This window comes from Streptomyces sp. NBC_00236 (assembly GCF_036195045.1).
Lineage (GTDB): Bacteria > Actinomycetota > Actinomycetes > Streptomycetales > Streptomycetaceae > Streptomyces.
This window is the reverse complement of the sequence record NZ_CP108100.1, coordinates 7,142,024-7,199,375: the sequence shown is the minus strand read 5'-3', so window position 1 is coordinate 7,199,375 and position 57,352 is coordinate 7,142,024. Positions and strand designations below refer to the sequence as shown.

Here is a 57,352-nt window from a genome sequence, read left to right as displayed (position 1 = left end):
AACCGGGCAGGAGCCGGCTCAGGGAGGCGGTGAGGTGTTCCTCGGCGAGCCGGTCCGCGGTGGTGACGAGGTCGTGCGGGCCGTTCTTCTCGATGATCTCGTGTGCGGCGAGCTGCCGGTAGCGCGGCATGATCTCGGCGGCGGCCGCTGCGCGGACCGCCGCCTCGACCTCGGTCAGGTCCACGGCAAGGAAGTCATCGATCATGCCCCCAGCTAAGCACGGGCTGTGCGGACGCCGACGACCTGGTCATGACGGGGAGGTGGCCGGCCGGCGTCCGGTCCGGTCGCCCCGCGTCACGACCGGGCCGTCGGCCCCTCAGCGCCCGACGGCGTACCCCTGCATGCCACGCGGGTTCGCCGCCGCCGACAGCACCCCGGTCTCCGGGTCGCGGGCGACCGCGCACATCCGGCCCTCGGACCACGGGTCGCCGACCGTGACGTCATGGCCGCGCCGGCGCAGTTCCGCGACGACGTCCGGGTCCATGCCCTCCTCGACGGTGACGCTGCCCGGGCGCATCCCGCGCGGGAAGAAGGAGCCGGGGAAGCTGTCGTTGTGCCAGTTCGGGGCGTCGACGGCGCCCTGGAGGTCGAGGCCGCCGCGGACCTCGGCGCGCAGGGCGACGGCGAGGAAGAAGTGCAGCTGCCACTGGTCCTGCTGGTCGCCGCCCGGGGTGCCGAAGGCCATTACCGGGACGCCGTCGCGCAGGGCGAGGGACGGGGTGAGGGTGGTGCGGGGACGCCGGCCGGGGGTGAGGGAGTTCGGCAGGCCCTCGTCCAGCCAGGCCATCTGGAGGCGGGTGCCGAGCGGGAAGCCGAGTTCGGGCACGACCGGGTTGGACTGGAGCCAGCCGCCGCTGGGGGTCGCGGAGACCATGTTGCCCCAGCGGTCGACGACGTCGACGTGACAGGTGTCGCCGCGGGTCGCGCCGTCCTTGGCGACGGTCGGCTCGCCCGCGGCGACGGCGGCTCCGTCCTTCGCCACCGTCGGCTCGCCGACACCGGCGGCCGGTATGCCCATGGCGTCGAAGCCGGACTCGCCGGCGGCGACGGCGTGGGCGTGCTCGCTGAGCACGGGCGTGCGGCCGTCGGGGCTGCCCGGGCGCAGCTCGTGCGAGGCCTCGTCGGTGACCAGCGCACGGCGGGCGGCGTTGTACGGCTCGGAGAGCAGCGTGCCGAGCGGAACCTCGGCGGCGTCGCCGTACCAGGCCTCCCGGTCCGCCATGGCGAGCTTGCAGCCCTCGATGAGGAGGTGGACGTAGTCGGCGGAGCCGTAGGCCGGCAGTTCGGCGGGCAGCAGCGCGAGCTGCTGCAGGAAGGCGGGGCCCTGGCTCCAGCCGCCGGCCTTGGCCAGCGTCCAGCCGTTCCAGTCGTACGTGGCGGGGGCCTCGTACGACGCGGACCAGCCGGCCAGGTCGGCGGCGGTGAGGGTGCCGGTGTGGCGGGTGCCGCTGGTGTCCATGGTGGGGACGGCGGCCTGGCGGACCAGGGCCTCGGCGATGAAGCCTTCGCGCCAGATCGCGCGGGCGGCCTCGATCTGCGCGGTGCGGTCCTCGCCGCCGGTCTCCTCGGCCTCGGTGATCAGGCGGCGCCAGGTGGCGGCGAGGGCGGGGTTGCGGAACAACTCGCCCGGCTTCGGGGACGTGCCGCCGGGGAGGTAGACGTCGGCGGAGGACTGCCACTCGGTCTCGAAGAGCTCGCGGACGGTCTCGACGGTCTGGCCGACGCGCTCGACGGGTGCGTGCCCGTCCTCGGCGTATCCGATGGCGTACCGCAGCACCTCGGCGACGGTCTTGGTGCCGTGGTCGCGCAGCAGCAGCATCCAGGCGTCGAAGGCACCCGGCACGGCGGAGGCGAGCGGCCCCGTGCCGGGGACCAGGTCGAGGCCGAGCGAGCGGTAGTGGGCGACCGTGGCACCGGCCGGGGCGGGGCCCTGGCCGCACAGGACCCGGACGTCCCCGTCGCGGGGCGCCAGGATCATCGGCACCTCGCCGGCCGGGCCGTTGAGGTGCGGTTCGACGACGTGCAGGACGAATCCGGCGGCGACGGCGGCGTCGTAGGCGTTGCCGCCGTCCTCCAGGACGGCCATCGCGGACTGCGAGGCGAGCCAGTGGGTGGAGGACACCATGCCGAAGGTGCCCTGGAGGGTGGGCCGGGTGGTGAACACGGATGCGGCTCCTTGCTGCGACGTTCTGTGGTTTGTTGCGGATCGTACGTACGGGAGGCCGGCTCCGGGAACGAGGGCCCGCCTCCCGTACGCGGGTCAGGCGGCCGCGTCCGGGGCGGCGCCGTCGTCGTCGACGAGGTGGCAGGAGACCTGCCGGCCGCCGGGCAGTTCCCGCAGGGCGGGGATCTCGGTGCGGCACCGGTCGGTGGCGAGCGGGCAGCGGGTGTGGAAGCGGCAGCCGGGCGGCGGGTCCAGCGGACTGGGCAGTTCGCCGTGGAGCACGATGCGCTCGCGGGAGCGCTGGAGCACCGGGTCGGGCACGGGCGCCGCGGAGAGCAGCGCCTGGGTGTAGGGGTGCTTGGGGTCGGCGAACAGTTCGGCGGTGGGGGCCTGTTCGACGATCTGGCCGAGGTACATCACGGCGATGCGGTCGGCGAGGAACTCGACCGCGGCCAGGTCGTGGGTGATGAACAGGCAGCCGAAACCGCGGTCGCGCTGGAGGTCGGCGAGCAGGTTGAGGACGGAGGCCTGCACGGAGACGTCGAGGGCGGAGGTCGGTTCGTCCGCGACGACGAGATCCGGGTCGCAGGAGAGCGCGCGGGCGATGGAGATGCGCTGGCGCTGGCCGCCGGAGAGCTCGTGCGGGTGCCGGTCGGCGTGCTCGGGGCGCAGCCCGACCTGGGCGAGCAGTTCCTCGACCCGCTCGCGGACGGCGGAGCCGCGGGCCCGGCGGTGGAGCCTGATGGGTTCGGCGATGATCTGGCCGATGGTCATGCGCGGGTCGAGCGAGGACGAGGGGTCCTGGAAGACCAGGTGGAAGTCCTTGCGCAGCGGGCGCACGGCGCGGCGGGACAGATGGGTGATGTCGGTGCCGTTGATGTGGACGGTGCCGCCGGTGGGTTCGTCGAGGCGTACGGCGCAGCGGCCGACGGTCGACTTGCCGCTGCCGGACTCCCCGACGAGGCCCACGACCTCGCCGCGGCCGACGGTGATCGAGACGCCGTCGACGGCGCGGACGGTGCCGCCGCCGGAAGCCGCGAAGTGCCGTTCCATCGAGTCGATCCGCAGCACGGGGTGCTGCTGGTCCGCGGCGCCCTCGGCGCTTTCGCGCGGGGCGGGGACGGTCTGTGCTGCGGTCACTTTCCGGCCTCCTGGTCGGGTCGCGCGGGCTCGGCGGCGGGGGTGGCCGTGAGGGTGTCGGACGCCTCGTCGGCGCCGTACGGGTGCCAGCACGCCGCCCGGTGGGCTGCGTCCGTCCCCGTACTCGGGTCGACGGACCTGAAGCCGGGGCGGCCACCCGTGCAGTTGTCGTCGGCGCGGCTGCACCGGGGTGCGAAGGTGCAGGCGTCGGGCTGGCTGTCGAGGCTCGGCACCAGGCCGGGGATCTCGGGCAGCCGGCGCTTGCCCTCGCCGCCCGGGCGCAGGACGGCTCCGAGCAGCCCGCGGGTGTACGGGTGCCGGGCGGTGGCGAACAGTTCGTGTACGGGGGCCTCTTCGACGGAGCGCCCGGCGTACATCACGAGAACCCGGTCGGCCGCGTCGGCGACGACGCCGAGGTCGTGCGTGACCAGGACGATCGCGGTGCCGAGCCGTTCGCGCAGCGACTGGAGGACTTCGAGGATGCCCGCCTGCACGGTGACGTCGAGCGCGGTGGTCGGTTCGTCGGCGATGAGGACCGAGGGGTCGCAGGCGACCGCGATCGCGATCATCACGCGCTGGCGCATGCCACCGGAGAGCTGGTGCGGGTACTCGTCGATGCGGCTGCGCGGGGCGGGGATGCCGACCAGGTCGAGCAGGTCCACGGACCGCTCCCTGGCCTCCTTCCGGCTCAGCCCCTGGTGCCTGCGAAGCACCTCGCCGATCTGCCGGCCGATGGTGAGAACCGGGTTCAGCGAGGTCATCGGCTCCTGGAAGATCATCGCGATGTCCTTGCCGCGGATCTTCTGGAGCTCCTTCTCCGGCGCGCCGACGAGTTCCCTGCCGCCGACGCGGATGGAGCCGCCGATGCGTGCCGTGGGCGGGAGCAGTCCCATCACGGCCATGGAGGTGACGGACTTGCCGCACCCGGACTCCCCCACGACGGCGAGGACCTCGCCGGGGTGCAGATCGTAGGAGACGCCGTCGACGGCGTGCACGGTGCGGGTGTCGGAGCGGAAGGAGACCGACAGGTCGCGGACGCTCAGGACGGGCTCACCCACCCGTCCCCGTACGGATTCGAGAACGGTCTCGGTCATCGGGTCCCTCCACGGGGGTCGAGGACGTCGCGCAGTCCGTCGCCGAGCAGGTTGAAGGCCAGGGTCGCCGCGACGATCGCCAGGCCGGGGAAGACGGCGAGCCAGGGCGCCGGGGCCAGGAAGGACTGGGCGCCGGAGAGCATCACGCCGAGGGACGGGTCCGGGGGCTGGACGCCGAGACCCAGGAAGCTGAGCAGGGCCTCGCCGATGATGGCGGCGGGGATGCCGACGGTCGCCTGGACGATCAGCGCGGAGGTGGCGTTGGGCAGGATGTGCCGGAAGAGCACGGTTCCGTCGGCGCCGCCGTTGGCTATGGCCGCGCCGACGTAGTCGACGTGCTTGAGCCGCAGCGTCTCGGCCCGGGTGATGCGGATGACGGCGGGGATCTGCGAGATGCCGATGGCGATGGTCGCGTTGGTCAGCGACGGGCCGAGGATCGCGGCGAGGCCGACGGCGAGCACCAGGAAGGGGAAGGCCAGCATGGTGTCGGTGAGCCGGGAGATCGCGCCGTCGGCGAACTTCCCGTAGTAGCCGCCGATCAGCCCCAGCGGTACGCCGATCACGAACGCCAGCACGACGGCGACGAGGCCGACCTGCATGGAGGCGCGCGCGCCGTACACGATGCGGGACAGCTGGTCGCGCCCAAGATCGTCGGTACCGAGCCAGTGGGCCGCGCCCGGTTCGGCGAGGACGTTCCCGAAGTCCGGCTGCGAGGGGTCGTACGGGGCGATCAGCGGGGCGAGGAGGGCGACCAGGATGAAGACCGCGGCGATGATGCCACCGGTCATGGCGAGCCGGTTCCGGCGCAGGGCGCGGAGCCGTCCGTTACCGGTCCCCTTCTTCTTCGCGGTCTGCGGGACGGTGGGGAGCGCTGGGGTCGCTGTGGTCACCGGGCACCTCCGAGCCGGATGCGCGGGTCGATGACCGAATAGACCACGTCGACCAGCAGATTGATGAGGATGTACGCGGCGGAGGTGCAGAGCACCACTGCCTGTAGCGTCGCGTAGTCACGGGTGAAAACGGCGTCGATGGTGAGCTTGCCGAAGCCGGGCAGGACGAAGATCTGCTCGGTGACGACGGCGCCGGAGATCAGGTGTCCGAGCTGGAGTCCGAGCACGGTGACGACGGTGACGAGCGAGTTGCGCAGGGCGTGCCCGCCGACGACGGACCGTTTCGACAGGCCCTTGGCGCGGGCGGTGCGCACGTAGTCGGCGGAGAGCGAGTCGAGCATCGCCGCCCGCGTCTGGCGCATCACGACGGCGGCGAGCCCGGAGCCGAGCACGATCGCGGGCAGCACCATGCGGCGCAGGTTGTCGACCGGGTCCGTACCGAAGGGGACGTATCCGGAGGCGGCGAACACCGGGACGGCGATGGCGAAGCCGAGGACGAGCACGATGCCGAGCCAGAACGTCGGGATGGAGAGCCCGATCAGCGCGATCACGTTGGCGATCCACTCCTCGGGCTTCCCGCGCCGCACGGCGGCGACGACTCCGGCACCGATGCCGAGGACCACGGCGAGCAGCAGGGACAGCGCGGCCAGCTCCAGCGTGACGGGGAGGGCCTGCCCGATGGCGTCGGCGACCGGGAGCCCGGTGCGGGAGGAGTTGCCGAGGTCGCCGGTGAGGGCGTGGCCGATGAAGCGGGCGTACTGCACGACGATGTTGTCGTTGAGGCCGTACGCCTCACGGATCGCGGCGAGCGCCTCGGGGCTGCGCTCCTCACCGGCCAGGGCGAGCGCCGGGTCGCCGGGCAGTGCCCGGATGCCGGCGAACACCACGACGGAGACCAGGAAGAGGGTGATGAGGGACTGGCGCAGCCGCGTCAGCAGGTATTTCGTCATCGGGTGTACCCCGCATTCGTAACCCGGACCAGTCCGTCGCCGTAGACGCGGATGCCCGCGACGTCCTTGGTGGCGACGACGTAGTTCTTCTGCCGGTAGAGGTAGATCAGCGTGTGGGCGTCCTGCACGCGCCGGGTGAGCTCGTCGTAGATCTCGGTGCGCCGCGCCGGGTCGGCGACGGTGCGGCCCTCCGCGATGAGCCGGTCGATCGCGGGGTCGCCGAGGCCGTAGGCGTTCATGGCGCCGGCGGTCTTGAGGAAGTTGGAGACGTTGCCGTCCGGGTCGAGCCGGCCGGACCAGCCGCTGGTGAAGACGTCGTAGTGTCCGGCGTCGGTCTCCGAGAGCATGGTGGCGTACTCGGTGGGCCGCAGCGACAGGTCGAAGCCGGCCTCCTTGACCATGGCCTGGAGGACCTGTCCGACCCGCCCCTGTTCGGGGGTGGTGGAGGTCTTCAGCTCGATCTTCAGCGGGGTCTTCACGCCCGCCTCCTTCAGCAGCTTCTTCGCCTTGGCGATGTCGCGCTTCGGGCAGTCCTCGGGCTTGACGCCGGGGGCGATGGCGGACTGCGGTGAGATGGGGCCGCAGGCCGGTTCGTACATGCCCTGGAAGACGACCTCGTTGAGGGTGTCGCGGTCGATCGCGAGCTCGAATGCCTCCCGGACCCGGACGTCCCGGGCGATCGGGGTGTCGAGCTTGCCGGGCTGCTGCCCGAGGCCCTTCACGTTGCCGACGTTGAGGCCGATGCCCTGGTAGCCGAGCGAGGGCGAGTTGAAGAGCTGGAGCTTCGGCTCGGTGAGGGCGCTCTGTACGTCGACGGGGCCCATCTGGTCGCCGACCTGGAGGTCGCCGGAGCGCAGGTTGGCGAGCCGGACGTTGCCGTCGGGGATGGGCTTGTAGACGACGCCGTCGAGGTGGACCTTGTCCGCGTCGTAGTAGTTCGGGTCCTTCTTCAGCACGATCCGGTCGCCGCCGACGCGCTCGACGAAGCGGAAGGGGCCGACGCAGGAGGGGTGGTTCGTGAAGTTCTTCCCGTACTTCTTGAGCGCGGCCGGTGACATCACCATCCCGGCCCGGTCGGCGAGGACGCCGGTGAGCGGTACGTAGGGCTGCTTGAGCCTCATCCGTACCGTGTCGGGGCCGGTGGCCTCGATGGAGGTGACCGGGGCGAGCTCCGTGCCGCGGGCGGATCCGGGGAGGTCACGGTGGCGCAGCAGCGAGGTGACGACGGCCGCGGCGTCGAGCCGGGTGCCGTCGCTGAACTTCAGGCCGGGGCGCACCTTCAGGGTGACGGTGCGGCCGTCGGCCGAGGTGGTGGGCAGTGCGGCAGCGAGCTGCGGCACGACGACCCCGTCCTCGTCGATGTCGTAGAGCTTCTCGCACATGCCCGCGAAGACCGTGCGGCCGACGAGGGTCTGGGCGAGCGTCGGGTCGAGTTTGTCCGGGTCCGAGTTGAGGGCGACGGTGAGTGTCCCGCCGTCGCGTACGGACCGGTCGTCGGTTTTGCGTACACCGCCGACCTCGGTCGCCGAGGACTGCAGCGACGCGCAGCCCGAAGTGAAGGACACCAATGCAACCGCCACCAGGGCAACCGCTTTTCGGCGCACGAGGGCCTACCTCCCGCCAAGGGGTGATCAGGGAATATCGCAGACCGTATTTCGCATACAGTCCGCAAGGCAAGGGGGGTGACCACATACCGGACGGTTTTTACTGACGATCGGATAACGGCCGTACACACGAGGCACACAGCGGCACGGGACAGCGGATCAAACGCCCAGGGGGCGGCGGGAACGGCGATTCACGACGAATGGGGCCCTCGGCGCACAAGCGCCCAGGGCCCCGTCCGCGGATCGCGGTTCTCGTTCGCGGTTCGCGGTTCGCGGTTCGCGGTTCGCGGTTCGCGGTTCGCGGTTCGCGGTTCGCGGTTCGCGGTTCGCCGGTCAGCCTGAGTACTGGGCGAACACCTTCGTGAAGTCCCACGGCTGCTGCGAGACGCCCGAGCAGGTGTCGGCGCCGCCGCCGGTGCACGGGCGGTCCCGGTTGACCGACCAGAAGGTCAGCCGGGCCAGGTGCCGCTGCTGCGCGTAGCCGAGGATGGTGCGGAAGTCCGCGACCGTGACGGTCTCACTGTTGTCCGTGATGCCGTTCATCGAGGAGATGCCGGTGTGCCGGTACGCCTGGTCGTCCGAGTAGCCGTAGGCGCTCTTGACCGTGTTCTTCAGCCCTTCGGCCGCGCCGACGGTGAGGTTGCCCATGTTCTGGCCCGCCCCGCCGAAGTTGAACGGCATGATCGTCCAGCTGTCCACGGTCAGCCCGGACGCGGCGGCCTTGCGGATCAGGCTGTCGTCGGGACCGTTCTGTCCGGTGCCGAAGGTGACGTAGACCTTGATCCCCGGGTTGTTGGCCTTGACCGTCTTCAACGCGTCGACCGTGCGCTGCTGGACGGTGGCGCTGTCGTACGCCTCGGCCTCGATGTCGATGTCGATCGCCTTGAGCCCGTAGGCGTTGATGACCTTCTGGTACGCGGCAGCCAGCTCACCCGCGCTGGAGCAGGAGCTCTCCAGCTTGTTGCCGCTCCAGCCGCCGAAGGACGGGATGACGTCGCCGCCCGCACCCCGGACGGTGTTGACGGTCTGCTGGTCGACCCCGCCCGTCAGCGGCCTGCCGCCGTCCCACTGCGGGTTGCAGTACCCGTTGCTGAGGACGAAGGCGAGCGTGAACCACTTGACGCCGGTGGCGTTCATGACGGTGGTCGGGCTGGGCGGGCTGCCCCAGCCGTTGTAGAGGTACGGGGCGACGGCCATCGCCCCGGCGGGCGGCGTCGTCGGGTCTCCTCCGCCGGTGGGCGCGGTCCACTTCTGGTTGGCGGCGCCCGTGCACGTCCAGATCTGCAGCCGGGTGCCGTTGGCCGAACTGTTGCCGGTCGCGTCCAGGCACTTGTCCGCCTGCGGATTGACGATGTCGTGGGCCGCGGTGACGGTCCAGCGCTGGGCAGCGGAGCCGTTGCAGTCCCACAGCTGGACCAGGGTGCCGTTCGCCGTACCGGCCGAGGTCACGTCCAGACACTTGCCCAGCGCCTTGATGCTCCCGTCCGAACCGACGTCCCACTGCTGGGCGTTGGTGCCGTTGCAGTCGTAGAGCTGGACCGGGGTGCCGTTGGCACTGCTCGCGGCGGCGACGTCCACGCACTTGCCGGCCAGGCCGGTGATCTGCCCGGTCGCCGCTGCGGCGCCCAGGGCGGGCGAACCGGTCAGACCGGCCAGCAGCACCGCGGCCGCCCCGGCACCGAGCAGGCTCCGGACGACGGGCGCACGTCTTCCTGCACCGTGACTCCCCATCAACTGCTCACCGTCCACTTCTGGTTGGCGGTACCGCCACAGGTCCAGATCTGCAGCCGCGTACCGTTGGCCGCATTGTTGCCGGTGACGTCCAGGCACTTGTTCGCCTGCGGGTTGACGATGTCACGCGCCCCGCTCACGACCCAGCGCTGGGCCGCCGATCCGTTGCAGTCCCACAACTGCACGACGGTGCCGTCGGCGGTTCCGCCCGATGCCACGTCGAGGCACTTGCCGAGCGCACGGATCGTGCCGTCCGCGTTCACGCTCCACCGCTGGGCGTTGCTGCCGTTGCAGTCGTAGAGCTGGACCGGGGTGCCGTTGGCGGTGTTCGCCGCGGCGACGTCCACGCACTTGCCGGCCAGGCCGGTGATGGGTCCGCCCGTTGCCGGCTGACTGTCACTGGTGGTGACGCGGACGTGGTCGACGACGAGCTGCTGGGGGAAGGTGGTGTTGCCGTCGGGGTCGCCCGGCCAGTAGCCGCCGACCGCGAGGTTGAGGATGAGGAAGAAGGGCTTGTTGAAGGCCCAGGTGTTGGAACCGGTATCGGCGGGCGTGCGGTGCTGATAGACGTTGCCGTCCACGGACCAGGTCACCGAATTGGGGGCCCAGTCGATGGCGAAGGTGTGGAAGGCGTCGGCGAAGGCCTGCCCGTTCGGGAGGGTGTATCCGGCGCCGATGCCGGCGGAGCCGGAGTAGCCGGGACCGTGCAGGGTGCCGTGGACGGTGGAGGGTTCGAAGCCGACGTTCTCCATGATGTCGATCTCGCCGGAGTTGGGCCAGCCGACCTGTCCGATGTCGTCGCCCAGCATCCAGAAGGCGGGCCACATGCCCTGGCCGCGCGGGATCTTCATCCGCGCCTCGACGTGACCGTAGGTCTGGGTGAACTTCCCGGAGGTGTTCAGCCGGGCCGAGGTGTACTGGCAGGTGCCGTACCAGCACTGGTAGTTGTTCGGATTCTCCTTGCGCGCGGTGATGACCAGATGCCCCTGGCCGTCCAGTGCGGCGTTGCTGTTTCCGGCGGTGTAGTACTGCCGCTCATGGTTGTTGACGTTGTCGCCGGTCTCGATCTGCCACTTGCTGCCGTTCACGGCCGAGCCGGCGGAGCCGTCGAACTCGTCGGAGAACGTCGTGACGGCGGCCGCGGCCGCCGTTTCGGACATCGGGGCGGTGGACGCGGAGGCGGGACCGCCGCCGCCCGCGAGAGCCGTCGTGACCAGGGCGAGGGTGAGAACCGAGAGTACGGAGTGCAGCAGGCGCCGCGTACGGCGTGGGGAGTCCATGACTCTCCCTTCCGGTGTGTGAGGGGGAGGAAGGGGAACCTGTCATGCATATGACAGGCATATACATGACAGGCGCAGCGCGGGGGGACATACGGGAGCCGCGCCGACCGAGGTGGGGGTGGTGTTGAGCATGAAACCGCGTACGGAGTGGGACGGTGGGGCCGCTTAGTTCACTGGATGATTTAAGAAGTGAACTAAGCGGGTGTCAAGACCTTGGTACATACCACTGACCGATCGACCCGGAGACCACGGACCGATCGGCCCGGAGACCGCTGACCGATCGGCCCGGAGCACGGAAACGCCCTCGCCGCCACCCCGCCGGGCAGGCCCGCAGGAAGTCGGGTGATCACCCGGTTGCCGCACCCATTCCCCATGGAAGGATCCGCCGACAAGGGGACCAAGGAGAACAAATGCCGCCTTCCCAGCGGGTGAACGTCGTCGACAACTTCGTACGCGCGGAGACCGACAGGATGTTTCCCGCTCCCGCCGGGGCCGGACACGCCTCCCACGGCACAGGGCCGGACTAAATCGTCCCGGTCGTGACGTTATGCCTGGTCGGAGTCGATTCGTAGGTACGTCGAGTCGCAGGTACAAGGGAGGCACGGCTGTGCACGGTGAGTACAAGGTCCCCGGCGGCAAGCTGGTAGTGGTGGACCTGGACGTCAGGGGCGGGGCGCTGCGCGACGTACGGGTGGCGGGTGACTTCTTCCTGGAGCCGGACGAGGCGATCCTGACGATCGACGCGGCGCTGGAGGGGGCCCCGGCCACCACCGACACCGCGGCCCTGGCCGCCCGGATCGACGCGGCGCTCCCGGAGTCGACGGTGATGCTGGGGCTCACGTCGGAGGGTGTCGCCGTCGCCGTACGCCGGGCATTGGCGCAGGCCACGGAGTGGAGCGACTACGACTGGCAGCTCATCCACGACACCCCGCAGTCCCCCGCCCTCCACATGGCCCTCGACGAGGTCATCACGGCCGAGGTCGCCGCGGGCCGACGGCCGCCGACACTCCGGGTGTGGGAGTGGGACTCCCCCGCGGTGATCATCGGCAGTTTCCAGTCCCTGCGCAACGAGGTCGATCCGGCGGGCGTCGACCGGCACGGTGTCACGGTGGTCCGGCGCATCTCCGGGGGCGGGGCCATGTTCGCGGAGCCGAGCAGCACCATCACCTACTCGCTCGCCGTGCCCCAGTCACTCGTCTCCGGCCTCTCCTTCGCCGACAGCTACGCCTATCTGGACGACTGGGTGCTCGAAGCGCTCGGCGACATGGGGATCAAGGCCTGGTACCAGCCGCTCAACGACATCGCGACCGAGGTCGGGAAGATCGCGGGAGCGGCTCAGAAGCGTGTGGTGGGGCCGGACGGAGGGCCCGGCGCGGTGCTGCATCACGTGACGATGTCGTACGACATCGACGCCGACAAGATGCTCGACGTCCTGCGCATCGGCAAGGAGAAGATGTCGGACAAGGGCACGAAGAGTGCCAAGAAGCGGGTCGACCCCTTGCGCCGGCAGACCGGTCTTCCCCGGCAGGCCGTCATCGAGCGGATGATCGAGTCGTTCCGCAACCGTCACGGCCTCACCCAGGGCCGGGTGACCCCGCAGGAACTGGCCCGGGCCGAGGAGCTCGTGCGCACCAAGTTCGGCACGGCCGAGTGGACCGCCCGGGTGCCGTAGAACAGCCCCCCGGTCAGCGCTCACGCGGTGCGACGAGACCCGACTCATAGGCGAAGACGACGAGTTGGGCCCGGTCACGGGCGCCGAGTTTGGTCATGGCACGGCTGATGTGCGTCTTGGCGGTGAACGGACTGATGACCATGTGCGCGGCGATCTCCTCGTTCGTCAGCCCCCGGGCCGCCAGCGCGCTGACCTCCCGCTCCCGGCGGGTCAGGGTCTCGAAGCCCGGTGCGGTCGTCCGGTCCGGGGGCCGGGCGACGAACTCGCCGATCAGTCTGCGGGTGATGGCGGGCGAGAGCAGCGCGTCGCCGCGGGCCGCGACACGCACGGCGTGGAGCAGTTCGGCGGGTTCGGTGTCCTTGAGCAGGAAGCCGGCCGCTCCGGCGCGCAAGGCGTCGAACACGTACTCGTCCAGGCCGTAGTTGGTCAGGATCACCACGTGCACCCCGCTCAGCAGGGGGTCGGCGGCGATCGCCCGGGTCGCCTCGATGCCCGTCATCACCGGCATCTGTACGTCGACCAGGGCGATGTCCGGGGTGTGCAGCCGGGCCAGCTCCAGCCCCTCCCGGCCGTCCGCGGCCTCGCCGACCACCTCGATGCCGTCCTCCGCGTCGAGCAGCGCCCGGAAGCCCGCCCGCATCAGCGCCTGGTCGTCGACGATGAGGACCCGGAGCGGGACGTCCGCATCGCCGCTCATCCGGTGGATCCGGTGGTTTTCAGGGGCAGTTCGGCATGGACGGAGAAGCCGCCCGCGCGGCGCGGTGCGGCGGCCAGGGTGCCGCCGAGCGCCGTGACGCGCTCACGCATACCGGTGAGGCCGGTGCCCGCCGTGACGGTGTCGCCCGGAGCGCACGGGCCGTGGTCGTCGACGCGCACGGTCAGCGCGCTCCGCCCGTAGGCGAGCTCGACGGTGGTCGGGGCCCGGTCGGCGTGCCGGGCCACGTTGGTGAGGGCCTCCTGCACGATGCGGTACGCGGCACGGTCCACGGCAACGGGCAGCGGCCGCTCCTCGCCGCTGACGGTGACCGCGAGCGCGACGCCCGCGCTGCGGGCCCGTTCGACGAGTTCTCCGATCCGGTCGAGTCCGGTGCCGGGCTCGACCACGTCGGTCCGCAACACCTCCAGCGTGGCGCGCAGTTCACGCATTGCCTCGCCGCTCGCCTCCTGGATGGCGAGCAGCGCGGGCTCCACCTCGGTGCCGCGCTTGCGGGCAAGGTGGACGGCGACTCCCGCCTGGAGCTTGACGATCGAGATGGAGTGGGTGAGCGAGTCGTGCAGCTCGCGGGCGATCCGCAGCCGCTCCTCCCCCGCCCGGCGCAACGCCGCCTCGTCCCGGGTGCGTTCGGCGTCAAGTGCCCGCTGCTCGGTCTGGCGCAGATAGGCCTGCCAGTTCTTGTCGATGAGCCCGGTGACCCCGGCGCAGAGGAACCAGCCGAGCAGCAGCAGGGTCCGCTCGACGACGCTCTCGGCGGCGGGTGCGGCGGTGATCAGGACGGTGAAGTAGCCGGCGAGGAAGAGTGCGCCGGCCGTGATGCCCCAGGCCCGGTGTCCGCTGCGGGCGGCGGCGTGCACGGCGACCAGCACGGGGAACGCCGCCCAGGTGCCCGGGTGCGCGTGGAGCACGTAGCCGGACAGGGCGAGCGTGGTGACGGCGAGCACCGCGCGGGGCGCCTGGCGGTGCGCGGCGAGGGCCAGCGAGCCGGTCGCGACGAGCACCAGGTCGAGGATGCCGGGCTCCGAGGCCACGCAGGCGGCGACGGTGACCGCCGCGCCGATCGCCAGCGCGAGTACCGCGTCCAGCAACCGGCCGCGGCGGCCCGTGTCCCCCGTCTCCGCCGTGTCCCCCGTCATGTGCCGCACCCTAACTCCCGTACGGCCGCGGGGGCATCAGCCCTGAGGACCGGCCGGGCACTACTCCCCGGGCAGTAGTGCCGGGCCGCCGGCGGCCGGTGGGGATCAGCGGCGATTGCCTCCGGGGGTACGACGCCCCGGCCCCGGTCCGCGGGCGAGCATCGGCGTCATGACCGGACCTTTCCGCTACACCTCACCCGTACCTCCGAAGTCGGCGACCGGAGTGGTCGCCGACGTGTACGCCCAGATGTCCACCGACTTCGGGATCGAGCGCGCCCCGACCTTCGTCGTCCTGTCCGCCTCTCCTCCGCTCCTCACCTCGGCCTGGGCGCTGCTGCGCGAGTCCCTGCTGGCCGGGCAGGTGTCCCGTACGGACAAGGAGGTGGTGGCGGCCGGGGTGTCGCTCGCCAACCGCTGCCCGTTCTGCGTGGACGCGCACACCGTGCTGCTGCACGCCACGGGCGACCACCGGCTGGCGGAGACGATCGCCCGCGGCGAGCAGCCGGCCGACCCCGCCCATCGGGCCCTGCTGGCCTGGGGGAAGGACATGAGCACACCGCAGCCGTTCGGTCCCACCGCGGCACCCGAACACATCGGGACCGCGCTCACGTTCCACTTCATCAACCGGATCGTCTCCGCGCTGCTGACCGAGAGCATGCTGCCCTGCGGTCTCCAGCGGATCCGTGCCGTACGGAGTGCGGCGGGCCGTTCCCTGGCCAGGACCGTGCGGCGCGAGTTGGTGACGGGTCTGAGCCTGCCGCTGCTCGAAACGGAGGGCGAAGCACCCGCCTGGGCGGCGGGCACCGCCGTCGGCACGGCGTACGGAGCCCTGCGCACCGCGGCGGAGCTGGGCGCCGGGCTGCTGAGTGACGAGGACGCGGCGTTCGTCCGGGCGTCGGTGGCGGCCTGGGACGGCGTCACGCCGCTCCCCCTGCACGGAACCCATCTGCCGGACCGGGCCGAGCGCCCGGGTGCCCGGCTGGCGCTGCTCGCGGCACGCGCGCCGTACCGGATCACGGACGAGGACGTGGCCGCCTGGCTCGTACCGCCGTTCACCGATCACTGCCTGGTCCATCTGGTCGCGTTCGGTGCGGTCTGCGCCATGGGGCGCGTCGAGGCCACGCTCACCCTGGGGACGAAGGAGCACGCATGACCGTCGCCGAAGCGTGGAACGGACCGCTGGGGCAGCACTGGGCCGCCCATCCGGACCGCTACAACGCCATGCTGGACGGGTTCGACGCCGCCCTGTTCGACGCGGCGGCGATCGCTGCCGGGGACCGGGTGGTGGACATCGGCTGCGGCAGCGGGCTCACGACGCGGATGGCGGCGCGGCGGGCGCCGGGCGGCCGGGTCATCGGTGTCGACATCTCGGCGCCGCTCGTCGCACGGGCCGGCGAGCTGACCGATGCCGAGCGGTTCCCGCAGGTGGCCTACCGGTTGGGCGATGCGCAGACCTGCACGTTCGAGCGCGGGGGGTACGACCTGGCGATCAGCCGGGGTGGCGTGATGTTCTTCGCCGACCCCGTCGCCGCGTTCACCAACATCGCGGGGGCGCTGCGGCCGGGCGGCCGGCTGGCGTTCCTCTGCCCGCAGCCCGCGGGGCCGGACGGGGAGGAGCACAAGGCGCTGGGCCTGCTGGCCTCGTTGCTGGGGCGGGATCACACCACCGAGAGCGCGGTGGCCACGGCGATGGCCTCGCTCTCGGAGCCGGAGCGCATCCACGAGGTCCTGGGCGCGGCGGGCTTCACGGACATCAGGGTGACGGGCGTGAACGCGGACACCTGCTGGGGGAAGGACGCGGCGGACGCGGTCGAGTTCTTCGTCTCGCGCGCCCCCGGTCTCACGGTCTCCGACGCCACACGGGCCGCGATGACCGAGGCCCTGCTGCCCCATGAATCGCCGCGCGGGGTGATGCTTCGGGCGGGCGTGTGGGTGGTGACCGCTCACACTCCTTAGGACGCGGCGGGCGCCGCGGTGACCACACACATTCCTTAGGACGCGGCGGGCGGGCGGTGCTCGTACCACCGCCGGTCGGCCTCCAGTTGGGCGGCGAGCGAGATGAGCCGTTCCTCGCTGCGGGAGGGGCCGAGCAGTTGGGCCCCGACGGGGAGCCCGCCGGGGGTGAAGCCTGCGGGCACGTTGATTCCGGGCCAGCCCAGCACGTTCCACGGCCAGGCGTACGGGCAGGCCTCGGTCATCGCCACATCGGTGCGCCAGGCGCTCAGTCCGTCGAACCTGCCGATCCGGGGTGGCGGCAGGGCGGTCGTCGGGGTGAGCAACACGTCAAAACCCGAGCAGCCGGACCCGGCGTTCCCGCGGGCGGCGTGGAACAGCGCGCCGATCCGCCGGTGTTGGCGCACCTCCCGCGCACGTGCCGCCCGCACCACCCGGCCGCCGAGCCGGGTGCCGGTGCGCAGGGCGCTGCGGGTGCGGGGGTCCAGGAGCGCGGGTTCGGGATGCAGGGCGGCGAGTTCGGCGATGCCGGCGGTGGCGCGGGGGAGGAAGCCGAGGCCGATGAGCCCGTAGCGGGGCCGGGCCTCCTCGACGTGGTGGCCGAGCCGGGCCAGTGCCTCGGCGAGTTCGGTCACCGCGCGGCGCACGTCCGGGTGGGGCGCCGCGCCGGTGAGGGTGAGCGGGGGGCGCCAGGCGAGCGCGACGCGCAGCCGGCCCGGATCGCGGCGGGCGGCGGCCGATGCCTGGACGGGCGGCGGGCGGTGCGGGTCGTCGGGGTGGGCGCCCGCGACGGCGTCCAGCAGGAGGGCTGCGTCGGCGACGGTCCTGGCCAGGGGGCCGTTGACGGTGAGCCCCTGGAAGGCGTCGCTGTGGGGGTGCACGGAGATCCGGCCGCGCTGCGGTTTGATGCCGACGAGATGGGTCCAGGCGGCGGGGATGCGGACGGACCCGGCCCCGTCGGAGCCGAGCGCGGCCGGCACCAGTCCGGCGGCGACGGCGGCCGCCGAACCCCCGGACGAGCCGCCCGGGGTGTGCTCGGTGTTCCACGGATTACGGGTGGCGCCGAAGGCGGATCCCTCGGTGAACGGCCACTGGCCCAGTTCGCAGGAGTTGGTCTTCCCCACGATCACGGCCCCGGCCGCGCGCAGCCGGCGTACGGACTCGCTGTCGGCGGTCGCGGCGGGCAGCTCCCCCGCGCAGCCGAAGTGGGTGGGCAGCCCGGCGACGTCGGTGTCGTCCTTGACCGCGACGGGCACCCCGAGCAACGGCAGCCGCTCCCCCGCGTCGAGCCGGCGGTCGGCCTCGGCGGCCTCGGCGAGTGCGGCGCTGGCACGCAGGTGCCGGAAGGCGTTCAGGGTGCCCTGGCTCGCCTCGATCCGGGCGAGGGCCTCGGTGACCAGCCGGGTGGAGGTGGTACGGCCTTCCGCGAGGGCTCGCGCACTGCCGGCCAGCCCGTCAGGGGCCTCGATGTCCGTTCCGGTGGATTCCACTGAGGACATGGGCTGCAGCCTCCCTCGTACCGTCAGGTGCGCGCACCTGTCCGCCCGAACGAAATTACTGAAGGGTAACGAGTCACGGCCGATCCCTCAACCGTTCGCCCGGGCCCCGTGGGCGCCACCACGCGGCCCGGGCAGTGCCTGTCCTACGGCTGAACGCTGATCTCGCCGATTCCGGTGCCGAGCCCGGCACAGTGCGCGGTCGACTGACCGGACTGCCCCGGGTTCAGCGTGACGTGCGCACCGTCGACGTCCGGGGACCAGCCGCACACCAGGTGCACCCAGAAGGTCTGCGCCGCGGAGCCGTTGTTGCGGCAGAGCGCGTAGCCGGTGTAGTCGTCGACGGCGTGCTTGCCCGTCTCGCAGGAAAGTCCCGGCGGCGTCTTCGCCGGAGCCTTGGCCGAGGCGGCCGTGGCCAGGCCGGTGGACACCGCGAGTGCCGCGGTCAGCCCTGCTACGGCGGCGGCCCGCACGGCAACCCCGGACCGGCTCCCCATGGACTTCTTCATGTCTCCCTCTCGGTCGTGACGAGGACGGCGCCTACAACCGTCCCCCGCCCCCTTAACCGATCACAGCACACAACGTCACGCTGGGTACGCACCCGATACGATGCGTCGCCCCTCCGCCGGGCGGCCGCCCCCCGCCCGGCGTACGCTCGAAAGATCGGGCCGCAGACCCGGACAGTCCCGCCACGACCCTTCGAGGAGGCGACGTGACCGGTCCACACCTCGGCACACGCCCCGCCGCATGGACTGCGGCGATCGTTCTCTCCGTCACCGGCAGCGGAATCATCGGGGCCGGCACGGCGCACGCGGAGGACATCGACCACCTCACCGCGCAGCAGATCGCCGACCGCTCCCGCGACGCGCTGCTCAGCGCGCAGTCCCTGCACCTGAGTACGAGCGGGGACCTCGGCAAGGGCAGCACACCCATGTCCCTGGAGCTCACCCTGGACCGGGACGGCAACTGCAACGGTTCGGTGGACCTCGGCAACAGCCAGGGCTCGGCGCTGATCGTGAAGCGGGGCGACGACGTCTGGATCAAGCCGGACGCGGACTTCTGGAAGAACCAGGTCCCCAACGGCGGTTCGGCCTTCGCCGCCATCGTCGGCGACCGCTACATGAAGGGGTCGGCGGACGACCCCCGGCTCAGCGCCCTCACCAGTACCTGTGACCTGAACACCTTCCAGAAGCTGGTCAGTGACAACGCGAACGACGACCGGGGCACGCTCAACAAGGGCGCGAAGACCACGCTCGGCAAGGCATCCGTCATTCCGCTGACCAGGATGCGGGACGGCGCGACGCTGACGCTGGACGTGGCGGCCACCGGCAAGCCGTATCCGCTGCGCCTCACGATCGAGGGCAACGGCGCGGACGCGGTCGTGGGCCTCTCCGCCTTCGACGAACCGGTGCCCAGAACCACGCCCTCGTCGGCCGATTCGTTCGACGTCAGCGCGTTGCTGGGGCGGTCGACGAGCCCGGTGTGACGCTCTCCCGGCCGGTGAGCACCACGTACAGCACCAATGAGGAGGCGAGCCCGACCGCCCAGCCGTAGTCGGCGAGGGGCTTCAGGAACGGGATCAGACCGTCCGCCGGGAACGGCCCCTTCCCGGGCTCCGAGTGCGAACCGCCGATCGCCAGGACCCCGCCGACGGCGAAGGCGGCGACGGCCCGCCAGTTCCAGCCGTTCGTGTACCAGTAGCGGCCGCCGGGCAGGTAGAGGTCGGCGAGGTCGAGCACGGTGCGCCGGACGATCCAGTAGTCGGCGATCAGGATGCCCGCCACCGTGCCGAGCAGCCCGCCGACGAGTCCGAGCCAGGTGAAGATGTACAGCTCGGGCGTCTCGGTGAGCTTCCACGGCATGATCACGACACCGACGACGCCGGTGATCAGTGCACCCGTACGGAAGTTGATCAGTTTCGGCGCAAGGTTCGCCAGGTCGTACGCCGGTGAGACGACGTTCGCCGCGATGTTCACGGAGATCGTCGCGACCAGCACCGTCACGAGGGCGTAGAGGAGCCCGAAGACGTTGTCCGTGCGGGCGACCAGTTGCACCGGGTCCCAGATCGCCTCGCCGTACACGGCCTGCGAGCCGGAGGTCACCAGGACGGAGAGCAGCGCGAAGAGCGTCATCGTGGTAGGGAGACCGAGCGACTGGCCGCGGATCTGGGCACGTTGGCCGGCACCGAAGCGGGTGAAGTCGGGGATGTTCAGGGAGAGCGTCGCCCAGAAGGCGATCATGCCCATCAGTGAGGGGAAGAAGACCGGCCAGAACTCCTTGCCCCAGCCGAGCTTGGAGGGTTGGTCGAGCAACGGGCCGAGGCCACCCGCCTTGACGGCGACCCAGACCAGCAGCACCAGCGCGCCGATGATGACGAACGGCGCCGCCCAGTTCTCGAACCGGCGAAGGGTGTCCATTCCCCGGTAGATGATGGCCAGTTCAAGGGCCCAGAACAGGGCGAAGCAGAGCCAGAGCGTCCACGGCTGCCCGCCGATCTCGTCCGCCTGCGCCCAGCCGCCGAAGATCTTCCCGAGCAGAGTGAAGATGCCGACTCCGCCGATCCAGGTCTGGATGCCGAACCACGCGCACGCCACCGCGGCCCGGATCAGGGCGGGCAGATTGGCGCCCCGCAGGCCGAACGAGGCGCGGGCGAGCACCGGAAAGGGGATGCCGTACTTGGGGCCCGCGTGCCCGGTGAGCAGCATGGGCCCCAACACGATCAGGTTGGCCAGCGCGATGGTGAAGACCGCCTGTTTCCAGTCCATGCCGAGGGCGACGAGACCGGAGGCGAGGAGCCAGGACGGAATGTTGTGGGCCATGCCGACCCAGAGGGCCGCGAAGTTGTACGTGGTCCAGTTGCGCCGCTCCAACGGGACGGGCAGCAGGTCCGCATTGACGAACCGGCTGTCGTCCGGAGCGGCACCGGCAGGGAGCTCCACACGGTCCGGGGCCGTGGGTATCCGGTCCTGAGGCGGTGGTGGTGGGGCGGTCGGTGTCATGGCTTCTGGACCCTTCGCTCGGGGACGGTGCCGTGCGGGGCGGGGCGTACGACCGGAGGGGAGGCGGTGGTCAGCCGTTGAGCGCCGGGATGATCTCGGAGCCGTAGGCGTCGATGGTCGCCTCGCGGGCGTCGTGCATGTTGTAGACGGCGAACTGGTCGACGCCCAGGTCACGCAGGGCCTTGAGCTTCTCGATGTGCGCCTCGGGCGGGCCGAGAAGGCAGAAGCGGTCGACGATCTCGTCCGGGACGAAGGTGGTGTCGGGATTCCCGGCGCGGCCGTGGTGGCTGTAGTCGTAGCCCGAGCGTCCGGCGATGTACGCGGTCAGCGCCTCGGGGACGAGGCCGGAGTGCTCGCCGTAGCGGGAGACCAGGTCGGCTACGTGGTTGCCGACCATGCCGCCGAACCAGCGGCACTGCTCGCGGGCATGGTCGAGGTCGTCGCCCACGTAGGCGGGCGCGGCGATGCAGATGGTGACGGAGTCCGGGTCGCGGCCGGCCTCGGCGGCAGCATCCCGTACGGCCTTGATCATCCATTCGGTGAGGAAGGGGTCGGCGAGCTGGAGGATGAAGCCGTCGGCCTTCTGACCGGCGAGCGCGAGGGCCTTGGGACCGTACGCACCCATCCAGACGGGCAGCTGGCCGTCCTTGACCCAGGGGATCCGGACCGGCTGTCCGTCGACGAGCGCCTCGCGTCCCTCGGCGAGGTCGCGGATGACGTCGATGGCCTCGCCGAGCCGGGCCAGGGTGTTGGGGCTGCGTCCGGCGACGCGCATCGCGGAGTCGCCGCGTCCGATGCCGCAGACCGTGCGGTTGCCGTACATGTCGTTGAGGGTGGCGAAGGTGGAGGCCGTCACCTCCCACGTGCGGGTGCCGGGGTTCGTGACCATGGGGCCGACGACGAGGCTTTCGGTGTGTTCGAGGATGCGGCTGTAGATGACGAAGGGCTCCTGCCAGAGCACCGCCGAGTCGAAGGTCCAGCCGTAGCGGAAGCCGTTGCGCTCGGCGCGTCGCATCAGCCCGACGACGGCCGAGGCGGGCGGGTCTGTCTGCAGGACGAGTCCGAAGTCCATGCCAGGTGCTCCTAGTTGAGGTACTGACAGGTGGCGCGGGGGGTGTACATGCCATGGCCGGCGCGGCCGGTGTACGTGCGGCGGTCGATGACGACCTCGCCGCGCGAGAGCACCGTCTCCACCTGCCCGGTCAGTTGCCTTCCCTCGTACGCCGAGTAGTCGACGTTCATGTGATGGGTCTCGGCCGAAATGGTCTGCCGGGCAGCCGGGTCGTAGATGACGATGTCGGCGTCGGCCCCGGGCGCGATGGTGCCCTTCTTCGGGTAGAGGCCGAACATCCGGGCCGGGGAGGCGCAGGCGATCTCGATCCAGCGGCGGCGCGAGATGTGGCCGTCGACGACCGCCTGGTGCAGGAGGTCCATCCGGTTCTCGACGCCCGGCATCCCGTTGGGGATCTTCGAGAAGTCGCCGCGGCCCATCTCCTTCTGGCCGGAGAAGCAGAACGGGCAGTGGTCGGTGGAGACGACCTGGAGCTCGTTGTTGCGCAGCCCCCGCCACAGCGCGTCCTGATGCTCCTTGGGCCGAAGAGGCGTGGAGCAGACGTACTTGGCACCCTCGAAGTCCGGCTCGGCGAGGTTGTCGGTGGAGAGGAAGAGGTACTGCGGGCATGTCTCGCCGAAGACGGGCAGTCCCTTGTGGCGCGCTGCGGCGATCTCGGCGAGGGCCTCGTCCGCGGAGACGTGCACGATGTACAGCGGCGAGCCGGCGACCCGGGCGAGCTGGATCGCGCGGTGCGTGGCCTCGGCCTCGAGGGCCACCTTGCGTACGTCCCCGTGGTAGCGGGGGTCGGTGCGGCCGGCGGCGAGGGCCTGCTCGACGAGGACGTCGATGGCGATGCCGTTCTCCGCGTGCATCATGATCAGGCCGCCGTTGGACTCGGCCCGTTGCATGGCGCGGAGGATCTGCCCGTCGTCGCTGTAGAAGACGCCGGGGTAGGCCATGAAGAGCTTGAACGAGGTCACGCCCTCCGCGACCAGCAGGTCCATTTCCTTGAGCGACGACTCGTTCACGTCGGCGAGGATCATGTGGAACGCGTAGTCGATGGCGCAGTTGCCGTCCGCCTTGGCGTACCAGGCGTCGAGTCCTTCGCGCAGGGAGCGCCCCACGGACTGGATGGCGAAGTCGACGATCGTGGTGGTCCCGCCCCAGGCCGCGGCGCGGGTGCCTGTCTCGAAGGTGTCCGCCGCATAGGTGCCGCCGAACGGCATCTCCATGTGGGTGTGCGCGTCGACACCGCCCGGGATGACGTACTTCCCGGTGGCGTCGATGGTCCGGTCGGCGGTCCAGCCTGCTGCGGCTTCGGTGCCGTGTGCGGCGAGTGCCGCGATGCGGCCGCCCTCGACGAGTACGTCGGCGTGGATCTCGTCGGACGCGGTGACGACGAGGCCGCCGTGGATGACGGTGCGGCTCATGTACCCCTCCTCACTGTGGCGGAACGGGTCTACGCACGTAGACAAGGCGCGTGATGAAGAACGTAGAAGTGGGTTACCCACTGTGGCAATACCGCTGCCGCTAACCGCTGAAGACGTTTCTGTTTCACCGGTCCGGCACTCGACCGGCCCAGTCCGCGGACCGTTCCGCCGTCCGGGTGGCCAGCGCCCCGCGTCGTATACACGGACCCCGCGGTACGAAACCGCCCGGCCGTACGGGCGAACTCCGCGGGCCCTTGCGAGGCCCCGGCCGGACCACGGGACTCCGTGGTCCGGCCGGTGCCGCGGGCGACCGCCCGGCTTCGCTCCATGGCCAGAAACGGACTCATCGTCACGGCGGTGCGCTGCACGCCCCTCGCCGCCGTACCCCTGACGGCGAGAGACTCCGACGAATGGGACGACAAGGCGCACGCCGCCGGCGCGTTCGACTCCACCCTGGTCAGTCCCGCCCCTCAGCTGAACGGAGCGGCGCGCGCGGCGCTCTCGTACGCGACGGACTACCGGATCGACGGCCCGCAGACCGGCGATGTGTACGTCTCCAACGACGGCGGCGCCCCGCAGCTCGTGAAGTCCTACCGCGCGCACGCCAAGACCGTCGAGCACCTCGATCTCGCCGTCCCGGCCGGGGCGAACTCGACCCGGTCCGCACCCTGGACCTCACCCGCCCCATCGGCCACCGCGGCTGACCCGGCACAGGGTGCGGCGGCCGTCAGGCCGCCGCACCCCCGCCCTCAGCCGACCGAGCGCAGGGCCTCGGCCAGAATCCCCGCGCCCTCCTCCGCCTCCGGGATGGAGAGCGAGAGCGGCGGCGCGATGCGCAGCACGCTGGTGTCGTGGCCACCGCCCTTGCCGAGGAGGAGGCCGCCCTCCCGCGCCGCTTCGAGCACGGCGGCGGCCGCCTCCGGGTTCGCCTCGTCCGTGCCCGGCTTCACCAGCTCGATGCCGATCATCAGGCCGCGCCCGCGCACCTCCCGTACGCACTCCGAGGCCGCGCCGATCGCCCGCAGGCGCTCGATCAGCAGGCCTCCGACGCGGCGGGCGTTGCCCTGGAGGTCGTGTTCGAGGAGGTACGAGAGGTTGGCGAGGCCGGCGGCCATCGTGACCGGGGAGCCGCCGAACGTCGAAATCGAGTTGGCGTCCAGGCAGTTCATGACGTCAGCGCGGGCGACGACCCCGCCGATCGACATACCGTTGCCGATGCCCTTGGCGAACGTGAGGATGTCCGGCGGGCCGTTCCTCCCGTGCGCCTGCCAGCCCCAGAAGTGTTCGCCTGAGCGTCCCCAGCCCGTCTGCACCTCGTCGGAGATCCACAGGATGCCGTGCCGGTTCAGGACTTCACGGAATGCCGCGTACAGTCCGTCGGGCGGAGAGGTGAACCCGCCCACGCCCTGGATGGGTTCGGCGATCAGTGCGGCGGGCGACCGGGTGTGGCCGAGCAGGTCCTCCAGATCCGCGACGCAGGCCGCGATGAACTCCCCGTCCCCCAGGTGCGCGTACGGTCCGCGGCTGCGGACTCCCCCGTGCACGTACAGGGTCTGGAGCGGCGACAGACTCGTCGGCGACCAGGCGTTGTTGCCGGTGATGGAGACCGCGGAGAAGGACCGGCCGTGGTAGCTGTTGCGCATCGCCAGGATCTGGTTCGACCTGCGGTACGTGGTGGCGAGCAGCAGGGCCGTGTCGTTGGCCTCGGTGCCGGAGGTCGTGAAGAAGACCCGGGCGTCGGGGATGCCGGAGAGTGTGGCGACGCGCTCGGCGAGTTCGACCATCGGCCGGTTCAGATAGAGCGTGGAGGAGTGGATGATCCGCCCGGCCTGCTCGCTGACCGCCTTGGTGACCTCGGGCAGCGCGTGGGCGGTCATCGTGGTGAGGATGCCACCGAAGAAGTCGAGGTAGCGGTTGCCTTCGGCGTCCCAGACGTGGCGTCCCTCGCCGTGGGTGATCTCCAGCGGGTGCCGGTAGTAGAGCGCCAGCCAGTCGGGGCTGACGGCGAGGTGGCGGTGGTGCAGGCTGCTCACGGCTCCACCAGTCCCTCGTACGCGTCGGGACGGCGGTCCCGGTAGAACGCCCACTGCTGCCGGACTTCCTCGATGAGGCCGAAGTCCAGGTCGCGGACCAGGAGTTCCTCCTCCTTGTCGCTGGCCACCTCACCCACGAACTGACCGCGCGGGTCGACGAAGTAACTGGTTCCGTAGAAGTCGTTGTCGCCGTACTCCTCCTGGCCGACGCGGTTGATCGCGGCGATGAAGTACTCGTTGGCGACGGCGGACGCGGGCTGCTCCAGTTGCCAGAGGTAGCCGGAGAGGCCCCGTGAGGTCGCGGACGGGTTGTAGACCAACTGGGCTCCGTTGAGCCCGAGTTGCCGCCACCCTTCGGGGAAGTGCCGGTCGTAGCAGATATAGACTCCGACCTTGCCCACCGCCGTGTCGAAGACGGGCCAGCCGACGTTTCCGGGCTTGAAGTAGTACTTCTCCCAGAACCCCTTGACCTGTGGGATGTGGTGCTTGCGGTACTTGCCGAGGTACGAGCCGTCGGCGTCGATCACGGCGGCGGTGTTGTAGTAGAAGCCGGACTGCTCGACCTCGAAGACCGGGACGACGATCACCATGCCGGTCTCACGGGCCAGTTCCCGCATCCGCTGCACGGTCGGACCGTCGGGCACGGCCTCCGCCCAGCGGTAGTGCTCGGGCTCCTGCACCTGGCAGAAGTACGGGGCGTTGAACACCTCCTGGAACCCGATGATCTTCGCCCCCTGCCGGGCGGCCTCGCGAGCGTGTTCCTCGTGCTTGGCGATCATGGATTCGGTGTCGCCGGTCCAGGTCGCCTGGACGAGTGCGGCGCGTACGACGTGGGACATGAGCTGCTCCTTCGACGCGGCGTCAGAGAGCCTCTTCGCGTTTCTACGCCCGTAGACACGGGCGTAGGGGAGAACGTAAGCCCCGTCACACGGCGGGGCAAGACCATCGCCGTGAAAGGGCGGAGTCGATCACGTTTCACACCCGTGCGGTCCAGTGCCCGGGCTGGGCCGGATGGCCCAGGGCCCTTCGTTCGGACCCCGCGAGCCCGGCATGATCCAAACGGGAGGCCCCGGCGGCCGTCCCGCGATCCCTGGCGGGACAGCCCCTACGTGTTTCGGAAGTCCCGCCTGCTCAGCGACGCCTGGCCCGCCCTCCGGGCGGACGGCGCTACTTCCGAAACACGCCCTGGCCGATTCCCGCCACGCGCAGGGCGTGCTCGACGTCCCGCTCCCGCGCCTCGGACACCGTACGGGCCGCCGCCAGCAGGTGCGGTACGAGGCGGCGCGGGTCGCTCTCCGCGACACTGGCCGCGTCCTGCGGTGTCCGTACGCGGACGAAGGCGCCGAGCAGCGCCTGCGCCTGGGGGCCGCGGCCGGCCCGGTCCAGGGCGACCACGGCTTCGGCGATCTCGGCGGGCGGCCGCGCCACACCCTGGCGCAGCAGGTGTCCGCAGTCCTCCGGGCGCCCCGCCCCGGCCAGTGCGTCCGCCGCGGCGGCCAGCTCGGCCGGGGGCAGCGAGGACACCTCCCACAGCAGGGTCGACCAGTCCGCGCCCAGCCCCGCCCGGTGGAGCTCGACGGCGAGGACGGGCAGCAGTTCCGCGGGCCGGCCCGCCGCCTCGCAGAGCACACCGTGGGCCTCACCGCTGAGGCCCTCAGCGCGAAGCCGGACCAGGGTCGCGACCGTGGCCCCGGCCGACTGCAGCACGGCCCGGGCCCGATCCGCCGCGGCGGGCCCGGGAGGGGCACTCTCCGTGCGGGGAGCGCCGCCGAAGCGGGCGCCGCGCGGCCGGTCGGCCGACACGGGCGGGACCGGCAGGACGGGCGCAGCAGTCACGGGGGCCTCCTCCTCGGCCTCCAGCCCGGCGAAGCGCGCGCCCCGCGGCTTCTTGCGGGACGGCCCGCCTGCGGGGGCGGGCGACGGCCCGGGGGCCTCGCGCACGGCCTCTTCCGCGGGGGCGCGTACGGCCATGGACCGCTGTGGCGGGACCGTGACCGCGGACTCCGGTGCGCCGGGGGCGGGTTCTCCCTCCGCACGGAACCAGTCGGACGGCGCCGCAACCGCCGCCAGTCTCCTGCGGAGCTCCGTGCAGCGGGCCGACGCCCGGGCGTGGTCGTCTCGGGCCCAGGCGACGGCCTCCGCGTCCGCCCCGCCGGCCTCGCCGCCCGTCCGGGCCGCGTCCAGCCGGAGGGCCGCGTTCGCCTGTTCCCGCAGCATCAGGTCCAGGCGCTCCACGAGCTGCCGCTGCCCGCCGGGGCGGCGGTCATGGGCGGCGGCGGATGCGGAGTAGAGCTCGGCCGCACGCACGGAGGCGCGCTCCGCGAACGCGGCACCACGCACCGTGGCCAGGTCCGCGAAGAGCGACTCCATGACGTCCCAGGGCGGGATCTCGGCCCCCGCCAGACAGGCCCGCATCCCCTCGGGATCACGCCGGCAGAAGACTCCGTACCAACCCCGCGCGGGATCGAGCAGCGCTGCCACCTCTCGTAGGTGATGCGCGAACTCCCCTATGAAAACCGCATGCTGATGCACCGTCATTGTCGCCCTCGGCCGCCGTCGGCTGGAACCTTCCAGTCCGCAGGCATTCGACCGCAGTCGTGTTACAGGACGGCTACACGCACTTTTCGCCCAAGGTCCCAAAGGAGTGCGGCAGTTGGCACGAGCGCCCCCTGCCGCACCGGCCGCGGACTCAGAAGGTGATGGCGATCCCGGTCTGCGGCCGCTTGCCGAGCCGGACGATCATCGCCGGGTAGTCGAGCAGCCAGTACTTCCAGGTGTACTTGCGTGCGATGGCCCGGCGCACACCGGTCGTACCCTGCTCGTCGAGCAGCCTGCCGGTTCCCTCCGCGCTCGGGGCGCCCTCCGCGATCCGGCCGCGCACATCACAGACGGTGACACGGACGCGACTGTCATTGCGCAGCCGCTTCACCTTCCATGAATCGCTCTTGGTCCAGACGACGAGTTCGTCCCCGTCGGCCGCGGCCCAGACCGGCGTGGCGACCGGAGTGCCGTCCTTCCGGTAGGTGGTGAGGCTGACGTACTCGCTGCGGGCGAAGTCCTGGAGGCTCATGCCCCAACCCTACGACGGACGATCATCCCCGCTCCCGCTATCCGGCGAGCTGGACGACATCCGGCTCCGGCGCGCATCGCAGGAGCAGTTGATCCATGGAGAGGCCGAGTGCCCCTGCGAGTGCGGCGACGGTGAAGAAGGCGGGAGTCGGGGCGCGGCCGGTCTCGATCTTGCGCAGCGTCTCGGCCGAGATCCCGGCACATCCTGCGATGTCGGCCATGCTGCGGCGACCACGCGCCTCACGGAGCAGCCGGCCGAGCCGTTCGCCGCGCAGGCGCTCTTCGGGGGTGAGAGGAGTTCGAACCATGCCGTCATTCTAATACCGCTGGGACCGGTATAGTAATTGGCATGGTGCAGCTCAAGACAGACACATCCATCGAAGCCATGCGCGAGTCCGGCCGGGTCGTCGCACAGGTACTGACAGCCGCACGCGAGGCGGCGGCCGTAGGCGTCACACCTCGCGAGCTCGACGAGGTGGCCCGCGAGGTCCTGCGCAAGGCAGGCGCCGGATCGCCGTTCCTGAACTACCGGCCGCACTTCGCGCCGACCCCCTTCCCCGGCGTCATCTGCGCGTCCGTCAACGACGCCATCGTGCACGGCATCCCGAACGACGTGCCGCTCGGCGACGGCGACCTGGTGAGCATCGACGCGGGCGCGACGCTCGACGGCTGGGCCGGTGACTCGGCGATCAGCTTCACGGTCGGCCGCGCCCGCCCGGCGGACACCCGGCTGGTCGACACGGCCTTCGAGGCCCTGGGGGCAGGCATCGCCGCGGCCGTCGTCGGCAACCGGATCGGCGACATCGCGCACGCGATCGGCACGGTCTGCCGCGCAGCGGGATACGGCATCCCGGAGGGCTTCGGCGGCCACGGCATCGGCCGGGCCATGCACGAGGACCCGGGCGTTCCCAACGAGGGGCGGCCCGGTCGCGGAATGCCGCTGCGGCACGGCATGGTCCTGGCCATCGAACCGATGCTGATCGGCGGCGGCGGGGACGACTACCATCCGGACCGGGACGGCTGGACGCTGCGTACGAACGACGGCAGCCGGGCCGCGCACGCCGAGCACACGGTGGCCATCACGAACGACGGCCCCCGGATCCTGACGGCCCTGTGAACTGACGGCCCACCCGCGTCAGTTGTCGCGGAGGAACGCCCGGGCTCGCGCCTCCCCGGCGGTCACGGCCGCGCCGTGGCTCTCGATCGGCGAGACGACGGAGTCCTTGAACAGGATGTACGTGACGCCGGACCCCACACCGCCGGCCTTCGGGTCAGGGTCGATCCCCAGCGCCTCGGCGGTGGCGTACGAGGCCTCACCGATGATCCCGGCGGGCCCGGTGTCGCCGACGACGGCGTACTCCACCTTCCCCGCGTGGACGACGGCGACGACACCGCCGCCCTTGATCCCCGATCCGCTGAAGTCCCACAGGGAGCTGCGGCTCGGCACCACGACGTACGGGAGTTCCTCCGCGTTCAGCGGCCGGTCGCCGGAGGTGTGGAACGCGGTGTCGCCCTGGAACCACGGGTCGGTGTCCACGTTGCAGGCCTTGGTCACCTGGCCGTCGCAGTCGATGTCCAGGTCCGCCTTCCAGAACACGGCTCCGTTCATGCCGCACACCGGCACGGAGGGCGAGGCGCCCTCGTCCGTACGGTAGGAGCCGTTCGAGATCGGCTTGCACGCGGCGACCTTGGCCAGCAACTCGGCCGCACCTACGGCACCTTCACCGGCACCGGCATCCGCATCCGCATCGGCTGGGTCGGGGTCAGGAGCAGGGTGGGGCGAGGCGGAACCGGCCGGATCCGTGTCGGACGCCGGGCGCGCGTAGGCGGCGGGGGTGAGGTCCACCGCGACCGGACGCGCTCCCGGCACCGGCGTGAACACGTCGGCCCGCAGGACCGGACCGCCCTGGGCGGCGGGCGTCAGGGATCCGGCCGCGAGCAGGGCGGCGCCGGAGACCGTGGCGAGGGCAAGCGTTCGCATACGCACCGTGGGGGTGCCCTTCTGTGAGGAGTCTTTCCCTTGCTGAGATCAGCCAAGACGCCCCCCGGCGAGCCCCCGTCGAGGCTGCGGGGCCGGTCCGGCGCGCATCTCCGCGCGCCCGACCGACCCCGCCCTTACGGTTACTGACGAATCGTCACCTCACTAGCGGGACGGCCCCACCACCATCGCCGAGCCGCCGCCGCGCCGCTCCGTCTCGGCCGCTGCCAGCCACCGCCCGTCCGGCAGCCGCTGCACGCCCGTCGCCGCCCCGATCTCCGGGTTGGGCTTGAAGACATGCCCCAGCGCCTCCAGTCGGGCCCGGATCGGGCTGTTCCACAGCCCCGGTTCGAGCTCCGTGGCCGCCGCGTTGCGCTGGCTGGCGCGGGGCGCCGCGATGGCGTCCACCAGCGGCAGGCCGCGGTCGACTGTTCCGATCAACGACTGGAGCACGGTGGTGATGATCGTGGCACCGCCCGGCGAGCCCAGGGCCAGCACCGGCTTGCCGTGCTTCAGCACGATGGTCGGCGAGATCGACGACCGCGGCCGCTTGCCCGGACCGGGCAGGTTCGGGTCATGGACGGCCGGGTTGGCCGGTGCGAACGAGAAGTCCGTCAGCTCGTTGTTGAGCAGGAACCCGCGCCCCGGCACCGTGATGCCACTGCCACCGGTCTGCTCGATCGTCAGGGTGTACGCGACGACGTTGCCCCACTTGTCGGCGGTCGTGAGGTGCGTGGTGTTCTCGCCCTCGTACGTCGTCGGCGCGGCCGTCCCCGTACCGGCGCAGTCACCGGGGTGGCGCGGGTCGCCCGGGGCGAGCGGGCTGGTGAGCACCGCGTCGTCCTTGATCAGGCACTCCCGCGAGTCGGCGAACCGCTGGCTGAGGAGCTCCTTCGTCGGCACGTCCTCGAACGCCGGGTCACCGACCCAGCGCCCGCGGTCCGCGAAGGCGATGCGGCTCGCCTCGATGAAGCGGTGCAGGTACTGCGCCTGGCTCGCCTTCGAAAGGTCGGTGGACTCAAGGATGTTGAGGGCCTCGCCCACCGTCGTGCCGCCGGACGACGACGGTGCCATGCCGTAGACGTCGAGCCCGCGGTAGCCGGCCTTCGTGGGCGCCTGCCGCAGCGCCCGGTAGGAACGCAGGTCCTTCGCGGTCAGATCGCCCGGACGTACCACCCGGCCCGACGCGGGGTCCACGGGCGGATTGCGTACGGTCCGCACGATGTCGTCGGCCAGCTTGCCCCGGTACAGCGCGTCGACCCCCTTGCGGCCGACCTCCTCGTACGTACGCGCCAGGTCCGGGTTCTTGAAGACCGAACCGACCTCGGGGAGGGCGCCGCCCGGCAGGAAGAGCTTCCGGGTGGCGGGGAAGTCGGCGAACCTGGCCCGGTTGCCCTCGGTCTGCGAGCGGAACGTGCCGTCGACGACGAATCCGTCGCGGGCCAGCCGCTCGGCCGGCTTGAGGACCTGCCGGAGTGATCTGCTCCCCCAGGCGTCGAGGGCGGCGTCCCAGGTAGCGGGGGTGCCCGGGGTGCCGACGCCGAGGCCGCTGGTGACGGCGGACTCGAAGGCGATGGGCTTGCCGTTCTCCAGAAAGAGGGAGGAGTCCGCGCTGCGCGGTGCGGTCTCGCGGCCGTCGATCGTCTCCACCGTGCGGGTGCGGGCGTCGTAGTGCACGAAGTAGCCGCCGCCGCCCAGCCCCGCCGAGTACGGTTCGGTCACCCCGAGCGCCGCCGCGGTCGCGACGGCCGCGTCCACCGCGTTGCCGCCCTTGCGGAGCACCTCGATTCCCGCGGCCGTCGCATCGGCGTCGACGCTGGAGACCGCTCCCCCGTATCCGGCCGCCACGGGTGACTTCGGAGGCGGTGGGACCGGTGGCGCGGAGGAGGACGGGGCGGCTGCCCCGACCGTCACCACCACGGCGAGAACACCTGACAACGACACATTCCGCGCAACGGAACGCCTCATGCGCACCTCCAGTGAAGGATTGTCCGCGCAGGGTAACGCCGCTCCGGCAGCCCCGTCAGGACCGCCTCGAACTTGAGGCCGAATGCCCGCTAACATGCCCGCCCATGACTGACGACGTACGCAACATCGTGCTGGGCGTGATAGCCGCCGGCCTCAGCGCCGCCCTCGGCTGGCTCGCGCGCACCTATATCTGGCGCCGCAAGCTCCGCCGCAAGCAGGCGTTCTTCGGGCTGCCGGGCAACTCGGAGTGCCTGCTCGTCGTCAACCGCGACGCGGGCGGTGACGGCGCCGTCCACCGGCACGACGTCTTCGCCCTGCTGGAGCTCTCCGCGCTGATCAAGGACTGCGCGGCGCACGCCCAGATCCTGGCGCACGACATCGCCCAGCAAGGGTTCGGAGAACGGACCGAGTTCTGCGTCGGCGGCCCCGTCTCCAACCGCCGGATGGCCGCGCACCTGCACTCGCTGCTGCCCGGGGTGAAGGTGAACACCGATGCCGAGCCGGGTCCGGACCGCAACGCCTTCCAGATCGGCTCGGAACGCTACCGGGTGGAGAAGGGCGTGGCCGAGTACGTGATCCTGGCGCGGCTGACAGCCGGTCAGGAAGCCCGCCCGGTCTTCCTGTTCTGCGGCCAGCAGGCCATCACCAACCAGGCGGCGTCCCGCTATCTGGCCCGGAACTACGAGCGCCTCGCCCGCAAGCACGGCAACAACACGTTCTGTCTGCTGCTGAAGGTGGTCAACTCCCAGGCGTACGGCCCCGATGTGGTCGAGCTGGTCGGCGACGTGACCCGTGCGGCCCAGGCCCCGGCGCCGGCGCCCCGGACCTCGCACCGCGCCTCGGGCTGAGGACCTCGGAGGCGTAGGAGGCCGGACGGAGGCCGCCCGGCCTCCGGGTCAGTCGCGCGGGGTCTGTGCGAGGTAAGCGGCCAGGCTCTCCAGCAGCCGGTCGGCGTCCTCCTCGCTGTTGTACGGGGCCAGACCGATCCGCAGCCCTCCCGCGTCGCCCAGCCCGAGGTGGCGCGAGGCCTCCAGGGCGTAGAACGAGCCCGCCGGCGCGTCGACCCCGCGCTCCGCCAGGAACCGCGAGGCATCCGCCGCCGACCGGCCGGGGAACGTCACCAGCAGCGTCGGGGTGCGCAGGGCCGCGCGCGAGTGCACGACGACGCCGTCGAGAGCGGACAGGCCCTTCTCGATACGGACCCGCAGGGCGTCCTCGTGGGCCTCGATCTCCTCGAACGCCGCGGCCAGCCGCTCCCGGCGGGTGCCCTCCGCGCCAGGAGCGAGCGAGGCGAGGAAGTCCACCGCGGCCCGGGCCGCGGCCAGGAACTCGTACGGCAGAGTGCCCAGCTCCAGCCGCTCCGGGACCGCGTCGGTCGACGGCAGCAGCTTGTCGGGCCGCAGGGTCTCCAGCAGTTCGGGGCGGCTCGCCAGCACGCCCATGTGCGGGCCCAGGAACTTGTACGGGGAGCAGACGAGGAAGTCTGCGCCGAGCGCGTCCAGACGGACCGAGCCGTGGGCCGCCAGGTGCACGGCGTCCACGTGCAGCAGGGCGCCCGCCCGGTGGACGAGCTCCGCGATCGCGGGCAGGTCGGGACGGGTGCCGATGAGGTTGGACGCGCCGGTGACCGCCACCAGGCGGGTCCGCGCGGACAGTACCTCGGCGAACCGGGCGGGCGGCAGCTCCCCGCTGTCCGGGTCGAAGTCGGCCCACCGGACCGTCGCGCCGACGGCCTCAGCCGCCTGCACCCAGGGGCGGATGTTGGCGTCGTGGTCGAGACGGCTGACCACCACCTCGTCCCCCGGCCCCCAGCCCTTGGCCAGGGTCCGCGCCAGGTCGTACGTGAGCTGGGTGGAACTGCGTCCGAACACGATGCCCCGCGGCTCCGCCCCCACCAGGTCCGCGAGCGCCGCCCGCGCCCCGGTCACGATCGCCTCCGCGTTCCGCTCGCCCTCGTTCTGCGTACCCCGCACGGCGAGCGGACGGGACAGGGCCTCCACGACCGCGTCGATCACCGGCTGCGGGGTCTGGGTGCCACCGGGCGCGTCGAAACGGGCCGACCCGGCCGTCAGCGCCGGAATCTGCGCGCGAAGCGCGGGGACGTCGAGGGGCATGCGGTTCTCCTGGACATGAGCGGGGCGGGACCGGACCTGGACGGCCGGGGCGGCTCGCGGCAGCGGCTTCCGGGGTTGATCCTGCCTTGTGTGTGTACGGGGCACGCGCCCGGGTCGACGATGCGGCACGCGAGGTACGGAGACGGCCACTCGCACACGGCGGGGTCGGAAGAGTGCCGCTGCGGCGCGAAGAAGGCCCAGCGGCTGAAGGTGTCCGCGCCGACGGGCGCGGACACCTTCCCACTCAGGTTCCGGTACGCGGGCAGGCACCGTGCCTTGTGGACCATCGACCGGGTCGGCACCCACGGTGCCGGCCGGCCGACGGGCCGCAGCCCGGCTCAGGCCCGCTCGGTCCGCGCTCTGTTCACACCCGCCTTCCTTCCCTCCGCGGAGCCTCCGCGGGCCGGGCACCCACTACCGCACGGTCACCGTGACCGGCGTGTGCACGGACCGGCTCGGGAGCGTGACGGTGAGGACGTCGGTGTCGGGGTTCCAGTGGTACGCGTCCGGGGAGAGCCGCACCCCGTGCGCGGTGACCGCGGTGGGGGCGTGGGTGGTGCCGAGGAGGGAGAGTGTCCACCGTCGGTTCTTGACCTGCCCGTGGAAGCTGCCCTTGGCCGCGTCGATCGACACGGTCCGGTGCGAGCCCTTCTCCTCGTACCGCACGGTCGTCGTGGCGTTCCGGTTCTTCTGCGTCGTGGTGCCGTCGTCCTCGTACAGACGGTACGAGCCCGGGGCGCCGGAGGCGATCGCCAGCGTGACGTCGGTCAGGGGGTTGCGGTCGTTGTCGGTGACATCGTGGGTGCGGGTGGGCAGGATGCCTCCCGACTTGATGAAGACGGGCATCGTGTCGAGGGTGGTCGTGACGTCCTGAGTGGTGCCGCCGGTGTACGTCCTTCCGGTGAAGTAGTCGGTCCACTGCCCCGGCGGGAACCACACCGACGTCGTGGCGGACTCGCCGGGCGTGGTCACCGGGGCGACCAGGACGTCGGAGCCGTAGAGGTACTCGCTGCCGGCCGCCGCGTACGCCGCCGGCTCATCGGGGTACTCCAGGTAGGTGGGACGGACGATCGGGACGCCGGTGCGGTTGGCCTCCTCGGCGAGCGTGTAGGTGTAAGGCACCAGGTTCTCGCGGAGGTTGAGGAAGGCATCCGCGGACTTGCGCGCCGACGGGCCGTACTGCCACGGGAGGCGGTCGCTGTGGTTGCTGTGCAGGCGGTCGATGGGCTGGAAGGTCCCGAACTGGACCCACCGGGCGTAGAGGTCGTCGGGGAGCTTGTGCGTGCCCTCCTCCGAACCGTCGATGCCCGTCGTGTCGTTGTGACCACCGATGTCGTGGGTGATGGACGCCATTCCCGTCGCCGCGGACTCACCCGGGGTGTAGCCGACCTCCAGTCGGAGGGTGCCCCAGGTGGAGGCGGTGTCGCCGGTGAAGTGGACGGTGCTGCGCTTGTCCGCCCAGGGGCCGGTCGGCAGGGCCTGCTGGCCGCTGTATCCGCCTGCCTGAAGTGAACCGTAGGCACGGGAGAGGACGAAGCCCCGGCCGATGGCCTCGGCGGACTTGTCGGCGTAGCTCTGGTTGATCCAGGCGTCGGGGGTCACGCCCTTCAGCGAGGACTGCGACGCGTCGCAGCACCAGTCGAGCCACCAGAAGTCGTTGCCCTGCTGGTCCATGGTCCGGTGCAGGTCCATGTACGCCTTGAGCTGGTCCGGGTCACCGAAGTCGAAGACGTAGCAGCCGTCACCGCAACCGCCCTCGATCAGCTTGCCCTTGGCGGTGGCCTGCGCCTGGGCGAACTGGGGGTCGGACGACCGGATGCTGGGGTGCACGTTGAGGGTGTTGTGCAGCCCCTGAGCCTGTGACCAGTCGAAGAAGGCCTTGGGGTCGGGGAACTTGGCCGGGTCGATCTCCCAGCCACGCCAGGTGTCACCGGCCTTGAAGTCGGTGTCGGTCACCAGGACGTCGAGGGGCACGCCCTCCGCACGGAACGCGGGCAGGATCTCGTCCTGGTAGTCGGCAGCCGTGCGGTCGATGTACTCGGAGTACCAGACGCCGTACGCCCACGTGGGCAGGAGCGCGGGTGGGCCGGTGAGGGTGGCGAGGTCCTGGAGGCCCTGCTTGTAGTCGTGGCCGAAGCCGAAGACGTAACCGTCCTGGTAGGGGGCGCCTGCGTGGCCGGGCCGAGGACGTACTTCCTTCGCCCGGGTGTCGTACAGGGCCGACGGGGTGTCGTCGAGCAGGTACCAACCGTCCCGGTTGAGCAGGCCCGGTGTGGTGACGGGGGCGGCGCCCTCGCCGGTCACACCGTCCAGGCCGCGACGGTATCCCCCCAGGGCGATGTGAGGCTGCGGTTCGGCGGCCTCCGGGGCGGCGAGGGAGAGCGTGTCCGCGTTGATGTGACAGCTGGCCGGGTCGGGGCAGTCGAGGGTGACGTCGTTCTCGCCCGCCTTGAGGGTGACGGGGACAGCGGCCGTCTCCCAGTCGTCCCAGTCCTTCGTCGCGGGGAGCCGCAGGGTGGTGGCCGACCCCGTGGCCGCGGACCGCACGGTGGCGGTGCGCGTCTCGTGGAGGCCGTCGCCGCCCTGCCCGTTGGCGTAGCGCATCCGGAGCGTGTACGTGCCGTCGGCGGGCACCCCGACGACGTGGGCCGTCAGGCTCGACCCCTTGTTGAGTTCGGCGACGAAGCCGTTCCCCGCGTACCCCGGGTGGTCAAGGGCGCCGGTGGCCGTTCCGCCGATCCGCGTCGCCTCCGCCTCGCAACTCGTCCCGAAGAGGCAGTCCCTGACCGCCGCTCGGTCGGCGGACGGGTAGGAGTCGTCGTCGGGCCGGAGCACGGCGACGCTGTCGACGTTGACCGATCCCGTATCCGAGGCGGTCCGGGTCAGCGCGATCGTGTGCGGGCCCTTGTCGAGCTTCACGTCCGCCGTGGCCCTGGCCCAGGTGTCCCAGTCGGCCGTGGCCGGCAGGCTGATCCGCTGCTGCGCGCCGCCGTCCACCGAGAGAGACAGGGTGCGGGTCTCGGTCTTACCGTCTCCGCCACGGGAGTTGGCGTACTTCAGGGCGAACCGGTAGGTCCCCTCGGTGTTGACATCGATGTCAGCGGACACCGAACTGCCGGTTGCCTCGAAGCCGGCAGCGAAGGCCGGCCCGGTGTGGTCACGGTGGTCGGAAGCGGTTCCGAGCCCGTCGAGACGGAGATCCTCCGCCTCGCACAGCTCGCCCAGCCCGCACACGAGCCGCTGCCAGGGAGCGGCCGTCACCGGCTTCGCTCCCCCGTTGAGCCGGAGGGAGAAGTTCTGTGCGTCGAAAGGACCCGATCCGACCCGGTAGCGCAGGGTCATCGCGCTCGTCGAGAGGGTCAGCCAGCCGCCCTTCGTGCGCGCGGTGTAGGCGGTCGGAGTGAAGCCCTCACGCCCGATCGCGTTGAAGGTGGGATCGTCGGTGAACGTGCCGTCGCCCGCGTACTCGGTACGGATGAGCGTCGGCGAAAGGATCTCGAAGCGGGCGTGCCCCGACGTGACGGTCGGAATCCTGTGACCGTGGCTCTCTCCTGCGGAGGCCACGTCGGCGACGGTCACGGTCGTCGAGGCGGCCACGGCAAGCGCGGCGAGCACGCTCACTCTCCGACGCGCACGTCGTGGAATCCGGCCACGGCCCATCGATGCGGATATCACTTGCAACTCCGTTCCCCTGCACGCCGACCGGGGGCAGCACTGCCGCCCCCGCCAATTCCAACGTTGCAAATACTCTGCTCGGCACGTAGGACACCACGCCGTCTCGCGTCGTGTCCACAACGGTGCGGCAAAATGCGGCCGTCTCTACGGCCGGGCCGCGGTCAGACGGAGCAGCGGGCCGGTCCGATGACGCCGTCGGTGCCTGTCACCGTCACCGCCTCGCCCCGGTCGGCCGTCCGGGCCTGGGCCGCGGTGCAGAAAAGCTGCTGGCGTGCGGATTCCGAGAGCCGGGTGACCCGGGTGTTCACGGTGACGCGCACGCCCTGCGCGCTCAGCTCGACCCCGATCTTGACCCGTTCCTCGGGCAGTTCGGAACGGAGTCCCGCGTCACGCTCCGCTCCCGTAGGGCCCGAGAAGAGCAGACCGAGAGCCTTGGCCGCCCCCGCGGGCGGCTTCTCGCCGTAAGGCAGCCCGGATCCGCCCTCCGCGAATTCCGCGTACCGCACGACCGGCATCAGCCGGGACGCCGTCGACGAGGAAACGAAGTACAGGACCGTGCCCAGTTGCCCGGCCGGTGCGACCTGCACCGTCGCGGGCTCGCCCGCCTCGACGACCTCCGTGGCCCGGATGCCGCAGCCCGCCGCCAGCAACGTCAGCGGCAGCAGCGCGCCGAGCACGCGCCCGCTCCTCATTCGCCCTCCAGCGGCAGCTCGACGGTGAACACGGCGCCTCCTGCGGGCCCGTTCGCCGCACGGACCGTGCCGCCGTGCAGCCGGACGTTCTCCCGGGTGATCGCCAGGCCCAGTCCGCTGCCCGTCGACCGGGTACGGGCCGCGTCTGCCTTGTAGAAGCGGTCGAAGATGTGCGGGAGCACGGCGGCGTCGATGCCCGGTCCGCTGTCCTCGACCTCGGTCACCAGCCGGACCGCCCCGCCCCACCGCCCGGTCCGCACCCGTACCGTGACGGGCTCGGCCCCGTGCCGGAGGGCGTTGCCGACCAGGTTCGCGACGACCACGTCGAAGCGGCGCGGGTCGAGCACCGCCCGTACGCCTTCAGGGAGTTCGGTACGGACCCGGTCCTCCCAGTGACGGGCCTGGAGGGTCTTGCGGATGGTCTCGGCCACGTCGACCTCGTCGCTGTGGAGATCGACGGCCCCGGCGTCGAACCGCGAGATCTCCATCAGGTCCTCGACGAGCGTGGCGAGCTTTCCGGTCTCCGCGCTGATCAGCCGGACGGCCGCCGCGGTGTCGGGGCGCAGCCCGGCGGCGTCCTCGTCGAGGACCTCCGTCACGGCGAGCATGCCGGCGAGTGGGGTGCGCAGCTCGTGCGAGACGTCCGAGGCGAAGCGCCGGGCCCGTTCCTCGGCCTGGCGGAGCTCCTCGACGGACTCCTCGAGCTTGGTCGAGGACTCGTTGAACGTCCGGGCGAGTCCGGCGAGTTCGTCGGATCCGCGGACCGCGATCCGGGTGTGGAGCTCGCCCCTGCCGATGCCGGCGGCGGCCCGGCGCAGATCACGTACGGGACGCAGGACGCTGCGCGCGGCGAGCAGGGCGGGGACCAGTGCGATAAGCAGGGCGGGCAGGGCACCGTCACGGGCCGCGCTGACCATGGCGGCGATGTTCGCCTCCTCGGTGGCCAGGGGCATCACGACGTAGAGGACGAGTCCGGTGGGCTGGCGGCCGTCACCGCGGTTGAAGAGCGCCGGCATGCCGACGGTCAGCCAGGGCTCGCCGTCCTTGACGACCCGCTGGAACGAGCCGTGGCTGTTCTTCTGGGAAGCCGCTCGCAGGGCGGCCGTGATCACGCTCGAGGTCGGCCGGTCCGAGGAGGAGACCTGAAGGTCCCCGTACTCGGCGAAGACGGTCCAGGTACGGGCCTTGCCGTCGCGGGCCAGGGCGAGGCACATGTCCCGCAGCCCGAGCCGGTCCGGCGGGAGGTCGATGCCCCGTGCGCTGACCCGGTCGCGGAACTGGGCGACGGCGGTGTCCTGGGCCTGCTGGAGGATCGCCGAGCGTGCCTCGCGGTAGGTCAGGGTCGCGGTGGTGGCCGCGCTGACCGCGGCGACGAACAGGAACGCGGCTATCAGGCGCGTGCGCAGGCCGAATCCGGCGGAGAGCAGCTTCATGCGAGCGGCCCGAAGCGGTAGCCGAAGCCGCGGACGGTCTGGATGTAGCGCGGGTTTCCCGCCACGTCCTCGATCTTCTGCCGCAGCCTGCGCACACAGGCGTCCACCAGCCGGGCATCGCCGTGGTAGCTGTGCTCCCACACGTATTCGAGGAGCTGCTGGCGGCTGAAGACCTGCTCCGGCGCGGCCGACAGATGCAGCAGCAGTTTCAGTTCGGACGGGGCGAGGAGCACCCGGTCCCCTGCCTTGGCGACGGTCAGGCCGACCCGGTCGACCGTCAGCGCGCCGTGGGTCTCGACGCCGCTGCGCCCGGAGGGTTCGGCGAGCCGCCGCAGCACCGCGCGGATCCTGGCCTCGATGACCTCGGTGCGGGCGGGCTTGACGATGTAGTCGTCCGCGCCCGCCTCCAGTCCCACGACGACGTCGAAGTCGTCGCCGCGTGCGGTGAGCATGATGATGGGCAGCTGGCTGGTCTCCCGGATGCGTCGGCAGACCTGGACGCCGTTCATCCCGGGCAGCATGAGGTCGAGCAGGACGAGTTCGGGCCGGAACTCGTCGAGTGCGGCCAGCCCGGCCTCGCCCGTGCCGACGGTCCGCATCTCGTGCCCGCGCCTGCGCAGCCCCAGTTCGACCCCTTCCCGTACGGAGGGGTCGTCTTCGATCAGCAGCACGCGAGGCATGGCGTCAGTGTCCCAGCGGTCAAGGAGTGGATTCGGAAGTGTGAGCGGACCGGTAGTCCCTCAGCCGCGTCGCAGCCGGCCGCGTACGGCGCCCAGCGCGGTGCTGACCTCGGTCAGCCGCAGCGGGCGGGCCAGCAGGGCCACGACCAGGAAGAGGACCAGTATCCCGGCCCCTGCCGGGGCGAAGTCCCCGAGTCCCGCACCGTCCGTGTCGACGACGCGGGCCGCCCCGTACGCGAGCAGTCCCGCGGGCACGCACGCGGTCACCAGGCGGGCGTGCGCCCCCACCCCCGGCGAGCGCAGCGGCGAGTGCCTCGGCGCACCGGAAGCGGCGACCCTGCGGTGCAGTACGTACGCGGTGACGGTGAACCCGGCGAACAGGGCCACGGAGTACGCCCCCGCCATTCCCGTCACCGCCCAGCGCGCGGGCAGCAGGAGATAGGCGGCGATCGAGAGCCCCGCGTTGAGCGCGGCGATGACCAGGTTCAGGAGGAAGGGGGTGCGGGTGTCGCTCATCGCGTAGAAGCCCCGGGAGAGCACGTACTGACCGGAGTAGGCGATGAGTCCGGGAGCGAAGGCCGCCATCATGCCGGCCATCACGGTGATGTCGGCCGGGCCGGTGTGTCCGTATCCGAAGACCGACCCCATCACCCACGGGGCGAGGGCGAGCAGCGCGGCAGCAGCGGGGATCACGACGGCGGCGGAGGTCCGCAGCGCGTACGAGACGTCGCGCCGCACCCCGGCCAGGTCGCCGTCGGCGGCGGCCCGGCTCATCCGCGGCATCAGCGCGGTCACGAGGCTGACGGTCACGATGCCCTGCGGCACCACCCACAGCTGGAAGGCGTAGCTGTACGCGGTGTAGCCGGCACCGCCCGCGACGTTCTGGTCCGCCGCGTGCTGGCCGGTGGCGGTGGAGAGCCGGGTCACCACCCAGTAGGCGGCCTGATTGGTGAGCACCATCATCACGAGCCAGCCGGCCGCCCGCAGCGGCCGGGTGAGTCCGCTGCCGCGCCAGTCGAACCGGGGCCGCCAGCGGAACTTCGCGGCGCGCAGGGCGGGCACCAGCGCGAGGGTCTGCACGGCGATCCCGGCCGTGGTCCCCCAGCCGAGCCACTGCGCCTGCGCGGAGGTCAGTTCGCCGTCCGAGCTCGCCGCGGTCCAGAGGTAGAGCCCGAACACCGCGATGATCACGAGGTTGTTGAGGACGGGGGTCCACATCATGGCCCCGAACCGGTTGCGGGCGTTGAGTACTTGCCCCAGCAGGGTGAAGAGCCCGTAGAAAAGGATCTGGGGCAGGCAGTAGCGTGCGAGGGCGATGGTGAGTTCGGCCTGGTCCCCGTCGTACGTGGGGGCGTACACCGAGATGATCAGCGGGGCGCCGACGACGGCGAGCGCGGTGAGGGCGAGCAGCCCGACGGTGCAGAGGGTGAGCAGGCGGTCGGTGTAGGCGGCCCCGCCGTCGGAGTGCTCCCGGGCGGCCCGGACGAGTTCGGGGACGAAGACGGCGTTGAGGGCGCCGCCGATCAGCAGCATGTAGAGGATGTTGGGGACGGTGTTGGCGACCGTGTAACCGTCGGCCCGCAGTCCGGTGCCGAGTGCGGCGACGACGACCGCCGAGCGTATGAACCCGGTCGCCCGCGAGACGACGGAACCGGCGGCCATGACCGCGCCGCTGCGCAGCACCGAGCCGGAACCCTGGCGTTCGCGCTGTTCGGGGGCGACCGTGCCGGTGGTCGCGTCCGCGGCCGTCACCGGTGTGCCAGGTAGGCCTGGAAGGCCCGGTACAGCGTCCTGTTGGCGGTTCCGCCCACTGATGTCTCCCACTCTCCGAGCGTCTCCACGACCTGCCCGCCGGTGCCGAGCTTCCAGCGCAGCAGCCCGAAGGGGCGGTCGTCGGGATCGAGGGTGGAGGATACCCCGCGCATGTCGTAGACCTCCGCGCCCTGGGCCTGGGCGTCGAGGAGCATCTGCCACTGCAGGGCGTTGCTGGGGCGGACCTCGCGGCGGTGGTCGGCGGACGCGCCCGTCTGGTACCAGACCCTGCTCCCGGTGCTGATCATGGTGTGGGCGGCCAGGATCTCGCCCTCGTGCACGGCGAGGCAGAGCTTCATCCTGCCGGGCTGTTCGGCGTTGAGCACGGCGTACTGGCGCTGGTAGTAGGCCAGGGAACGGCCGAGCCGGAAACCGTCGCGTTTCTCCGTGATCCGCAGCAGGCGATGGAACTCGGGGAGCTCGGCCGCACTCCCGGTGACGATGCGCACCCCCGCCCGGCCCGCCTTGCGGACGTTGCGGCGCCACTCCTGGTTGAGCCCGGCCCACAGGTCGTCGGCGGTCCGGCCGACGAGCGGCACCCGGAAGACGTACCGGGGCTGGGCGTCGGCGTCGTCGGCGTCCCCGCCGCAGCGCCGCCAGCCACGGGCCCGCAGCCGGTCTGCCACGGCCGCGCCGAGCGGGTCGACCTCGCACGCCAGTACATCACCGACCGTGCGGCCGGGACCGGTGGCGGACTTGAGGCGGGCGGCGTCCCAGCTGCGGTAGGCCGGGGACGGCCCGATGCGCACGGCGAACGCCCCCGCGCCGCGCAGATGCGTCATGAGGGGCCGCAGCCAGCGGTCGATCCCGGGATCGGCCCAGTTCGCCACCGGCCCCTCCGGTATGTAGGCGAAGTATTTACGGGTACCGGGGAATTGCCGGTAGAGAATCAGCGCACTGCCGGCCATTTCACCGCACTCGCCGATCCAGCCGACCCTTTCCGACGACCACTGGTCCTTCACACCGGCCCAGGACGGGTGCTGGAGAAAGCTCGCGTCCGCATGCACGGCCAGGTGCGCGCGGTGCTCGGCGGCCGTCAGACCGCGTATCCGTAGTTCCTGGTGACGGCTGCGGTCTCCGGTCGCGAGCAGCGCTGACATGTCCGTGGGCCCTCCCTCGTGGGCCCCGCGGCGGTTCTGCGGGGCTGCACAGGATGCTCACAGCGGACCGTGACCGGACTGCGCGCCGGATGTGACCGGACGGTGACCGTTGCGCTGCGCTTGTTGTCACACACCGCATTCCCGCATTTCCGCGGATTCGCGGAACTTAGGCTGACCGGCAATTGGGGCCCGCGATACCGACCCTCAATTGCCGGCCGGCCTCTGGCTCCGGTGAATTCCTCCCACTCGACGACAGAGCAAGGCCCAGGAGGTTCTTCCGTTGATACCCGCTCCTCTCACATCCGCCGCTCGGCGCCCCGCCCGTTCCGCGTCGCCCCTCCGTCCCGCCCGGCTCGCCCTGGTCACCGGCGCCGCGGTGCTCGGCGTCACGCTCACGGCGTGCTCCGGTGGCGCCGCGGCCTCGGGTCATGACGGCAAGGCGCAGGGCACGGGCTCCCCGAAGGCCGCGGCCACCCGGATCTCGGTGAACCTGCGCGGCACCGCGGCCACCGCGGGCCGGCCGGTGACGGTGACACTGACGGCCGGGAAGCTGCGCACCGTCACGGTCTCGGCGGACGGCGGCGACGCCCTCACCGGCCGGCTCTCCCCCGACGGCAGGACCTGGACGTCCGACCGGCCGGCGGCGCCCGGCACCACGTACCGGGTCGAGGCGAAGGACACCGGCGGGGGCGGTGACACAGCCGGGTTCACCACGGCGGCGGCCGGCACGGTGAACAAGCTGACCCTCGCCCCCGGCAAGAACACCACGGTCGGCATCGCCCAGCCGCTGTCCATCGTGTTCGACCACCCGGTGAAGAACAGGGCGGCGGTCGAGAAGGCACTCAAGGTCTCCACCTCGAACAACACCGAGGGGTCCTGGGGCTGGCTGCGGGACTACTCGGGACGCGACCGCGTGGACTGGCGGCCCAAGGAGTACTGGAAGTCGGGCACGCGCATCACCCTGAACGCCGAGCTCAACGGAGTCGACTCGGGCCCCTCGGGCGGCTGGTTCGTACGCGACTACGCGACGACGTTCACCGTCGGCAGCAGTCAGGTCGTCGAGGTGGACCTGGACCGTCACCGGCTGGCGCTGAAGCGGGACGGCAGGACCGTCATGGACGTACCCATGTCCGCCGGCACACCCGGTGGCGACCGGGCGTCCTGGCGCGGCACGGCCGTGCTGATCGCGAAGGAGGGCACGATCAACATGCGCTCGGAGACGGTGGGCCTCGGTGACCTCTACGACAAGATGGTCGACTACTCGATGCGGCTGACCTGGTCGGGCATGTACGCCCATGCCGCGCCGTGGAACGCCGCGTACTTCGGGGTGGCCAACCACAGTTCGGGCTGTGTCGGCATGAGCGACGCCGACGCCGCCGCTCTCTACCGCCAGGCCCGCGTCGGCGACCCGTTCGAGATCACCGGCGCGGACGCCAAGGGCACGGTCGCGGAGGGCAACGGCTACGGGGCGTGGAACGTCTCCTGGTCCGACTGGCGGACCAGGAGCGCTCTCGGCTGACGGCACGGCGGGCACGGCCCGCATCACCGGCGCGACCGGCACGCAGCTGACCTTCTCCCCGCCCGGCACGGGCCCTCTCGGGCGTCCGCGCCAGGTGCGAGAAGTGATCACCGGCTGCTGCCGGACGGGCTCCACGGCCTGGGACCGCCTCGCGGCGGGTCCCGGCTACTGCGTTCCCGGCATCAGCGTGCCCGGTTGAGCCGGGCCGACGCTCGTCGCCTCCGTCTTCGGGTTGCGCCGCTGCCGCTTCGCCACCCAGGTGGCGAACCAGGAGAGCAGCATGCACATCCCGATGTAGATCGGCGAGATCACCATCACCACGGGGATGAAGGGCAGATCGTAGTCGAGGTTGGACGCGATGAGCTTCCCCGCGTGGAGGAATTCCTCGTACGTGATCAGGTACCCCAGCGAGGTGTCCTTCAGTGCCACCACCAACTGGCTGATGATGGTGGGCAGCATCGCGCGCACCGCCTGCGGGGCCAGGACGAAGGTCGTGACCTGCGTCTTGCGCATGCCCAGGGCGAACGCGGCCTCGCCCTGGCCGCGCTCCACCGAGTTGATGCCGGTACGGAACACCTCGGCGAGCACCGAGCCGTTGTACAGCGTCAGTCCGGCGACCAGGGCCGGCAGCGGCTGCGCCTTCAGCGCGACGAAGATGAAGAAGATCATCACCAGGACGGGCATGGCGCGGAAGAACTCGACGAGGATCGTCGCCACCCAGCGCACGGGCCGGTGGTCGGAGAGCCTGCCCACCGCGAGGACGGCCCCGAGCGCCAGCGAGAGCACCGCGGCGTACGCGAACGCCTTGAGGGTGTTGCCGAGCCCGCGCAGCAGCAGTTCCTGAATGCCCTTGTACTCGAAGGGTGTCCATTTGTCGCTGGTGAACTGGTCGGTGTCGAAGAGCAGGTAGATCACCCAGCCGACCAGGGCGAGGATCAGGATCGTCGAGACGATCCCGTAGATGAGGTGCCGCTTGCGGGTCTGCGGCCCCGGGATGTCGTACAGGACGGTCGCACTGGGGGTGGAGTGGGCGGTCATCGGGCGACTCCCCAGCGCTTTTCCAGCACGTTGAAGATCGCGCTGATGGTCAGAGTGATGATCAGGTACCCGACGGCGATCCAGACGAAGGTCCAGATGATGCTGTAACCCAGCTCGTTGAGGGTCTTGTACGTGCCGAGCAGCTCGGTGACGCTGAACGCCCCGGCGATCGCCGAGTTCTTGGCGAGTGCGATCAGCGTCGATCCGATCGGCGGGATCACCGAGCGGAACGCCTGCGGCAGCACCACGTTGCCGAGCGTCTGGCCGAACGTCATGCCGAGGCTCCGCGCCGCCTCGCCCTGCCCGGTGGGCACGGTGTTGATGCCGGAGCGCAGCACCTCGCAGATGAACGCGGAGGTGTAGCAGCCGAGAGCGAGGATCGCGAAGACGTTGAACGGCAGGACCAGGCCGAAGCGCGGCAGACCGAGCAGTACGGCGAAGAAGAGCAGCGTCAGCGGGGTGTTGCGCAGCACGGTCACCCAGACCGTGCCGAGAACCCGGAGCGAGCCGACGGGCGCCACCCGGAAGGAGGCCATGAGGAAGCCGACGACCAACGCCAGGATCGAGGCGTAGAAGGTCAGTTCGACGGTTCCGAGGAAGCCCTTGCCGTAGAGCGAGAAGTTGTCGGTGAGTACGTCCATGTGTCGTGGCCGTCCTCTCAGTTCGCCGGGTAGCGGTCGATGGGCGGCGGCTTCGGCGCGGGCGCCCCGGAGAGGCCGAGCGTCGCCTCGAACGCCTTCTTCCAGTTGCCGTTCTTCTCGTTGGCCTCCAGCGCGTCGTTGAGCGCGAACCGCAGCGCGTTGTCGCTGCGCGGGACCCCGATGCCGTACGGCTCCTCGGAGAACGGCTTGCCGACGACCTTCATCTCCTCGGGCGCCTTCGCCGCGAAGCCCAGCAGGATCGCGTCGTCGGTGGTGACGACGTCGACCTGGTACGTCAGCAGGTTGTCGACACAGATCGAGTACGTGTCGTAGGCGACCAGCTTCGCCTTCGGGTAGTCGGCGGCGATCCGCTGGTACGGGGTCGAACCGGCCGCCGAACAAACCGTCTTGCCGGCCAGGTCCTGCGGTCCGTGGATGTCGTCCTCGTCCGTACGGACCAGCAGCCCCTGGCCCGCCATGTAGTAGGGGCCGGCGAACCCGACGAGCTTCTTGCGCATGTCGTTGATGGTGTAGGTGCCTACGTAGTAGTCGATCTGCCCGTTCTGCAGGGCGGTCTCACGGTTGGCGGAGGCGATGGTCTTGAAGCGGATCGTCTTCGGGTCGAAGCCGAGCGAGGCCGCCATCATCCGGGCGATCTCGATGTCGAAACCGGAGTAGACGCCCGTGGCCGGATCCTTCTCGCCGAGGTAGGGCTGGTCCTCCTTGGCCCCGACCCGCAGGTATCCGCGCTTCTTCGCCTGCCGCCAGGTGCGGGAGTCCGGCAGGCTGAAGGAGGTGTCGACCTTGTAGACCGGCAACGCCTCGGCCTGCGGCCCCTTCACCGGCGGGCTGCCCTCCTTGCCGCAGCCCGCGGCGAGGACGGCCAGCAGCAGGCCGGCACAGGCGGCCAGTACTCTTCTCGTACGGAACACAGGGCCCCCCGTCAGTGCTTGAGGATCTTGGACAGGAAGTCCTTGGCGCGGTCGCTCTCCGGGGCGGTGAAGAAGTCCTCCGGGGTTCGGTCCTCGACGATGCGGCCGTCGGCCATGAACACGACGCGGTTGGCCGCGGAGCGGGCGAAGCCCATCTCATGCGTGACGACGACCATGGTCATGCCCTCGCGTGCGAGCTGCTGCATCACTTCCAGCACCTCGTTGATCATCTCCGGGTCGAGCGCCGAGGTGGGCTCGTCGAAGAGGAGGGCCTTGGGGTCCATGGCGAGCGCGCGGGCGATGGCCACGCGCTGCTGCTGGCCGCCGGAGAGCTGGGCGGGGAACTTGTCGGCCTGGCCGACGAGTCCCACGCGCTCCAGGAGCTCCCGGGACCGCCGGTCGGCCTCGTCCTTCTTCCGCTTGCGGACCTTGAGCTGCGCCAGCGAGACGTTGGCCAGCACGGTCTTGTGCGCGAACAGGTTGAACGACTGGAAGACCATGCCGACTTCGGCCCTCAGCTGTGCCAGTCCCCTGCCCTCCTCGGGGAGGGGTCTGCCGTCGATGGAGATGCGGCCCGACTCGATCGTCTCAAGGCGGTTGATGGTCCGGCAGAGCGTCGACTTCCCGGAGCCGGAGGGGCCGATGACCACCACCACCTCCCCGCGGCCGACGGTGAGATTGATGTCCTGCAGTACGTGCAACTTTCCGTAGAACTTATTGACGTCATGCAGCTCGATCAACGGATCGACGGCCATACGCTGCCCTACCCAATTATCGCTTTGTCGAGGTCAGCGCAAACTATCCGCCCCGGAAAGGGACTTCACACCCGACACGCGTAATTGGGTCATAAGGCGTTTTATCTCGCCGCACGGTGCGCGCGGCCGGTCGTCACCCCTCGGCCGACTCCGAGTACACCTGCGACAGCTCGGGACTGCCGGTCATCGCCCAGTCCAGACCGGCCTCGACCACATCGATCTCACGCCCCGACGCGAGGCGCACCACGGGCTGGCCGCTGGGCCAGATGTGCCAGTGCGCACCGTCGACATTGCGCACCAGGACCGTGCCCAGATAGAGCCCCGCGTCGTTGCCCATCCAGGGAAGCTCCTCGGGATCGTCGCGCCAGCGCGGCGGCAGCTGGTCCAGTGCCGCCAACGAGGCCGGGCTGTCGTCGAGTTCGAGCCCCCGCTCCCCCACCCGGACGCGGAGCAGCTCACATTCGGCGAGCAGTGCGGCCACGCCTTCCGGATCGGCCTCGACGGCGGCCGCGAGCCCCGCCTCCCGGGTTCCGTCGTGACGCTTACGCCAGTTGTCCAAGAAAGGGATGTTCATACCACTCAGGTTCCCATCTCGGCGCGGATCCGCACCACAGGGCGCGCGGCCTGTCGTTCGAGTGTGGAACACCACGTGTACGCCCCGCGTTCACCAGGGCACGCCCCCGCAGCGCAGGGAACCGGAAAGAACGAGGTGGAGGAGCCCGCGCCCGACTGGTAGGTTCCCCCGTCATGAGCAGCCCCGAGTCCGACAGACGCCGGCCACCGGTCCCCCGGTGGCTCCCCGCGTCCGCGTCCGACCGCCTTCGTGTCGGCACGGCTGTCGCGCTGCCGCCGTCCGGACCCATGCGATGCGGGTCGCGCTCGGCACTGCGTACCGGTAAGGCACTTTCCGGCACGGTCTGAGGGCAACGCCCTTCCCGGCACCGCACGGCTCTGCTGCCGCTCCGCCGTTCCACGGTTCTGCCGTTCTTCCGCTTCGCCGCTCGTCACGACGGGCGGATGCGGCCCGCATCCCCGACCGGTTCTGTCCATCAGCCGTCCATGGGGTTCTTCATGCCGTTTTCCGTCTACGCCCTCGGGCTCGCCGTCTTCGCCCAGGGCACGTCCGAGTTCATGCTGTCCGGCCTGCTGTCGGGCCTCTCCGAGGACCTGCACGTCTCCATTCCCGCCGCGGGCCTGCTGACCTCGGCCTTCGCCGTGGGCATGGTCGTCGGAGCGCCCGCGATGGCGCTCCTGGGCCGCAACTGGCCGCGCCGCCGTGCCCTGTTGTCCTTCCTCAGTGTCTTCGCCGCCGTGCACGTCGTCGGCGCGGTCACCTCCAGTTACGGGGTGCTGCTGGCGACGCGGGCGGTCGCGGCGGTGGCCAATGCCGGGTTCTGGGCCGTCGCCCTGGTCACCGCGGTCGCCCTGGCCGGTCCCGAGGCACGGGCGCGGGCCACGTCCGTGGTGGTCGGCGGTGTCACCGTCGCGTGTGTGGCGGGGGTGCCCGCAGGGGCGTGGCTGGGCGGTCAGTGGGGGTGGCGTGCGGCGTTCTGGGCCGTGGCCCTCGTCGCGCTTCCGGCGATCGCCGTGATCGCGGCGACGATTCCGCCGGGGCGGCCCGCGGCCGTTCCGCCGAGCGCGTACGCCGAGCTGCGGACCCTTGCCGGGCCCCGGCTGATCCTGACCCTGCTGACGAGCGCGCTCGTCCAGGGAGGGACCTTCTGCGCGTTCTCGTACCTCGAGCCCGTCGCCCGGGACGTCACGGGACTCGGCGCCGCGTGGGTGCCCGCCCTGCTCGCGCTGTTCGGTGTGGGCTCGTTCATCGGGGTCGCCGTCTGCGGCCGGGTCATCGACTCCCGCCCACTCGCCCTGACCGCGGCCGGTCTGGTGGCCCTCACCGTCGGGTGGGCCCTGTTCGCGTCGGCCGCCGGCAGCCCCGTGGCGGTGGTCCTGCTCGTCCTCGTCCAGGGCATGCTCGCGTTCGGCACCGGGACCGCGCTGATCACCCATGTGTTCCGGCTCGCCGGTGGTGCGCCGACCCTGGCCGGTTCGTTCTCCACCGCGGCGTTCAACGTGGGCGCCGCGCTCGGGCCCTGGCTCGGCGGGCTGGCCATCGGCGCGGGGTTCGGTTTCCGGTCGCCGCTGTGGGTGAGCGCGCTGCTCATGGTCCTGGCGCTGGCCACCGCGGCCGCCGCCCTGGGCCGTCTTCCGGCCCGGGCCCCGGCGCCGGCCCCGGCAGAGGACCCCGCCGCACACGCGTACGAACAGGGGAGTTCGGATGGCTGAGCACCATGCGTAGCCGCTCCCCGTGGCCGCCGCGTCCGTCCGCTCGATGGGGGACGGGAACGAGACCGTGCCGACGGTCACCGTGGGCGGAAGGGCCGTGGTGAATCTTGCGCCAGGTGCAGGAGGCCGTACGTGCTCAGACGCCGCAGGCGGGCGGCTGAGCACGGCCCCTGCTCAGATTTCGAGGTCGACGACCACCGGGGCGTGGTCGGAGGCGCCCTTGCCCTTGCGCTCCTCGCGGTCCACGTAACTGTCCTTGACCGCGGCCGTGAACGGGGCGTTGCCGTAGACGAGGTCGATCCGCATGCCCTTGTTCTTCGGGAAGCGCAGCTCGCGGTAGTCCCAGAAGGTGTACGGGCGGTCGTACTTCAGCGGGCGGGGCATCACGTCGGCGAGGCCCCCCTCGCGCAGCGTGGCGAGGGCGGCCCGCTCGGCGGGGGTGACATGGGTGGCGCCCTCGAAGAGGGCCGGGTCCCACACGTCCTCGTCGGTCGGGGCCACGTTGAAGTCACCGAGGACGGCGAACGGCTGCGCCCCGGCGGCGTCCGCCGCCACCGCCTTCTGGAGCGCCTCGAACCAGCGCAGCTTGTACGCGTAGTGCTCGTGCTCGACCTCGCGGCCGTTGGGCACGTAAACCGACCAGAGGCGGACCGGCCCGCAGGTCGCGCTGATCGCCCGGGGCTCCTGCACGCCGTCGTAGTCGGGGCCGCCGGGCAGCCCCGTCACGACGTCGGCGAGGCCGACGCGGGAGACCAGCGCCACCCCGTTCCACCGGCCCGTGGCGTTGACCGCCGACTCGTAGCCGGCCTCGCGGAGCGCGTCGGCCGGGAACTGCTCGGCCGTGCACTTGGTCTCCTGGATGCACAGCACGTCCGTGCCGGTGCTCTCCAGCCAGGCCAGCAGCCTCGGCAGGCGGGCGGTGATCGAATTGACGTTCCAGGTGGCGATGCGCATGTACGTAAACCTAGCGGCTCCCACTGACAGCGGCGGGGGCGGCGTCCGTCACACGCCGGTCGACTCCCCCGGGGCCAGCCGGGCGTGGTCCGCACCGGCCAGATTGCCGAGGGTGGTGTCGTAGATCGGGCGGGCCAGATCGGTGAGCAACGCGTCGTGGATGTCGATGGCGCGGCGCGGCTCGACCTCGCGAAGGTAGTCGACCACCTCGGAGATCTTGCTCCAGGGCGCCATCACCGGGAGCAGCAGCGTGTCGACCGGCTGCCCGGGCACGGTGAGGGCGTCGCCCGGGTGGAAGACGGAGCCGTCCACCAGGTAGCCGACGTTCGTGATCCGCGGCAGGTCCGGGTGGATCACGGCATGGAGCTCGCCGTGCACCTGGATGTCGAACCCGGCGGCCGAGAAGGTGTCGCCGTGCCCGACGGTGTGGACACGCCCCGGGAACGCGGCCGCGAGCTTCTCGGCCACACTGCGCAGCGTCCAGATCTCGGCGGCCGGGTCGGCCTCCAGCCCGGCCCGGAGCCGCTCCTCGTTGAAGTGGTCGGGGTGCTCGTGCGTCACGAGGATCGCCTCGGCGCCGATCGCGGCGTCCTGCTCGGAGAACCCGCCCGGGTCGATGACGAGCGTGCGGCCGTCCTTCTCCAGTCGGACGCAGGAGTGGGACTGCTTGGTCAGCGTGAGCGCGAGCGGCTCGGGGTTCTGGGCGTTCATGGCGCCCATCCTGCTACGCGGGAGGTGTTGTTTCGGCCTGAATCACGGACTGGGCGATCCGGAAAGCGGCGTCGGCGGCCGGGATCCCGCAGTACACGGCGGTCTGCAGCAGCACTTCCCTGATCTCGGCCGGGGTGAGTCCGTTGCGCAGGGCGGCGCTGACGTGAGCGGCCAGGCCCTCCAGGTGTCCGGAGGCGACCAGCGCGGTGAGCGTGACGCTGCTGCGGGTGCGCCGGTCGAGGCCCTCCCGGCCCCAGACCTCGCCCCAGGCGTAGCGGGTGACGAACTCCTGGAAATCGCCGGTGAAGTCGTCGGCGGCGGCCATGACCCCGTCCACATGGGCGTCACCGAGCACCTCACGGCGGATCTTCATACCCCGCCCGTACGGATCGGTGCGCCCACCGGTCTCCGCCTCGGGCTGTGCGGTGGCGGCGGTGAGCTCCGCGACGGGCAGCACAGGAGCGGAGAGCCTGGGTGCGAACGAGGGCGCGGGAATCGCGGCCTGGGTGTCCTGCCAGGCTGTGGAGAAGTGCGTGAGCAGGAGGTCGGTGACGGCTCCCGGCTGTTCGACCGGGGCCAGGTGAGAGGCGCCGGGGACGAGGGCGAGCCGTGCGTCGGGTATGCCCGCCACCAGGGTCCGGGCATCGCCGGGACCGGTGACCTGGTCCTCGGCACCGACCAGGACGAGCGTGGGAACACCGATCCTGCCGAGCTCGCTGCGGATGTCGAAGGCGGCAAGGGCCTCGCAGGCGGCGATGTAGCAGCCGGGGTCGGTGGTACGGACCATCTGGACGGCCCATTCGACGATGGCCGGCTGAGCAGCGGCGAAGCCCGGCGTGAACCAGCGCTCCGGCGCGGTGCGGGCCATCGGCTCCAGCCCGTTGGTACGGACGATCACCCCGCGCTGACGGAATTCGTCGGCACTGCCGAACCGGGCCGAGGAGGCCACCAGGGCCAGCGCGACGACCCGCTGCGGGTGGCGCAGCGCGAGGTCGGCGCCGATCGCACCGCCGATGGAGCAGCCCGCGTAACCGAAACGCTGCACCCCGAGTCCGTCGAGCGTCGCCATCAGCCGGTCGGCGAGATCCCCGACGGCGGTGGCGGGGTGCGCGGGCGCGCCGCCGTGCCCCGGGAGGTCGTAGCGGAAGACTCTCCAGTGCTGCGTGAGCTCGGGTATCTGCCGGTCCCACATGTGCCATGTTGTCGCGAGGGAAGGGCCCAGAATCAGGACTGGTGCGTCTTCTGGCCCGTCAAAGCGGTATTGCAGGGTGTTCGTAGTCGTCTCACTCACCCGACCACGCTCCCACGTCTCACATTTCTCTCACGACAGGGGTCGGGGGAACGGTCAGACCACTCCAGACATCCGCTGCCGAGCGGAGGTCTTCCACGTCCGGTTTCACGTACCAGTGCTTCGTCGTCCTGACGTCGGCGTGCCCCGCCCAGCGGGCGAGAAGGTGGTCGGGAACCCCGTGGTTCGCCAGGTAGGTGAAGCAACTCGCGCGGGCATCGTACAAACGCACTCGCCGCAGCGCGTTGCCGGCCATGACCTTGTACGCCTGCTCGCGCAACTGCCTCACGTCGAGTGGAGCCCCGAGCTCGTCCACCAGCACATACCCGCTGTCTTCGTACGCCCGCCCTGCCGCCAGCCTCTCCGCTGCCTGAGCGGCCTCAAAGCTCCTCAGGGCTTCTCTGACGGGAGCAGGCAGCGGAAGGCTCCGCTCGCCGGCGAGCGACTTCGTGTCCTTCTCCACCACGGTCGTGTTCCCCATCAATGTGCGGGTGTTGGCAACGGCCAGGGTGGCTTGGTCCAGATCTAGATCGGCCCAGCGCATGCCGCATACCTCCGCCGGGCGCAGACCCATCAGCGAGAGGAGGAAGGGGGCGTACAGCCGGTGGTCCTTCACGGCAAGCACGAAGGCACGGACCTCCGCGACACTCCAGGGCGGCACCTCCGCCTTGGCCCGGCGCTCGGCCTTGCGCACCTTCCGGGGGATCGTCACTTCCTGGGCAACATTCACCGCCACCAGGCCCCGTGACACGGCCCGGTTGAGAACCTCCTTCAGCCGCGTGAGGGACATCTCCACCGAGGTGACCCCCAACCCAGGCCCGGCCTTCGTCGCGCGTACCCGACCCTCCCGAAGCGCCCACAGCATCCACGCCTCGACATCGTCCTCGGTGAGCTCCTGAAGCCGGATGTGCCCGAGCCTGCCCCGGACACGGTCCAGGGTCACCCTGTAGGTGGAGATCGTCGACTCTTCCAGGTCCTCCGCCTTCTTCGCGAGCCACTGATCGAGCCACTCGTTCACGGTCATCGTGTGGCGCGGCACCAGCGCCCCTTCGGGTCGCCGCACCGTGATACGCGCGTACTCGGCCTTCGCCTCCCCGAGCGTGCCGAAGGTACGGGTCAACTGCTTACGCTTCCCAGTGGCCGGATGGGCCCCGACGTCGACCACAAACCGGAACCGGACTTGCCCCTTCGCGTTCGGCGGCAGCCTCTTGATCGGATCAGACAGGATCACTCACTCTCCTTGGGGGCGTGGAAACTCCACATCAGCGACGGCGCCGCTGCACTGCAGCGAAGGGCACCGCGGTCACCAGGGCAGCAGACAACGCCGCTCTCCCCGTCCGAGGTTTACGACGCCACCTGCTGCATCCGCCACGACTCCACTGCCAAGCACAGCCGAGTGCGAACACCCCCAATACTCGCGACGATCCCCGGTTTCGGTAACCGGGGATCGTCTGCTACATGCCGCCTAGCGAGGCGAGGGCTTGTCCGTCGCGAATGAACGCGGAACGACGGGTCTCAGCGGCCGGAGCCGTTGGCCATTGCCTTCCGCAGGCCGTAGACGGCAGCGCCGAGGACAAGGACGGCGGAGCCGGAGATCACGGTGGCCACAGGCAGCGCGAACGCGAGAGCCGCGCAGCCCGCCAGGCCGATCACGGGCACAAGGCGGGGTGGTCGTCCTTCGAATGGGGCCAGAGTCCACGCCGCCGCGTTGGCGATGGCGTAGTAGGCCAGCACACCGAAGGAGGAGAATCCGATCGCCCCCCGCACATCGACGGAGGCAGCCAAGGCTGTGACCACCGCACCGATGATCAGGTCGGCACGGTGGGGAACCCGGAAGCGGGGGTGGACCGCGGCCAGGACGTGCGGCAGGTGACGGTCACGGGCCATGGCGAAGGTGGTACGCGAGACGCCGAGGATCAGTGCGAGAAGCGACCCGAGCGCCGCAACGGCCGCGCCGACACGCACGACGGGAGCCAGACCCGGGACACCGGCGGCGCGCACTGCGTCAGCGAGAGGCGCTGCACTCTGAGCAAGTCCGTCCGGCCCGAGCACAGCGAGCACGCCCACGGCGACAGCCACATACACAACGAGGGTGGCGCACAGTGCGAGAGGAATCGCGCGGGGAATGGTGCGGCCGGGATCTCGAACCTCTTCACCAAGCGTCGCGATCCGGGCGTAACCGGCAAAGGCGAAGAACAGCAGACCGGCAGCCTGGAGCGTCCCGCCGACGGCCATGTCGTCGCCCGTGTCCAGGCGCGCGATATCAGCGGTGCCGCTGGTCAGGCAGGTAGTCACCACCGCGGCAAGAACCGCGAGAACCACAGCGACGATCGCGCGGGTCAGCAGCACTGACTTCTGTACGCCGGTGTAGTTGAGCACGGTCAGTGCCACTACAGCGGCGACCGCAACAACGTGGGCCTGACCCGGCCACGCATAGAAGCCGATGGTCAGAGCCATCGCAGCGCAGGACGCGGTCTTGCCGACGACGAACGCCCAGCCGGCCAGATACCCCCAGAAGTCGCCCAGACACTCACGGCCATACACGTAGGTCCCCCCGGACTCGGGATAGCGGGCGGCCAGTCGTGCCGACGACGTCGCATTGCAGAACGCCACGACCGCAGCCAGCGCCAGGGCGACCAGGAGCCCGGAACCGGCGGCGCCGGCCGCTGGGCCGAACGTGGCAAAGACCCCGGCCCCGATCATCGAGCCCAGACCGATCGTTACCGCGTCGGACACTCCCAAGCGGCGCTTCAGGTCACCCGAGCCAGTAGAGGTCCCCACCGCGTTCATCCCCTACTCCTCCGCCATACCAGCCCTTGGTCTCGGCGCACGATAGCCAACGAAGGTGTCCTTCAGGGGCGCCCCGGCCGACTACAAGCGGAGCAGCCAACGCCACCCAGTACCGCCTCTGCACAACCGACTCCGGGGCCCTCCGGCCACAGACACCTCGGGGCCACTGCTCGCCGCCCGTGCCCGCGGCGGAACGGAGCGCCTGATAGCGAGGACGTTACGCACGACGGGTCAGGCTCACCGCAGCGCGCCGAGCGATAAATCGGTTTTTATATTACAAATGAGGGGAATATTCATCTTGCTGGGGTACTGCGCGTGACCATTCGGCTCCGAACGAACGAGAGGCGTGGGCCACTTCCAGGCGACGGTGCGCAGCAGGAGGAGGGTCCGTGGATCCTTGGCTGTATTGGCTGGTCACCGCAGGCGTTCTGGGGGTCGTGGAGATCTTCACTTTGACCGCCGCGCTGGGAATCCTCGGGGTGGCCGCGCTGGTCACCGCCGGGACTGCGGCACTCGGATTGCCGGTCCCTCTGCAGTTCGTGGTGTTCACCGCCACCGCGGCCGTCAGCCTGCTGT

At 71.0% G+C, this 57,352-nt stretch carries 49 protein-coding genes (2 of these 49 cut by a window edge); 9 read left to right on the top strand and 40 right to left on the bottom strand.

Annotation, left to right across the window (positions count from 1 at the left end; genetic code table 11):
- The 9 genes from OG446_RS32085 to OG446_RS32045 all read right to left on the bottom strand — a co-directional run.
- Positions 1-205: the start of an inositol monophosphatase family protein gene (locus tag OG446_RS32085; protein ID WP_328897295.1), read on the bottom strand. It extends 623 nt beyond the left edge of the window; 205 of the gene's 828 nt are visible here — the first part of the coding sequence; it begins with the start codon at positions 203-205; its stop codon lies beyond the left edge, outside the window.
- Between the two features lie 111 nt (positions 206-316).
- Positions 317-2,164, bottom strand: a complete 1,848-nt coding sequence (locus tag OG446_RS32080) for a gamma-glutamyltransferase family protein (protein ID WP_328897294.1) — start codon at positions 2,162-2,164, stop codon at positions 317-319.
- A 96-nt stretch (positions 2,165-2,260) separates the two neighbouring features.
- Positions 2,261-3,217: an ABC transporter ATP-binding protein gene (locus OG446_RS32075; protein ID WP_328898477.1), complete on the bottom strand. Its 957-nt coding sequence runs from the start codon at positions 3,215-3,217 to the stop codon at positions 2,261-2,263.
- A gap of 83 nt (positions 3,218-3,300) precedes the next feature.
- Positions 3,301-4,398: an ABC transporter ATP-binding protein gene (locus tag OG446_RS32070; RefSeq protein WP_328897293.1), complete on the bottom strand. Its 1,098-nt coding sequence runs from the start codon at positions 4,396-4,398 to the stop codon at positions 3,301-3,303.
- Positions 4,395-5,288, bottom strand: a complete 894-nt coding sequence (locus OG446_RS32065; RefSeq protein WP_443050244.1) for an ABC transporter permease — start codon at positions 5,286-5,288, stop codon at positions 4,395-4,397. Before OG446_RS32065 ends, OG446_RS32070 begins: the two co-directional genes overlap by 4 nt.
- Positions 5,285-6,238, bottom strand: a complete 954-nt coding sequence (locus OG446_RS32060) for an ABC transporter permease (RefSeq protein ID WP_328897292.1) — start codon at positions 6,236-6,238, stop codon at positions 5,285-5,287. Before OG446_RS32060 ends, OG446_RS32065 begins: the two co-directional genes overlap by 4 nt.
- The gene (locus tag OG446_RS32055; RefSeq protein WP_328897291.1) at positions 6,235-7,803 is read right to left on the bottom strand and encodes an ABC transporter substrate-binding protein; all 1,569 of its coding nucleotides are present in this window, start codon (positions 7,801-7,803) and stop codon (positions 6,235-6,237) included. Before OG446_RS32055 ends, OG446_RS32060 begins: the two co-directional genes overlap by 4 nt.
- A 372-nt stretch (positions 7,804-8,175) precedes the next feature.
- Positions 8,176-9,573: a ricin-type beta-trefoil lectin domain protein gene (locus OG446_RS32050; RefSeq protein WP_328897290.1), complete on the bottom strand. Its 1,398-nt coding sequence runs from the start codon at positions 9,571-9,573 to the stop codon at positions 8,176-8,178.
- Positions 9,573-10,853: an RICIN domain-containing protein gene (locus OG446_RS32045; protein ID WP_328897289.1), complete on the bottom strand. Its 1,281-nt coding sequence runs from the start codon at positions 10,851-10,853 to the stop codon at positions 9,573-9,575. The genes OG446_RS32050 and OG446_RS32045 overlap by 1 nt, the downstream gene beginning before the upstream one ends.
- 607 nt (positions 10,854-11,460) lie before the next feature.
- Between OG446_RS32045 and OG446_RS32040 the strand changes: the two genes are divergently transcribed.
- Positions 11,461-12,525: a lipoate--protein ligase family protein gene (locus OG446_RS32040; protein WP_328897288.1), complete on the top strand. Its 1,065-nt coding sequence runs from the start codon at positions 11,461-11,463 to the stop codon at positions 12,523-12,525.
- 13 nt (positions 12,526-12,538) lie between these two features.
- Here OG446_RS32040 and OG446_RS32035 read toward each other — a convergent pair whose 3' ends face one another.
- Together OG446_RS32035 and OG446_RS32030 are read right to left on the bottom strand one after the other, a co-directional pair.
- Positions 12,539-13,222: a response regulator transcription factor gene (locus OG446_RS32035; RefSeq protein ID WP_328897287.1), complete on the bottom strand. Its 684-nt coding sequence runs from the start codon at positions 13,220-13,222 to the stop codon at positions 12,539-12,541.
- Positions 13,219-14,376 carry a sensor histidine kinase gene (locus tag OG446_RS32030; protein WP_328897286.1) on the bottom strand — a complete coding sequence of 386 codons (1,158 nt, stop codon included), beginning with the start codon at positions 14,374-14,376 and terminating at the stop codon, positions 13,219-13,221. Before OG446_RS32030 ends, OG446_RS32035 begins: the two co-directional genes overlap by 4 nt.
- 169 nt (positions 14,377-14,545) lie before the next feature.
- Here OG446_RS32030 and OG446_RS32025 point away from each other — a divergent pair, with 169 nt between their 5' ends.
- Positions 14,546-15,529 carry a carboxymuconolactone decarboxylase family protein gene (locus OG446_RS32025; protein WP_328897285.1) on the top strand — a complete coding sequence of 328 codons (984 nt, stop codon included), beginning with the start codon at positions 14,546-14,548 and terminating at the stop codon, positions 15,527-15,529.
- A complete protein-coding gene (locus tag OG446_RS32020; RefSeq protein ID WP_328897284.1) occupies positions 15,526-16,332 on the top strand; it encodes a class I SAM-dependent methyltransferase in 807 nt (268 codons plus the stop codon). Before OG446_RS32025 ends, OG446_RS32020 begins: the two co-directional genes overlap by 4 nt.
- Before the next feature lie 35 nt (positions 16,333-16,367).
- Here the strand turns inward: OG446_RS32020 and OG446_RS32015 are convergent, their stop codons facing one another.
- Positions 16,368-17,828, bottom strand: a complete 1,461-nt coding sequence (locus OG446_RS32015) for an amidase (protein ID WP_328897283.1) — start codon at positions 17,826-17,828, stop codon at positions 16,368-16,370.
- Positions 17,829-17,971: 143 nt separating this feature from the next.
- A complete protein-coding gene (locus tag OG446_RS32010) occupies positions 17,972-18,334 on the bottom strand; it encodes a hypothetical protein (protein ID WP_328897282.1) in 363 nt (120 codons plus the stop codon).
- Positions 18,335-18,537: 203 nt separating this feature from the next.
- On the opposite strand from OG446_RS32010, the gene OG446_RS32005 reads away from it, so the two are divergent.
- On the top strand, positions 18,538-19,311 hold the full coding sequence (locus tag OG446_RS32005) for a hypothetical protein (RefSeq protein ID WP_328897281.1): 774 nt from the start codon (positions 18,538-18,540) through the stop codon (positions 19,309-19,311).
- On the opposite strand, the gene OG446_RS32000 is transcribed toward OG446_RS32005, so the two are convergent.
- From OG446_RS32000 to OG446_RS31965, 8 genes are all read right to left on the bottom strand, one after another.
- Positions 19,274-20,824, bottom strand: coding sequence for an NCS1 family nucleobase:cation symporter-1 (locus OG446_RS32000; RefSeq protein WP_328897280.1), 1,551 nt, complete (start codon positions 20,822-20,824; stop codon positions 19,274-19,276). The genes OG446_RS32005 and OG446_RS32000 overlap by 38 nt on opposite strands.
- Before the next feature lie 70 nt (positions 20,825-20,894).
- The gene (locus OG446_RS31995) at positions 20,895-21,896 is read right to left on the bottom strand and encodes a TIGR03842 family LLM class F420-dependent oxidoreductase (RefSeq protein WP_328897279.1); all 1,002 of its coding nucleotides are present in this window, start codon (positions 21,894-21,896) and stop codon (positions 20,895-20,897) included.
- A gap of 11 nt (positions 21,897-21,907) precedes the next feature.
- Positions 21,908-23,308 (bottom strand): dihydropyrimidinase, encoded by a 1,401-nt coding sequence (hydA, locus tag OG446_RS31990; protein WP_328897278.1) that lies wholly within the window; start codon positions 23,306-23,308, stop codon positions 21,908-21,910.
- 749 nt (positions 23,309-24,057) lie between these two features.
- Entirely contained in the window at positions 24,058-25,341 is a 1,284-nt protein-coding gene (locus OG446_RS31985; protein ID WP_328897277.1) for an aspartate aminotransferase family protein, read from the bottom strand.
- Entirely contained in the window at positions 25,338-26,180 is an 843-nt protein-coding gene (locus tag OG446_RS31980; RefSeq protein ID WP_328897276.1) for a nitrilase-related carbon-nitrogen hydrolase, read from the bottom strand. Before OG446_RS31980 ends, OG446_RS31985 begins: the two co-directional genes overlap by 4 nt.
- A gap of 328 nt (positions 26,181-26,508) precedes the next feature.
- Positions 26,509-27,879, bottom strand: a complete 1,371-nt coding sequence (locus tag OG446_RS31975; RefSeq protein WP_328897275.1) for a hypothetical protein — start codon at positions 27,877-27,879, stop codon at positions 26,509-26,511.
- Positions 27,880-28,030: 151 nt separating this feature from the next.
- Positions 28,031-28,411 (bottom strand): PPOX class F420-dependent oxidoreductase, encoded by a 381-nt coding sequence (locus OG446_RS31970; protein WP_328897274.1) that lies wholly within the window; start codon positions 28,409-28,411, stop codon positions 28,031-28,033.
- A 37-nt stretch (positions 28,412-28,448) separates the two neighbouring features.
- The gene (locus OG446_RS31965) at positions 28,449-28,718 is read right to left on the bottom strand and encodes a helix-turn-helix domain-containing protein (RefSeq protein ID WP_328897273.1); all 270 of its coding nucleotides are present in this window, start codon (positions 28,716-28,718) and stop codon (positions 28,449-28,451) included.
- Between the two features lie 41 nt (positions 28,719-28,759).
- Here OG446_RS31965 and map point away from each other — a divergent pair, with 41 nt between their 5' ends.
- A complete protein-coding gene (gene map / locus OG446_RS31960) occupies positions 28,760-29,527 on the top strand; it encodes a type I methionyl aminopeptidase (protein ID WP_328897272.1) in 768 nt (255 codons plus the stop codon).
- Positions 29,528-29,545: 18 nt separating this feature from the next.
- Here the strand turns inward: map and OG446_RS31955 are convergent, their stop codons facing one another.
- Together OG446_RS31955 and ggt are read right to left on the bottom strand one after the other, a co-directional pair.
- Positions 29,546-30,391, bottom strand: a complete 846-nt coding sequence (locus OG446_RS31955) for a glycoside hydrolase family 75 protein (protein WP_328897271.1) — start codon at positions 30,389-30,391, stop codon at positions 29,546-29,548.
- Positions 30,392-30,553: 162 nt separating this feature from the next.
- Positions 30,554-32,356 (bottom strand): gamma-glutamyltransferase, encoded by a 1,803-nt coding sequence (gene ggt / locus OG446_RS31950; RefSeq protein ID WP_328897270.1) that lies wholly within the window; start codon positions 32,354-32,356, stop codon positions 30,554-30,556.
- Positions 32,357-32,460: 104 nt separating this feature from the next.
- On the opposite strand from ggt, the gene OG446_RS31945 reads away from it, so the two are divergent.
- Positions 32,461-33,204: a hypothetical protein gene (locus OG446_RS31945; RefSeq protein WP_328897269.1), complete on the top strand. Its 744-nt coding sequence runs from the start codon at positions 32,461-32,463 to the stop codon at positions 33,202-33,204.
- A 48-nt stretch (positions 33,205-33,252) separates the two neighbouring features.
- Here the strand turns inward: OG446_RS31945 and OG446_RS31940 are convergent, their stop codons facing one another.
- From OG446_RS31940 to OG446_RS31910, 7 genes are all read right to left on the bottom strand, one after another.
- Positions 33,253-34,470 (bottom strand): cysteine desulfurase-like protein, encoded by a 1,218-nt coding sequence (locus tag OG446_RS31940; protein WP_328897268.1) that lies wholly within the window; start codon positions 34,468-34,470, stop codon positions 33,253-33,255.
- 414 nt (positions 34,471-34,884) lie between these two features.
- The gene (locus OG446_RS31935) at positions 34,885-38,130 is read right to left on the bottom strand and encodes a TIM-barrel domain-containing protein (RefSeq protein ID WP_328898475.1); all 3,246 of its coding nucleotides are present in this window, start codon (positions 38,128-38,130) and stop codon (positions 34,885-34,887) included.
- Positions 38,131-38,306: 176 nt separating this feature from the next.
- Positions 38,307-38,837: a hypothetical protein gene (locus OG446_RS31930; RefSeq protein WP_328897267.1), complete on the bottom strand. Its 531-nt coding sequence runs from the start codon at positions 38,835-38,837 to the stop codon at positions 38,307-38,309.
- Positions 38,834-40,270: a sensor histidine kinase gene (locus tag OG446_RS31925; protein ID WP_328897266.1), complete on the bottom strand. Its 1,437-nt coding sequence runs from the start codon at positions 40,268-40,270 to the stop codon at positions 38,834-38,836. Before OG446_RS31925 ends, OG446_RS31930 begins: the two co-directional genes overlap by 4 nt.
- Positions 40,267-40,950, bottom strand: a complete 684-nt coding sequence (locus OG446_RS31920; RefSeq protein ID WP_328897265.1) for a response regulator transcription factor — start codon at positions 40,948-40,950, stop codon at positions 40,267-40,269. Before OG446_RS31920 ends, OG446_RS31925 begins: the two co-directional genes overlap by 4 nt.
- 60 nt (positions 40,951-41,010) lie before the next feature.
- The gene (murJ, locus tag OG446_RS31915) at positions 41,011-42,702 is read right to left on the bottom strand and encodes a murein biosynthesis integral membrane protein MurJ (protein ID WP_328897264.1); all 1,692 of its coding nucleotides are present in this window, start codon (positions 42,700-42,702) and stop codon (positions 41,011-41,013) included.
- On the bottom strand, positions 42,699-43,862 hold the full coding sequence (locus OG446_RS31910; RefSeq protein WP_328897263.1) for a lipid II:glycine glycyltransferase FemX: 1,164 nt from the start codon (positions 43,860-43,862) through the stop codon (positions 42,699-42,701). The genes murJ and OG446_RS31910 overlap by 4 nt, the downstream gene beginning before the upstream one ends.
- Positions 43,863-44,142: 280 nt before the next feature.
- Here OG446_RS31910 and OG446_RS31905 point away from each other — a divergent pair, with 280 nt between their 5' ends.
- The gene (locus OG446_RS31905) at positions 44,143-45,381 is read left to right on the top strand and encodes a L,D-transpeptidase (RefSeq protein ID WP_328897262.1); all 1,239 of its coding nucleotides are present in this window, start codon (positions 44,143-44,145) and stop codon (positions 45,379-45,381) included.
- Positions 45,382-45,546: 165 nt separating this feature from the next.
- Here OG446_RS31905 and OG446_RS31900 read toward each other — a convergent pair whose 3' ends face one another.
- The 5 genes from OG446_RS31900 to OG446_RS31880 form a co-directional block, all read right to left on the bottom strand.
- Positions 45,547-46,419: an amino acid ABC transporter permease gene (locus OG446_RS31900; protein WP_328897261.1), complete on the bottom strand. Its 873-nt coding sequence runs from the start codon at positions 46,417-46,419 to the stop codon at positions 45,547-45,549.
- Positions 46,416-47,060: an amino acid ABC transporter permease gene (locus OG446_RS31895; protein ID WP_328897260.1), complete on the bottom strand. Its 645-nt coding sequence runs from the start codon at positions 47,058-47,060 to the stop codon at positions 46,416-46,418. The genes OG446_RS31900 and OG446_RS31895 overlap by 4 nt, the downstream gene beginning before the upstream one ends.
- Before the next feature lie 17 nt (positions 47,061-47,077).
- Positions 47,078-47,992: a glutamate ABC transporter substrate-binding protein gene (locus OG446_RS31890; protein ID WP_328897259.1), complete on the bottom strand. Its 915-nt coding sequence runs from the start codon at positions 47,990-47,992 to the stop codon at positions 47,078-47,080.
- Positions 47,993-48,003: 11 nt separating this feature from the next.
- Positions 48,004-48,747, bottom strand: a complete 744-nt coding sequence (locus OG446_RS31885) for an amino acid ABC transporter ATP-binding protein (protein ID WP_328897258.1) — start codon at positions 48,745-48,747, stop codon at positions 48,004-48,006.
- A gap of 133 nt (positions 48,748-48,880) precedes the next feature.
- On the bottom strand, positions 48,881-49,321 hold the full coding sequence (locus OG446_RS31880; RefSeq protein ID WP_328897257.1) for a DUF6278 family protein: 441 nt from the start codon (positions 49,319-49,321) through the stop codon (positions 48,881-48,883).
- Positions 49,322-49,818: 497 nt separating this feature from the next.
- On the opposite strand from OG446_RS31880, the gene OG446_RS31875 reads away from it, so the two are divergent.
- On the top strand, positions 49,819-51,033 hold the full coding sequence (locus OG446_RS31875; RefSeq protein ID WP_328897256.1) for a Cmx/CmrA family chloramphenicol efflux MFS transporter: 1,215 nt from the start codon (positions 49,819-49,821) through the stop codon (positions 51,031-51,033).
- 174 nt (positions 51,034-51,207) lie between these two features.
- Here OG446_RS31875 and OG446_RS31870 read toward each other — a convergent pair whose 3' ends face one another.
- From OG446_RS31870 to OG446_RS31850, 5 genes are all read right to left on the bottom strand, one after another.
- Positions 51,208-51,987 (bottom strand): exodeoxyribonuclease III, encoded by a 780-nt coding sequence (locus OG446_RS31870; protein WP_328897255.1) that lies wholly within the window; start codon positions 51,985-51,987, stop codon positions 51,208-51,210.
- Positions 51,988-52,035: 48 nt separating this feature from the next.
- Positions 52,036-52,698 carry an MBL fold metallo-hydrolase gene (locus OG446_RS31865; protein WP_328897254.1) on the bottom strand — a complete coding sequence of 221 codons (663 nt, stop codon included), beginning with the start codon at positions 52,696-52,698 and terminating at the stop codon, positions 52,036-52,038.
- Positions 52,699-52,711: 13 nt separating this feature from the next.
- Positions 52,712-53,989, bottom strand: a complete 1,278-nt coding sequence (gene pcaDC, locus OG446_RS31860; RefSeq protein ID WP_328897253.1) for a bifunctional 3-oxoadipate enol-lactonase/4-carboxymuconolactone decarboxylase PcaDC — start codon at positions 53,987-53,989, stop codon at positions 52,712-52,714.
- A gap of 19 nt (positions 53,990-54,008) precedes the next feature.
- Complete coding sequence (locus tag OG446_RS31855; protein WP_328897252.1) at positions 54,009-55,217, bottom strand: tyrosine-type recombinase/integrase; 1,209 nt, start codon at positions 55,215-55,217, stop codon at positions 54,009-54,011.
- A 284-nt stretch (positions 55,218-55,501) separates the two neighbouring features.
- Positions 55,502-56,776: an APC family permease gene (locus tag OG446_RS31850; RefSeq protein WP_328897251.1), complete on the bottom strand. Its 1,275-nt coding sequence runs from the start codon at positions 56,774-56,776 to the stop codon at positions 55,502-55,504.
- Positions 56,777-57,165: 389 nt separating this feature from the next.
- Here OG446_RS31850 and OG446_RS31845 point away from each other — a divergent pair, with 389 nt between their 5' ends.
- Positions 57,166-57,352, top strand: partial view of an NfeD family protein gene (locus OG446_RS31845; protein WP_328897250.1) — the 5' end (the start) only. 248 nt of this gene lie beyond the right edge of the window; the window shows 187 of its 435 coding nt (coding positions 1-187); it begins with the start codon at positions 57,166-57,168; its stop codon lies off the right edge, out of view.

Bases quoted from the DNA above. Each gene is read 5' to 3' on its own strand.
- OG446_RS32075 (WP_328898477.1), bottom strand. From the start codon at position 3,217: ATGGAACGGCACTTCGCGGCTTCCGGCGGCGGCACCGTCCGCGCCGTC.
- OG446_RS32070 (WP_328897293.1), bottom strand. From the start codon at position 4,398: ATGACCGAGACCGTTCTCGAATCCGTACGGGGACGGGTGGGTGAGCCC.
- OG446_RS32060 (WP_328897292.1), bottom strand. From the start codon at position 6,238: ATGACGAAATACCTGCTGACGCGGCTGCGCCAGTCCCTCATCACCCTC.
- OG446_RS32050 (WP_328897290.1), bottom strand. From the start codon at position 9,573: ATGGGGAGTCACGGTGCAGGAAGACGTGCGCCCGTCGTCCGGAGCCTG.
- OG446_RS32045 (WP_328897289.1), bottom strand. From the start codon at position 10,853: ATGGACTCCCCACGCCGTACGCGGCGCCTGCTGCACTCCGTACTCTCG.
- OG446_RS32035 (WP_328897287.1), bottom strand. From the start codon at position 13,222: ATGAGCGGCGATGCGGACGTCCCGCTCCGGGTCCTCATCGTCGACGAC.
- OG446_RS32030 (WP_328897286.1), bottom strand. From the start codon at position 14,376: ATGACGGGGGACACGGCGGAGACGGGGGACACGGGCCGCCGCGGCCGG.
- OG446_RS32025 (WP_328897285.1), top strand. From the start codon at position 14,546: ATGACCGGACCTTTCCGCTACACCTCACCCGTACCTCCGAAGTCGGCG.
- OG446_RS32020 (WP_328897284.1), top strand. From the start codon at position 15,526: ATGACCGTCGCCGAAGCGTGGAACGGACCGCTGGGGCAGCACTGGGCC.
- OG446_RS32015 (WP_328897283.1), bottom strand. From the start codon at position 17,828: ATGTCCTCAGTGGAATCCACCGGAACGGACATCGAGGCCCCTGACGGG.
- OG446_RS32010 (WP_328897282.1), bottom strand. From the start codon at position 18,334: ATGAAGAAGTCCATGGGGAGCCGGTCCGGGGTTGCCGTGCGGGCCGCC.
- OG446_RS32000 (WP_328897280.1), bottom strand. From the start codon at position 20,824: ATGACACCGACCGCCCCACCACCACCGCCTCAGGACCGGATACCCACG.
- OG446_RS31995 (WP_328897279.1), bottom strand. From the start codon at position 21,896: ATGGACTTCGGACTCGTCCTGCAGACAGACCCGCCCGCCTCGGCCGTC.
- hydA (WP_328897278.1), bottom strand. From the start codon at position 23,308: ATGAGCCGCACCGTCATCCACGGCGGCCTCGTCGTCACCGCGTCCGAC.
- OG446_RS31980 (WP_328897276.1), bottom strand. From the start codon at position 26,180: ATGTCCCACGTCGTACGCGCCGCACTCGTCCAGGCGACCTGGACCGGC.
- OG446_RS31975 (WP_328897275.1), bottom strand. From the start codon at position 27,879: ATGACGGTGCATCAGCATGCGGTTTTCATAGGGGAGTTCGCGCATCAC.
- OG446_RS31970 (WP_328897274.1), bottom strand. From the start codon at position 28,411: ATGAGCCTCCAGGACTTCGCCCGCAGCGAGTACGTCAGCCTCACCACC.
- OG446_RS31965 (WP_328897273.1), bottom strand. From the start codon at position 28,718: ATGGTTCGAACTCCTCTCACCCCCGAAGAGCGCCTGCGCGGCGAACGG.
- map (WP_328897272.1), top strand. From the start codon at position 28,760: ATGGTGCAGCTCAAGACAGACACATCCATCGAAGCCATGCGCGAGTCC.
- OG446_RS31955 (WP_328897271.1), bottom strand. From the start codon at position 30,391: ATGCGAACGCTTGCCCTCGCCACGGTCTCCGGCGCCGCCCTGCTCGCG.
- ggt (WP_328897270.1), bottom strand. From the start codon at position 32,356: ATGAGGCGTTCCGTTGCGCGGAATGTGTCGTTGTCAGGTGTTCTCGCC.
- OG446_RS31945 (WP_328897269.1), top strand. From the start codon at position 32,461: ATGACTGACGACGTACGCAACATCGTGCTGGGCGTGATAGCCGCCGGC.
- OG446_RS31940 (WP_328897268.1), bottom strand. From the start codon at position 34,470: ATGCCCCTCGACGTCCCCGCGCTTCGCGCGCAGATTCCGGCGCTGACG.
- OG446_RS31935 (WP_328898475.1), bottom strand. From the start codon at position 38,130: ATGGGCCGTGGCCGGATTCCACGACGTGCGCGTCGGAGAGTGAGCGTG.
- OG446_RS31930 (WP_328897267.1), bottom strand. From the start codon at position 38,837: ATGAGGAGCGGGCGCGTGCTCGGCGCGCTGCTGCCGCTGACGTTGCTG.
- OG446_RS31925 (WP_328897266.1), bottom strand. From the start codon at position 40,270: ATGAAGCTGCTCTCCGCCGGATTCGGCCTGCGCACGCGCCTGATAGCC.
- OG446_RS31920 (WP_328897265.1), bottom strand. From the start codon at position 40,950: ATGCCTCGCGTGCTGCTGATCGAAGACGACCCCTCCGTACGGGAAGGG.
- OG446_RS31910 (WP_328897263.1), bottom strand. From the start codon at position 43,862: ATGTCAGCGCTGCTCGCGACCGGAGACCGCAGCCGTCACCAGGAACTA.
- OG446_RS31900 (WP_328897261.1), bottom strand. From the start codon at position 46,419: ATGACCGCCCACTCCACCCCCAGTGCGACCGTCCTGTACGACATCCCG.
- OG446_RS31895 (WP_328897260.1), bottom strand. From the start codon at position 47,060: ATGGACGTACTCACCGACAACTTCTCGCTCTACGGCAAGGGCTTCCTC.
- OG446_RS31885 (WP_328897258.1), bottom strand. From the start codon at position 48,747: ATGGCCGTCGATCCGTTGATCGAGCTGCATGACGTCAATAAGTTCTAC.
- OG446_RS31880 (WP_328897257.1), bottom strand. From the start codon at position 49,321: ATGAACATCCCTTTCTTGGACAACTGGCGTAAGCGTCACGACGGAACC.
- OG446_RS31875 (WP_328897256.1), top strand. From the start codon at position 49,819: ATGCCGTTTTCCGTCTACGCCCTCGGGCTCGCCGTCTTCGCCCAGGGC.
- OG446_RS31870 (WP_328897255.1), bottom strand. From the start codon at position 51,987: ATGCGCATCGCCACCTGGAACGTCAATTCGATCACCGCCCGCCTGCCG.
- OG446_RS31865 (WP_328897254.1), bottom strand. From the start codon at position 52,698: ATGAACGCCCAGAACCCCGAGCCGCTCGCGCTCACGCTGACCAAGCAG.
- OG446_RS31850 (WP_328897251.1), bottom strand. From the start codon at position 56,776: ATGAACGCGGTGGGGACCTCTACTGGCTCGGGTGACCTGAAGCGCCGC.